General features: G+C 33.0%; 51 protein-coding genes, 4 tRNA genes, 2 pseudogenes and 1 riboswitch (1 of these 58 running past the window's edge). Of the genes and pseudogenes, 15 read left to right on the forward strand and 42 right to left on the reverse strand.

The annotated features are described in order from the left end of the window. Window positions 1–199 (forward strand): annotated as a pseudogene (locus BLV37_RS15175) (IS110 family RNA-guided transposase); the annotation flags it as partial. 123 nt (window positions 200–322) lie between these two features. Here the strand turns inward: BLV37_RS15175 and BLV37_RS08505 are convergent. The 11 genes and pseudogenes from BLV37_RS08505 to BLV37_RS08555 all read right to left on the reverse strand — a co-directional run bounded on the left by BLV37_RS08505 (window position 323) and on the right by BLV37_RS08555 (window position 12,675). Beyond that, on the reverse strand, window positions 323–1,363 hold the full coding sequence (locus tag BLV37_RS08505) for a FecCD family ABC transporter permease (RefSeq protein WP_091730011.1): 1,041 nt from the start codon (window positions 1,361–1,363) through the stop codon (window positions 323–325). A gap of 100 nt (window positions 1,364–1,463) precedes the next feature. Continuing rightward, window positions 1,464–2,705: a helical backbone metal receptor gene (locus BLV37_RS08510; RefSeq protein WP_091730013.1), complete on the reverse strand. Its 1,242-nt coding sequence runs from the start codon at window positions 2,703–2,705 to the stop codon at window positions 1,464–1,466. 51 nt (window positions 2,706–2,756) lie between these two features. Next, a complete protein-coding gene (gene cobD / locus BLV37_RS08515; RefSeq protein WP_091730015.1) occupies window positions 2,757–3,812 on the reverse strand; it encodes a threonine-phosphate decarboxylase CobD in 1,056 nt (351 codons plus the stop codon). Between the two features lie 16 nt (window positions 3,813–3,828). Continuing rightward, on the reverse strand, window positions 3,829–4,800 hold the full coding sequence (cbiB, locus tag BLV37_RS08520; RefSeq protein ID WP_091730018.1) for an adenosylcobinamide-phosphate synthase CbiB: 972 nt from the start codon (window positions 4,798–4,800) through the stop codon (window positions 3,829–3,831). Window positions 4,801–4,987: 187 nt separating this feature from the next. Continuing rightward, a pseudogene (locus BLV37_RS08525) lies at window positions 4,988–5,689 on the reverse strand (cobyric acid synthase); the annotation flags it as partial. 200 nt (window positions 5,690–5,889) lie between these two features. After that, window positions 5,890–6,071: riboswitch (cobalamin riboswitch) on the reverse strand. A gap of 92 nt (window positions 6,072–6,163) precedes the next feature. Continuing rightward, window positions 6,164–7,042, reverse strand: a complete 879-nt coding sequence (locus BLV37_RS08530; RefSeq protein ID WP_244270504.1) for a DUF4846 domain-containing protein — start codon at window positions 7,040–7,042, stop codon at window positions 6,164–6,166. A 155-nt stretch (window positions 7,043–7,197) separates the two neighbouring features. Beyond that, complete coding sequence (locus tag BLV37_RS08535; protein ID WP_091730023.1) at window positions 7,198–9,315, reverse strand: S-layer homology domain-containing protein; 2,118 nt, start codon at window positions 9,313–9,315, stop codon at window positions 7,198–7,200. Between the two features lie 171 nt (window positions 9,316–9,486). Further along, the gene (locus BLV37_RS08540) at window positions 9,487–9,915 is read right to left on the reverse strand and encodes a TM2 domain-containing protein (RefSeq protein WP_091730027.1); all 429 of its coding nucleotides are present in this window, start codon (window positions 9,913–9,915) and stop codon (window positions 9,487–9,489) included. Window positions 9,916–9,937: 22 nt separating this feature from the next. Continuing rightward, complete coding sequence (locus tag BLV37_RS08545; RefSeq protein ID WP_091730030.1) at window positions 9,938–10,675, reverse strand: hypothetical protein; 738 nt, start codon at window positions 10,673–10,675, stop codon at window positions 9,938–9,940. A gap of 2 nt (window positions 10,676–10,677) precedes the next feature. Continuing rightward, a complete protein-coding gene (locus tag BLV37_RS08550; RefSeq protein ID WP_091730033.1) occupies window positions 10,678–11,823 on the reverse strand; it encodes an SPFH domain-containing protein in 1,146 nt (381 codons plus the stop codon). A 177-nt stretch (window positions 11,824–12,000) separates the two neighbouring features. Next, window positions 12,001–12,675: a CPBP family intramembrane glutamic endopeptidase gene (locus BLV37_RS08555; RefSeq protein WP_091730034.1), complete on the reverse strand. Its 675-nt coding sequence runs from the start codon at window positions 12,673–12,675 to the stop codon at window positions 12,001–12,003. A gap of 220 nt (window positions 12,676–12,895) precedes the next feature. Between BLV37_RS08555 and BLV37_RS08560 the strand changes: the two genes are divergently transcribed. Further along, a complete protein-coding gene (locus tag BLV37_RS08560; RefSeq protein WP_091730037.1) occupies window positions 12,896–14,563 on the forward strand; it encodes a hydantoinase/oxoprolinase family protein in 1,668 nt (555 codons plus the stop codon). Next, a complete protein-coding gene (locus BLV37_RS08565; protein WP_091730039.1) occupies window positions 14,553–15,860 on the forward strand; it encodes a histone deacetylase family protein in 1,308 nt (435 codons plus the stop codon). The genes BLV37_RS08560 and BLV37_RS08565 overlap by 11 nt, the downstream gene beginning before the upstream one ends. Before the next feature lie 52 nt (window positions 15,861–15,912). On the opposite strand, the gene BLV37_RS08570 is transcribed toward BLV37_RS08565, so the two are convergent. Beyond that, window positions 15,913–16,299, reverse strand: coding sequence for an ATP-binding protein (locus BLV37_RS08570; RefSeq protein WP_208975237.1), 387 nt, complete (start codon window positions 16,297–16,299; stop codon window positions 15,913–15,915). A 282-nt stretch (window positions 16,300–16,581) separates the two neighbouring features. Between BLV37_RS08570 and rd the strand changes: the two genes are divergently transcribed. Further along, window positions 16,582–16,743: a rubredoxin gene (gene rd / locus BLV37_RS08575; RefSeq protein ID WP_091730042.1), complete on the forward strand. Its 162-nt coding sequence runs from the start codon at window positions 16,582–16,584 to the stop codon at window positions 16,741–16,743. Window positions 16,744–16,806: 63 nt separating this feature from the next. Here rd and yihA read toward each other — a convergent pair whose 3' ends face one another. From yihA to rbsK, 3 genes are all read right to left on the reverse strand, one after another. Continuing rightward, window positions 16,807–17,400 (reverse strand): ribosome biogenesis GTP-binding protein YihA/YsxC, encoded by a 594-nt coding sequence (gene yihA, locus BLV37_RS08580; RefSeq protein WP_091730045.1) that lies wholly within the window; start codon window positions 17,398–17,400, stop codon window positions 16,807–16,809. Beyond that, entirely contained in the window at window positions 17,390–19,744 is a 2,355-nt protein-coding gene (gene lon / locus BLV37_RS08585; protein WP_091730048.1) for an endopeptidase La, read from the reverse strand. The genes yihA and lon overlap by 11 nt, the downstream gene beginning before the upstream one ends. 269 nt (window positions 19,745–20,013) lie before the next feature. After that, window positions 20,014–20,910, reverse strand: coding sequence for a ribokinase (rbsK, locus tag BLV37_RS08590; protein ID WP_091730051.1), 897 nt, complete (start codon window positions 20,908–20,910; stop codon window positions 20,014–20,016). A 531-nt stretch (window positions 20,911–21,441) separates the two neighbouring features. Here rbsK and speD point away from each other — a divergent pair. Genes speD through speB form a run of 4 tightly spaced genes read left to right on the forward strand, consistent with a single transcriptional unit; the run spans window position 21,442 to window position 25,439 of the window. Next, a complete protein-coding gene (gene speD / locus BLV37_RS08595) occupies window positions 21,442–22,260 on the forward strand; it encodes an adenosylmethionine decarboxylase (protein WP_091730053.1) in 819 nt (272 codons plus the stop codon). Window positions 22,261–22,278: 18 nt separating this feature from the next. After that, window positions 22,279–23,733, forward strand: a complete 1,455-nt coding sequence (locus BLV37_RS08600; protein ID WP_091730055.1) for an aminotransferase class I/II-fold pyridoxal phosphate-dependent enzyme — start codon at window positions 22,279–22,281, stop codon at window positions 23,731–23,733. 13 nt (window positions 23,734–23,746) lie between these two features. After that, the gene (gene speE / locus BLV37_RS08605) at window positions 23,747–24,601 is read left to right on the forward strand and encodes a polyamine aminopropyltransferase (protein WP_091730057.1); all 855 of its coding nucleotides are present in this window, start codon (window positions 23,747–23,749) and stop codon (window positions 24,599–24,601) included. Then, window positions 24,588–25,439 carry an agmatinase gene (speB, locus tag BLV37_RS08610; protein ID WP_091730060.1) on the forward strand — a complete coding sequence of 284 codons (852 nt, stop codon included), beginning with the start codon at window positions 24,588–24,590 and terminating at the stop codon, window positions 25,437–25,439. Before speE ends, speB begins: the two co-directional genes overlap by 14 nt. Window positions 25,440–25,517: 78 nt before the next feature. Here the strand turns inward: speB and BLV37_RS08615 are convergent, their stop codons facing one another. Further along, complete coding sequence (locus BLV37_RS08615; RefSeq protein ID WP_091730159.1) at window positions 25,518–26,012, reverse strand: DUF4870 domain-containing protein; 495 nt, start codon at window positions 26,010–26,012, stop codon at window positions 25,518–25,520. A 56-nt stretch (window positions 26,013–26,068) separates the two neighbouring features. Next, on the reverse strand, window positions 26,069–26,437 hold the full coding sequence (locus BLV37_RS08620) for a hypothetical protein (RefSeq protein WP_091730063.1): 369 nt from the start codon (window positions 26,435–26,437) through the stop codon (window positions 26,069–26,071). 254 nt (window positions 26,438–26,691) lie between these two features. Between BLV37_RS08620 and BLV37_RS08625 the strand changes: the two genes are divergently transcribed. Beyond that, complete coding sequence (locus tag BLV37_RS08625) at window positions 26,692–28,050, forward strand: extracellular solute-binding protein (RefSeq protein WP_091730065.1); 1,359 nt, start codon at window positions 26,692–26,694, stop codon at window positions 28,048–28,050. 38 nt (window positions 28,051–28,088) lie between these two features. Next, on the forward strand, window positions 28,089–29,693 hold the full coding sequence (locus tag BLV37_RS08630) for a LuxR C-terminal-related transcriptional regulator (protein WP_091730068.1): 1,605 nt from the start codon (window positions 28,089–28,091) through the stop codon (window positions 29,691–29,693). 41 nt (window positions 29,694–29,734) lie between these two features. Here the strand turns inward: BLV37_RS08630 and clpX are convergent, their stop codons facing one another. The 3 genes from clpX to tig are packed head-to-tail and all read right to left on the reverse strand — an operon-like array spanning window position 29,735 to window position 32,920. Next, on the reverse strand, window positions 29,735–31,009 hold the full coding sequence (clpX, locus tag BLV37_RS08635) for an ATP-dependent Clp protease ATP-binding subunit ClpX (RefSeq protein WP_091730070.1): 1,275 nt from the start codon (window positions 31,007–31,009) through the stop codon (window positions 29,735–29,737). 15 nt (window positions 31,010–31,024) lie between these two features. After that, on the reverse strand, window positions 31,025–31,609 hold the full coding sequence (gene clpP / locus BLV37_RS08640; protein ID WP_091730073.1) for an ATP-dependent Clp endopeptidase proteolytic subunit ClpP: 585 nt from the start codon (window positions 31,607–31,609) through the stop codon (window positions 31,025–31,027). A gap of 24 nt (window positions 31,610–31,633) precedes the next feature. Next, entirely contained in the window at window positions 31,634–32,920 is a 1,287-nt protein-coding gene (gene tig / locus BLV37_RS08645; protein WP_091730076.1) for a trigger factor, read from the reverse strand. Window positions 32,921–33,269: 349 nt separating this feature from the next. Here tig and BLV37_RS08650 point away from each other — a divergent pair, with 349 nt between their 5' ends. Then, window positions 33,270–33,587, forward strand: a complete 318-nt coding sequence (locus tag BLV37_RS08650) for a helix-turn-helix domain-containing protein (protein ID WP_091730080.1) — start codon at window positions 33,270–33,272, stop codon at window positions 33,585–33,587. A 322-nt stretch (window positions 33,588–33,909) separates the two neighbouring features. Here the strand turns inward: BLV37_RS08650 and BLV37_RS08655 are convergent. Both BLV37_RS08655 and BLV37_RS08660 read right to left on the reverse strand, forming a co-directional pair. Next, window positions 33,910–33,993, reverse strand: a tRNA-Leu gene (locus BLV37_RS08655). A gap of 109 nt (window positions 33,994–34,102) precedes the next feature. Next, on the reverse strand, window positions 34,103–36,454 hold the full coding sequence (locus tag BLV37_RS08660) for a helicase C-terminal domain-containing protein (RefSeq protein ID WP_091730083.1): 2,352 nt from the start codon (window positions 36,452–36,454) through the stop codon (window positions 34,103–34,105). A 160-nt stretch (window positions 36,455–36,614) separates the two neighbouring features. On the opposite strand from BLV37_RS08660, the gene BLV37_RS15060 reads away from it, so the two are divergent. Continuing rightward, window positions 36,615–36,785, forward strand: a complete 171-nt coding sequence (locus BLV37_RS15060) for a hypothetical protein (protein WP_176967928.1) — start codon at window positions 36,615–36,617, stop codon at window positions 36,783–36,785. A gap of 158 nt (window positions 36,786–36,943) precedes the next feature. Here BLV37_RS15060 and BLV37_RS08665 read toward each other — a convergent pair whose 3' ends face one another. Further along, on the reverse strand, window positions 36,944–38,287 hold the full coding sequence (locus BLV37_RS08665; RefSeq protein WP_091730085.1) for an MATE family efflux transporter: 1,344 nt from the start codon (window positions 38,285–38,287) through the stop codon (window positions 36,944–36,946). Window positions 38,288–38,465: 178 nt separating this feature from the next. Here BLV37_RS08665 and ltaE point away from each other — a divergent pair, with 178 nt between their 5' ends. Beyond that, complete coding sequence (gene ltaE, locus BLV37_RS08670) at window positions 38,466–39,500, forward strand: low-specificity L-threonine aldolase (protein ID WP_091730088.1); 1,035 nt, start codon at window positions 38,466–38,468, stop codon at window positions 39,498–39,500. 50 nt (window positions 39,501–39,550) lie between these two features. Here the strand turns inward: ltaE and BLV37_RS08675 are convergent, their stop codons facing one another. Both BLV37_RS08675 and BLV37_RS08680 read right to left on the reverse strand, forming a co-directional pair. Next, the gene (locus BLV37_RS08675) at window positions 39,551–40,489 is read right to left on the reverse strand and encodes a helix-turn-helix transcriptional regulator (protein WP_091730090.1); all 939 of its coding nucleotides are present in this window, start codon (window positions 40,487–40,489) and stop codon (window positions 39,551–39,553) included. Window positions 40,490–40,731: 242 nt separating this feature from the next. Beyond that, window positions 40,732–41,577, reverse strand: coding sequence for a DUF2785 domain-containing protein (locus BLV37_RS08680; protein WP_091730092.1), 846 nt, complete (start codon window positions 41,575–41,577; stop codon window positions 40,732–40,734). A 293-nt stretch (window positions 41,578–41,870) separates the two neighbouring features. Between BLV37_RS08680 and BLV37_RS08685 the strand changes: the two genes are divergently transcribed. Beyond that, window positions 41,871–42,965, forward strand: coding sequence for a DUF3810 domain-containing protein (locus tag BLV37_RS08685; protein WP_244270505.1), 1,095 nt, complete (start codon window positions 41,871–41,873; stop codon window positions 42,963–42,965). Window positions 42,966–42,999: 34 nt separating this feature from the next. Here BLV37_RS08685 and BLV37_RS08690 read toward each other — a convergent pair. The 16 genes from BLV37_RS08690 to BLV37_RS08765 all read right to left on the reverse strand — a co-directional run bounded on the left by BLV37_RS08690 (window position 43,000) and on the right by BLV37_RS08765 (window position 56,999). Beyond that, a tRNA-Arg gene (locus BLV37_RS08690) sits at window positions 43,000–43,075 on the reverse strand. A gap of 103 nt (window positions 43,076–43,178) precedes the next feature. Continuing rightward, complete coding sequence (locus BLV37_RS08695; protein ID WP_091730095.1) at window positions 43,179–43,883, reverse strand: class I SAM-dependent methyltransferase; 705 nt, start codon at window positions 43,881–43,883, stop codon at window positions 43,179–43,181. Window positions 43,884–44,086: 203 nt separating this feature from the next. Then, window positions 44,087–45,049 carry an ABC transporter ATP-binding protein gene (locus BLV37_RS08700; RefSeq protein WP_091730097.1) on the reverse strand — a complete coding sequence of 321 codons (963 nt, stop codon included), beginning with the start codon at window positions 45,047–45,049 and terminating at the stop codon, window positions 44,087–44,089. A gap of 1 nt (window position 45,050) precedes the next feature. Continuing rightward, the gene (locus tag BLV37_RS08705; RefSeq protein ID WP_091730100.1) at window positions 45,051–46,034 is read right to left on the reverse strand and encodes an ABC transporter ATP-binding protein; all 984 of its coding nucleotides are present in this window, start codon (window positions 46,032–46,034) and stop codon (window positions 45,051–45,053) included. Between the two features lie 14 nt (window positions 46,035–46,048). Further along, the gene (locus BLV37_RS08710; RefSeq protein WP_091730102.1) at window positions 46,049–46,972 is read right to left on the reverse strand and encodes an ABC transporter permease; all 924 of its coding nucleotides are present in this window, start codon (window positions 46,970–46,972) and stop codon (window positions 46,049–46,051) included. Window positions 46,973–47,013: 41 nt separating this feature from the next. Next, window positions 47,014–47,940 (reverse strand): nickel ABC transporter permease, encoded by a 927-nt coding sequence (gene nikB, locus BLV37_RS08715; protein ID WP_091730105.1) that lies wholly within the window; start codon window positions 47,938–47,940, stop codon window positions 47,014–47,016. A gap of 106 nt (window positions 47,941–48,046) precedes the next feature. Further along, on the reverse strand, window positions 48,047–49,573 hold the full coding sequence (locus tag BLV37_RS08720) for a glutathione ABC transporter substrate-binding protein (RefSeq protein WP_091730108.1): 1,527 nt from the start codon (window positions 49,571–49,573) through the stop codon (window positions 48,047–48,049). 511 nt (window positions 49,574–50,084) lie between these two features. Further along, window positions 50,085–50,161 (reverse strand) — tRNA-His (locus BLV37_RS08725). Between the two features lie 87 nt (window positions 50,162–50,248). After that, window positions 50,249–50,322: transfer RNA gene (locus tag BLV37_RS08730), tRNA-Gly, on the reverse strand. Between the two features lie 123 nt (window positions 50,323–50,445). Beyond that, complete coding sequence (locus tag BLV37_RS08735) at window positions 50,446–50,922, reverse strand: metallophosphoesterase (RefSeq protein ID WP_091730109.1); 477 nt, start codon at window positions 50,920–50,922, stop codon at window positions 50,446–50,448. Then, the gene (rdgB, locus tag BLV37_RS08740) at window positions 50,900–51,535 is read right to left on the reverse strand and encodes an RdgB/HAM1 family non-canonical purine NTP pyrophosphatase (RefSeq protein ID WP_091730112.1); all 636 of its coding nucleotides are present in this window, start codon (window positions 51,533–51,535) and stop codon (window positions 50,900–50,902) included. Before rdgB ends, BLV37_RS08735 begins: the two co-directional genes overlap by 23 nt. After that, the gene (gene rph, locus BLV37_RS08745) at window positions 51,528–52,298 is read right to left on the reverse strand and encodes a ribonuclease PH (protein ID WP_143031497.1); all 771 of its coding nucleotides are present in this window, start codon (window positions 52,296–52,298) and stop codon (window positions 51,528–51,530) included. The genes rdgB and rph overlap by 8 nt, the downstream gene beginning before the upstream one ends. 122 nt (window positions 52,299–52,420) lie before the next feature. Beyond that, window positions 52,421–53,437, reverse strand: a complete 1,017-nt coding sequence (locus BLV37_RS08750) for a GerMN domain-containing protein (RefSeq protein WP_091730118.1) — start codon at window positions 53,435–53,437, stop codon at window positions 52,421–52,423. A 78-nt stretch (window positions 53,438–53,515) separates the two neighbouring features. Continuing rightward, window positions 53,516–54,055, reverse strand: coding sequence for a DUF2179 domain-containing protein (locus BLV37_RS08755; RefSeq protein ID WP_091730120.1), 540 nt, complete (start codon window positions 54,053–54,055; stop codon window positions 53,516–53,518). Between the two features lie 87 nt (window positions 54,056–54,142). Continuing rightward, window positions 54,143–56,197, reverse strand: a complete 2,055-nt coding sequence (locus BLV37_RS08760; protein WP_091730123.1) for an N-acetylmuramoyl-L-alanine amidase — start codon at window positions 56,195–56,197, stop codon at window positions 54,143–54,145. A 205-nt stretch (window positions 56,198–56,402) separates the two neighbouring features. Beyond that, on the reverse strand, window positions 56,403–56,999 hold the full coding sequence (locus BLV37_RS08765) for a hypothetical protein (RefSeq protein WP_244270507.1): 597 nt from the start codon (window positions 56,997–56,999) through the stop codon (window positions 56,403–56,405). 80 nt (window positions 57,000–57,079) lie between these two features. Here BLV37_RS08765 and BLV37_RS14830 point away from each other — a divergent pair, with 80 nt between their 5' ends. Next, window positions 57,080–57,232, forward strand: a complete 153-nt coding sequence (locus BLV37_RS14830; protein WP_244270508.1) for a hydroxymyristoyl-ACP dehydratase — start codon at window positions 57,080–57,082, stop codon at window positions 57,230–57,232. 136 nt (window positions 57,233–57,368) lie between these two features. Here the strand turns inward: BLV37_RS14830 and BLV37_RS08770 are convergent, their stop codons facing one another. After that, window positions 57,369–57,671: the final stretch of a peptide ABC transporter substrate-binding protein gene (locus tag BLV37_RS08770; protein ID WP_091730124.1), read on the reverse strand. It continues 1,320 nt past the right edge of the window; only the last 303 of its 1,623 coding nucleotides appear in the window; its start codon lies off the right edge, out of view — the gene reads right to left on this strand; the stop codon is at window positions 57,369–57,371.

The raw sequence follows: 57,671 nt of genomic DNA on the forward strand, positions 1-57,671 counted from the left end.
CCTGATTGAGGCTGCTAACAGTGTTCGAAACCATATACCAGAGTATAAACAATTTTATTACAAGAAGTACGGTGAAGTAACTACCCACCAACATAAAAGAGCACTCGCACTTACATCTCGTAAATTAGTACGACTGATTTTTGGATTGCTGACTAAAAATCAAATCTACTCCACCGATAAAGTTGGAGAGATTCAATAAAATATTTTCCCTTCTCAAACCTATTTTTCTCAAAAAAATTATAGGTTCTATTAAGATTACTCTTTTTTAATTGTTTCTTTTATTTTCTTTAAAAATCATCTCTTGACATATTACCAGATTGCTCTATATTAGCTTTCTACTCTTTGATCTTTTTAGTAAGTATAGGAAAAATGGTCCTCCAAAAATTGAAGTAATTATTCCTACGGGTATTTCAAAACCAGGTACTATAGTCCTAGCTAATGTGTCGCTAATCAATAAAAATATGCCTCCACCTATGGCAGATACAGGTAAAAGCAGCTTGTGATCTGCTCCAAACAAAAGTCTAAATAAATGTGGCACTATTATACCTACAAAACCTATTATACCACTTACAGATACAACACATGCTGAAAGTAAGGAGGCTGTTATTAAAATCATCTTCTTTACTCTCTCCACATTTACCCCAATATTTTGAGCATCTTCCTCTCCCATAACTATGGCATTCATCTCTCTTGATATACTAATAAGAAATAATAAGCCTACAATAATAGGGATGACTATAATACTAATTTGATTCCAGCTAGCTCCATTAAAGCTTCCCATGGTCCAAGATACAATCCTTGATAGCTCTTCATGGTTAAATATCATCATTATAGATATTCCAGAGGATAAAATAGAGCTCATTACTATGCCCGCAAGTAGTATAGATGTAGTAGATATTTTGTTTCCACTTATGGCTAGATTGTAAACTATTATGGTTGTAATTAATGCACCTACAAAGGCAAATATAGATGTGAGTCCAAATCCAATTATTCCTTTATTAAGTCCTAGTATGATTCCTATAGTTGCTCCAAAGGCTGCTCCTGAAGACACGCCCATTACATATGGGTCTGCCATCGGATTTTTAAATATTGCCTGATATGAGCTCCCTACTACAGCTAGTACACTTCCAACTAAAACAGCAAGTAGTATTCTAGGAAGCCTTATACTCCATACAATGAATATATTTGACTCTTTTATACTGCTTATATCTATTTTAGAACTTAGAAAGCTAACATTTTTAAATAATATTTTCACCGTATCCTCTATAGGAATATTTACTGCTCCTACTGTTATAGAAAAAATTATTGACACAACTAAAATTACTAGTAGCACTATAAATTTTATCTTACTGTTTTTTTTCATGTATTATCACGCTCTTAATCTATTTTGTTGTGCTATTTACTCATTTATGAGCTACTATTGAGGAGAACAAAACTTCCTCCCAATAGTAGCTTGTTTATTACTAAAAGCTTAGTTTTTTTACTATATCCTTATGGAACATTTCAACAAGAATTTTCAATCCTTCATCTATTGCCCTTGCTGAAGGCCTACTAAATATATCTACATTTACTACTTTAAAATTACTGTTTTTAATAGCTTTTAATCCCTGATAATTATTGCTCGTAGTCATTGTTTCATAATCCCACTGCGCTCCAAATAAATAATCTGGATTTCTATCTATAAGCTTTTCCAGACTATATTTCCAGCCTGTTACATCATCAGCGGCATTTATTCCACCTGCTATTCTGATTATCTCTGCTACAAAAGTATCTTTACCGGCTGTGTATTCTCCATATTGACCTGTCCCTACAACATAATAAGCAGTAGGTTTACTTTTAATATTTCTTGTATGCATTTGAACAGTTTCCACTTTTGATTTCATAGATGACACTAGTGCCCTAGCTTCATAGTTTCTATTTACTACTGCACCTATTTTTAATGTGTCTGTGTACATTTCGTCTAAAGTTTTTGGCGATTCCTTAGCCAGTATAGCTATTTTCCCTTCCTTAAGCTTGTTTAAGACCTCTTCTTTATAGTGAGTAGCAGCTATTACGAGCTCTGGCCCTATATCGATTATAGTTTCTATGCTTGGCTCTGTCATTGAGCCTACTTCCTTTATTCCTTCAACTTCTTTAGGATAGTTACAATATTTAGTTCTACCCTTTACCTTCTCTCCTGCTCCTATAGCAAACAGGGTTTCAGTTACGTCTGGTGCTAAGGAAACTATAGTCCCAGGCTCTTTTGATACAGTATATTTTACTCCATTGCTTTCGATGGTTACAGGATAAGATATCTTTTTTTGTTTATCTGCTTTTATTCCCTTAGTGCTATTATCCCATTTTACATCATAGCCTAATGTTTCAAGGATAAATCTAAATGGTAAATAAACCTCTTGTCCTTTTTTATATGATTTTGAATCTAGTATGAAGTCTGTATTATTTACCTTTACTTTATTTGTGTTTAGTGTGAATTTAAACTCTACTTCCTTATTTTTTGCTACTATTGTATTCCCGCTAGTACTAATATCTAATCCAAAACCTTTTAAGCTATTTCCCGATATATATGTTCTGCCATCCTTAGATTCTGTAGCTATAGCTTTTGTTGCCCCGTCTATTTTAAAGCTTACACCTGATGCAAAAACAAGGTTTGAAAATAATGCAGTTAATAAGATTGTAACTAAAAGCAATCTAGATATTTTTTTCATATTGTGTCCCTCCACATTTTTAGTATTTATCAATAGGTTTTAATGACTTTATTAAGAACTTAACTTTTCGAAGTACTCTCTAATTTCTGACACTAGCTTAATATTTTCTTCTCTATTTCTTACTGCCACCCTTATATATTCATTGGATAGCCCTATGAAATCGTCACAGGTTCTAATATACACATCTTTGCTTAGCAAATAATTTTTTAATGAATAGGAGTCTTTTTGTAAAAGCTTAATTAGAAAAAAGTTTGCTTTTCCATAAAATACTTTGATGTCTTTAATCTTATCTAATTCTTGAAATAAAATTTTTTTCTCTTCCTCATACCACTTTTTTGTTTTCATTGTGTATTCCACATCATTTAATAGAATAGGTACACTACTGAGAGCAAGACTATTTATAGTCCAAGGCTCCTTCATATGATAAAGTCTTGATATGGTCTCTTCATTTGCCACACCATATCCCAATCTTAGGCCTGGTACTGCAAATATTTTTGTCATAGATCTTAGTATGAAAATATTGTATTCATATATTAAGGATAAATATGGTACCTCATCTGTAAAATCGATAAATGACTCATCTATAAACAAATACCCACCTATTTCCTTTAGTTTGTTTAATACAGGAATTAAATCATTCATATTTGTGAACGTTCCTGTAGGATTGTTTGGATTACAAAGCACTAATACATCTGGTTTTAAAGAATCTAACTCAGCAACTAAATCTCCTATATGGATAGTAAAATTGTCTTCTTCTTTAGTAACAAAGCTGTATATACTGCTACCTACTAGTTCAAAGGCTTTTTTATATTCTGTGAATGTAGGCTGGACTATAAGTACTTTTTTAGGATTTATGCTTCTCGCGAATAAATATATTAATTCAGTAGCTCCATTTCCTAGTATTATTTTTTCGCTTTTTGTGGATAAATGCTTTGCTAGGATTTCCTTTGCACTTATTCCATCTATTTCTGGATATCTCTCCATTTTTTCTAGCTCTTTCTTCAGTGCTTCTACTAAGTTTTTTGATACTCCTAATGGATTTATATTCACACTAAAATCTATTACATTATTTTGATCTTCTCCATAATATCCGCCATGCTTATTCATATCTGTTCCTCCTGTTTTATAGTGTGAATTCGCATATTGTAAAGCCAATTATCATAACAAGAACTACTATGGCTTCAGCTCCATACATTATCCTTATAGTGTCTTTTATATATTCTGGTTTTAGTTTTTTAATAGCATTTCCTATGGTTGGCTTGTAGACAACTTCTCCAAAATAAGTATTAGTCCCTCCGAGCTGTACCTCTAATAGCCCAGCCACTGCAGACTCCGGATATCCACAGTTAGGACTTTTATGGTTTCTCCTATCTTTTTTAAGTATTCTAATACCATTTCTCCAGTTGTAGCCTAAAATCATACCTGATAATATCATGATTATGCTTCCTAATCTTGCAGGAATATAGTTAGCTATATCATCGAGCTTTGCTGATGCATAGCCTATTTCTCTATAAGGCTCCTGCACATATCCTACCATTGAGTCTAAGGTATTTATCGTTTTGTACAAAAGAATTCCTTGAACTGGAATCCTAAAATAAAATCCTAAAGCTAAATAAAATAGGGGAGCAAGAACACCGTCTATTGTATTTTCAGCAACTGTTTCAACAGCTCCTCTTATTATTTCTTCATTACTAAGCTGTGAAGTATGTCTGCCAACTAAGTAGGATAGCATTTGCCTACCTTTTTGCAAATCATTTTCTTCTAATGCATTGTATACCTTCATAGTTTCCACATCTAAGCATTTACCTGCTAATAATGAATAAACAAGATAAATCTCTATAATTATTTTAAAAGCAAAGTGAATATTTTCAGCTATATAGAGTATTACATATGATACTCCTACTACTGTAATCAGTGTCCCTCCTGTAAGTAAAAAACCTCCAAATCTTAAATTCATCCACTTAGTGCTTCTAATAAGCTTCTCGTATTTTTTTATAATATATCCTATAAAGCGTACTGGATGAGGCCAGTTTGGTGGATCTCCTAATATATAATCTAAGACTACGGATACAATAAGAATAGTTGAGTTTAGCATTTTATAACCCCATTATTTCTTTTATTTTATTTATATCTGTATTTGCTCTAACTGCTAGGGCTATTTTATCAAATTCTTTACTTCTCAAATTTTTATATTCTTGTTCCACGTCTTTTTCAAGATTGCTGCACTTCTCCTTTAAGCTTTGGAGCATTCCATGGTCTTTAAGAAGATTCTCCTTTCCTTTGTCTATAAGGCTATCCTCTTCCTCAAGGTTAATATCTATATATGGAATTACTCCAAGACAAGGCTTTTCTACTAGCTCTTCAATCATCTTAATTCCTGGCTTTAATAGCTCTACATCTCCTCTGAATTTGTTTATAATAAATCCCTTTACTCTTTCTCTTTCACTTTGAGACATGAGCATTATAGTTCCGTATATGGAAGCAAATACTCCACCTTTATCTATATCTCCTACAAGAACAACAGGAGCATCTACTAGCTCTGCCAACCCCATATTTACGATATCATTTTCTCTAAGATTTATTTCTGCTGGGCTACCTGCCCCTTCAATAACTACTATATCAAAGGTTGAGGAAAGTCTATCATAGGCTTGCTTTATTATACTTTTAAGCTTTGGCTTTTTTTCATGATATTCACTAGCTGTCATGTGCTTAAAAAGTTCTCCATTTATGATGACCTGACTTCCAATATCACTCATAGGCTTAAGTAAGATTGGATTCATCTCTACTAACGGAGTCATCTCAGCCGCCTCTGCCTGAATTGCTTGAGCTATTGAAATTTCTCTTCCATATGGTAAGGTCCAAGATTTTGAGGACATATTTTGTGATTTAAAGGGTACTACTTTATAGCCATCTTGTTTAAATATTCTGCACAATGCAGCTGTTAAAATACTTTTCCCAACAGATGAGCCAGTTCCTTGAAGCATAATATTATGTGACAAAAAATCACCTCCCTATTTTAGTTGTTAGTTGCTAGTTGCTAGTTGTTAGCTAAGAGCTAGGAACTAAGATCTAACTGCTAGGGGATTTACTATGTAAGAATTTAAGAACAAAAAAAATTAAACACATAGGGTGCCCTATGTGTTAAATTCATACAATGAAGTTAACATGCTCCCCTCCGGAACAGTTAGTTGCTTGTTTCATGGCAGGTATCCTGACTCACAGATCACTTTACTTTCTTCCCCTTCCCAGTTTCCTAGTGGTATATGGAAGATTTCATCCCTGTTTACAGTAGCGGGGGCTGTAGAGGCTTTTCACCTCTTTCCCTTTTAACTTCTATTTAGAAGCACCCTGAAACTATTTAATTTTATCTTCGTAATAATTATATTTAAAGAATATACTTTTGTCAATGGTTTTGAAATTATGGATGAATATTTAGATTACTCTAAAATAATTATGTTTCAAAATCTCTTTAATTGATTTAATTCAAATATCCATTCTGGAGTTATTAGCTTTTCACAATCCTTTAGAGAATACCAAGGACTCATGTTTTCTTCATTAGGATTTATAAGTATTTGAGTTTGCTGGGCAGGCATATATGATTGGGCCAATATAAATATTTTTTCATTATTTTGGTTTACAGCCATATCCATTACAACCACTGCATGACCTGGGGAACCTCCAACTATAAATACATCCCCTATTTTCATATCATCTATATGAACACTTTCTAATTCCTTTTCCAAGGATAAGGTCCCTGAATAAGCAAACACCATATCCATGAATTTCCTAAAGTCTTCATAGGTATTAGATGGCTCTGTTGCCTTATAATAGCTTACATTATTCCCCTCAACTTTTATTCTATATCCTTCCATCCATTTATTATATTCAGCCTTAAAGCCAGATACAAAGTTAAAATTTATTTTAGCATAAGCACCAATTGAGTATAAGTATTCTCCTCGTAAAAGCATAATAGCATCTGCACATTGATGTAAATCTCTATGCCCAATATCCACATCTATTACACTATCATAGATTCCCTTTGGAGATTTTTCCCTACCATCATAATATAAAGCCTTTTCTCCATAGGGCTTTAGCCTTTGATTGCGCAAAAATTCTTCAAAGCTTCCTTTTACCACTTCCACCTTTGTATATCCTTCTGGGGGTAAGTATCTAGTTTCAATAGTAATACCATCAGAAATTATATGGCTAGTATTTTTAACCACTTTAGATTCTGATGGCCTATTAATAGATTCTGATAGTTCAATACTGTTTTTATCTGTTGCACAGCCTGTAAGAGATAATATTACAAGTAAGAAAATAACAGCCATTCTGTTCATCATATCACTCCTATTGATTTCAGAGGTTAGAAAAATACATTATTATGACAAAGTCTCAAAGCCTATACTATGCCACAAGCATAAAAGCTTGCAGAAATTTAATGCTTTGAGACTTTGCTAAAATTCTTAAACTATTTTAATATATCCAGAACAAATTATTTTACATTCAAATAATTAAATACTACAACTGCTGCCTGTTCCCTGGTTAAATTTGTCTTTGGATTAAAGTTCCCATCATATCCTTGTAATATACCTAAGCCTGTAGCTATTGCTACATGTCCCTTAAGGTCTTTTGTTATCTTGTCAGCATCTTTGAAACTTAAGCTGTAAATACCTTCTATGCTTGCCACTTTGTCATAGCCTAAAGCCCTTACAATAAATTTTGTAGCTTCTTCTCTAGTAACTATAGCTTCGGGAGACTTTTCATTTTCTTTTATAATGCTTTCTCTTACTAAATATCTATAAAGCTTTTCAATAAAATCTTTATCTTCATAGGATAAATCATAGTAATACCCTTTTGCTTTTAGCATTAGATATAAAAGGTCCTTTTGCTTTATACCTTCTTTTGGATTAAACTTATCCCCAGGGAATGATATACCATATTTAGCTAATGCTTCTATTTCCATTTTAGCAAAGCTATCTTCTATATCCTTGTATTGAGATATGTCACTTTCTTTATATGGTCTTCCTAAGCCATATAAAAGCTCACCAGTAAATGGGTCTATATTTAATGGTTTACCTTGTTTTATGGAATAAACAAGCTTAGCATTCTTAGCTTCGCCTTGCTCCCCGTACTCTTCAAAATATCTATGATCGCTATCCCCTATATATTGTAGCTCCATACCTATTTCTCTAAACAAAATACCATATGCTTTTTCAAGGCTCATTACCTTATCTGTTGATGGAAGCTGTCCTTTATACCAACTATAGTTATAGCTAGTTATCTCTCCTGTTGCTGCATCTAAATTCAAGCTAAAGCCATTGCCTGGGAAATAGGCATCTTTTACCTTTCTAGTAAATGTAAAGTAATATTGTCTTGGCTCCTCTCCCTCTAGTAAAGGTCTTACTATTGGCTCATTTATTTCTACAAGCTCTACTATATTAAACTTATCCCCCTGGACTTTCTTTATAAAATCCTCTGCCTTCTTTTGTAATTGGTCTTTTGTGTACTTTACTGTTTCCTTTTCTAAATATGGGTTGTATCTGTAAAAGCTCTTAAGCTCTTTGTTTTTTGCATCTATAGTTACACTAATATTACTATTGTCTTTGTTTGAAAAATACATGTTCCATGTATGGTCATTTTTGTTATACCAGTCATTATATAGGTTTATTCCATCTAGCTTATAATCAGTGCTTATATTTAAAAGCTGTCTTGCAGTTTTTTCTGCTTCTTCTTTGCTTATTATATCCTTCATCTTGTCTATAGCATCTAATTCCTCTGGTGAAAGAACTATTTCGCCACTATCGTTTGCCACAGAGGAGTCTTTAGTCATTTCTTCTCCAGCAGCATATCTATAATAGCTATATATGCTCACAGGCTCTCCTGTTTTAGCATCAATAGCCTTATTAGTATCTAGGCTTGTATATACGACATAAGGCTTATATTCCCTATTGCTGTAATCCAGTTTATATACTAGCTTTAATCCTATTTTTTCTATAAATGCCTTTTGACCAGCTTCTATTCCTATAATGTTGTCCTTGTCATCAAACTTAAGAACTTTATCCCAATAGCATCCATAGCTTTGCACTTCACCAGTTTTATTGTTTACACTTAAGTATATATTATTTTGATAAAAGGGTATTCCATTTTCTACTCTATAATAATTGTAATAGTACATTCTGTCATAAATATTTAATGGCTCATTATTTTCTTCATATTTCACCTTAGAATATAGCTCTGGATTTATCTTCTTCAAAAATTCATTTGCAGCTTTTAATCCTTCTTCCTTACTTACCTTTGGAAAAGTATTAGTACCCATTTCCTCATTGTAATTATATTTATAGTAATTTCTTACCATGCCGTCTGAGTCAATGGTTACTTCCATTCCTCCTAGCTTTTCTTTGCTATCATACCATCTTAAATAATATTCCACCGTTGATGAATAGCTGTTTATGTAGGATTCAAACTTATCATATTGAGTTGTGTCAAATAATGTTTTTGCTTTTTTTATAGCATTTTCTAGCTCTTTATCATAACCCTCTAAAGCACTGACTGGTAAAATGAATGTAAAGAGCAATAGCATTGATAAGATTAAAGATATACTTCGTTTCATTATAAACCCTCCATTTAATATTTAATCTTATTATAAGACGAATCATTTTGAAAAAAGTTCCTTCTAATCCAATAAAATTTTCTAGAAGGATATGGTTCAATACTAAATGATTAGAAACATAAAAGCTGCATTTAATGCAGCTTTTAGTTTGTAGACAAAATCTTATCCTATTTATTTAACATGTTTTCTATAAAAATCCTCATCGCTTTGGGTAAGATAAATAATGCCTTCTATTAACCCAACAATAGCTGGAATGTATGTCCAACAGAAAAGTATATATAATATTCCTAAACCAATTTTTCCTAAGTAAAACTTATGTACTCCAAGACCTCCTAGTAAAATTGCAAGTATTCCTGCAGTAGTCTTGCTTTTAGTCTTAACAGGTGCACCAGTAGCATACATAGGCTGTCCTATAGGTGGTGTTCCCTGTGGGATAGCCTGATATTGAGGTCCTTGTGGCTGTTGATATTGAGGCTGTGCCTGATATTGGGGTGCTTGTGGCTGTTGTGGTGCAGCAGCTATAGCTTCTCCACAGTATTTACATTCTCTTGCACTTAAATCTAAAGAAGCACCACAGGATGGACAATATTTCATACTCATTAAAATCACTCCTCTATAATATCTATTTAATATTTAAGCTTTCTCTATTAATAACAAGATTTTTTGTGCTTTCAAGCAGTTTTTCAAGCTCTAATAAATTATCTTCATTTAAATCTATTTTAAGAATCTCTTCTATGGAAATTAAATTTCTCTTTATTTTCTCCTCTAAATCTAAAACCGCAAAATTGTTGGTAATTCTTCCAAAGGGAGTAGATGCATTAATTCTTTCTTTTAAGGATTTAAACAATGTTAGAATTCTAGAAGCTTCTTCCCCATTTTCTTTTTCACCTAAAGCTGCTTCTATGTTCATTAAATATAGCTTAATTAAAGTTTTATCTCTTTGTTCCTTTTCATCTCTAATATTATCTTCCTCTACCTTACCTACAAAAAACAATATTAAAGCAAAGATAACTAAATAAGCTGCAATTAAGATTAGCTGCCAAACTAAATATCCTACAAGAGCTCCCCCTATGAAGAGAATAGAAAGAGTATTAGATATAAGTACATAGAATACAGTTAATATTATCATAGAAATAGAATATGGCACTCCTAAGACTTTAAAGAATGGTCTTGGAAAAATAATTACTGCATTTAAAAGCGCAAGTCCTAAAAGTAAAAATAAAAGCATTAAGGCTGATTTATCAGGAGCAATAATAAAAAACAAACCAAAGGCTCTATAAAATCCTAGTATTATAGCAATATCAAATATTATGCAGCCTAAAGCTTTGATGATAGAAGCAGACGAGGTCTTATTATTCATAATTAACCCTCCAATTTAGTTCCACATTCTGGGCAAAACTTAACTCCAGGTGAACTTTCAACATTACAATTTGGGCATGCTTTCTTCTGCATTGAACTTCCACAATTAGGACAGAATTTAGCACTATCATCTACTGGACTTTTACAAGAAAAACATTCTATCTTAATGATTGAAACTTTTTCACCACAATTTGGGCAAAACTTAGTTCCCTCTGGATTTGCAGTACCACATTTATTACAGCTTATAGTCTTAGGCGGTGTATTAACAACACTCCCCGCTGCTGCTGCAAAAGTATTCCCTACAGCTATACCTGCTCCAGCACCAAGACCCAGTCCTATACCTGCAGAGGCAATACTTCCTCCGCCTTCATTGCCTGCTGCTGTTTCCATTACATCAAAGGATCTCTTTATATTGTAGCGATTGTCTCCTATGATATCAAAGGCTGCTTTTTCTCCAAGTATTCTATTGATAACGGCAAAGTCTTCATCTGGAAAATTAACAGATGATATGTAAAAGTTAATTATATCAATTCCAAAGCGGTGAAATTCACCAGAAATACGTCTCATTGCTTCATTAGAAATATCTTCTAGCCTAGGAGTAATCTCTAAGACAGAAATCCTTTGATTGATTATTATATCTGCAATGATGGTTTTAATTTTTGCTGCAATAACTCCTCTGAAATACCTAGTTACAATATCATATTTTACAACTTGTCCATCACCTACTGCTCCTATAAGCTCTGTTAAAAATACACGGTAGTCAATAATTTTCATTGCAAATTGACCAAAAGCCCTTACTCTCAATCTAACAGTATATTTAGGGTCTATTAAGCTTATAGGATCCGTAGTTCCCCATAAAATATCAAGCTTTGCAGTTGTATTTATGAAAAACACCTCAGCAGTAAAGGGTGTTCGACCTCCAAAGGGGATATTAATAAAAGACTTTAAAATAGGTATATTGTTAGTATTAAGGGTATAAGTGCCTGGAGAAAAATAATCTAAAGCCCTGCCACCTTTTACAAAAACTGCTACTTGGCCTTCATTTACTATAAGCTGAGTACCTGTGGAAAAATTATCTCCTGGATATCGGTAAATAAGCCAATCCCTATTCTGTATGCCGTTAAATTTAATAACATCTATAATAGCCAACTGTTGTCACCTCCAAAATCCATGTAATATTTTATATTTCTAAAGCTAGCCCTTTACTGAGCAAAATAGACGTAACATAATTAATATCATTCTATATTTATTTCTTTTTCCCTCTATTTTTCGAATTTTTTTAAAAGCTTATATTCTATGGACAATTACTGCAAGGTTTGTAGCATTCTAAAGCATATTGAACATTCTAAGCCCTATTAACATAATAGCTGCATCAGCTAATATATGTACTATCCAGGAATTTATAAAGCTTTTAGATTTTGTGTCTATATAATTAAATATAAAGCCTACTGAAATAAGGCCTGATACTGCTAGGATTATTAGCAATGGATTAAACCAATTTTTAAATATACCTATATGATATAGGGAAAACAAAATTGATGAAAATATATATGCTCCCTTTTTAAAGCCTAATTTATATAAATTCAAAAAAATAAATCCTCTGAAAAAAAATTCCTCTAAAAAAGAATTAATAAAAGTTATGTAGAATGCAACAAAAAGAAAGTTCCTTGGATTTACTTTAGATTTAGTTTGTAGTTCATTAGCAATAGATTTTAAATCTATTGTATCCTTTAAGATAGCATATGCAGCAATAATAACCATAAAGGAAAACAATCCTAAACCTACCCCTAAATATAAGTCTTTTTTATTAGGCTTAATCCTATTTCTCTCATAGTCTTGGCTAATTAGACGAATATAGCTATATGGTAAAATGGTGAAAAAAAGTATTTTTGACAAGGTTTTAACTAGATAGCTCATAACTAAAACCTGTTCAATAAAATACAGGATAATACAGGCAATGATTGATGAAATAATTATAAAACTTCTATTTTTATATTTCATAATGCACCTTCTTTTTAGCCTTAATAAGTATAGCAATCATATATTTAATATTATCAATTATGAGTTTATTCTTCAATAGCATAAAAATATATAACTTCTTTACAGTCATTGTTTATGGACTATTTTATTATAATGGTTTCTCTCCTTGCTTGATAATAAACTTAGATTAAAGATATAATGGTGTTAGAATCCCAAATATAAAATGCAAGGAGGATTTAAATTGATTGTAGGATTAGATATGGGGGGAACCCATATAGATGCAGTAATTATTGAAGATGGGCGGATTATTAAAACAGTTAAAAAACCTAATGACAGGGATAATGTATTTCAATCTATCTGGACTACTTTAAAAGAGCTTCTTTTAGGACATGATAAGTCTAAAATTAGTAGAATTAATTTAAGCACTACTGTATCTACTAATGCAATTGTTGAAAACAATACTTCCTCTGTAGGTATGATTATTCAAAGCGGTCCTGGCCTTCCACATGATTTTTTAGCCTGCGGTGATGAGAATGTATTTATCTCTGGATATGTAAATCATGGTGGAAAATTAGTTAGAGAGTTGGAGTTAAAAGAAATAGAGGAGGCTGTCTCTCTATTTAAAGAAAAAAATATAGAAGCTTGCGCTGTAGTTACTAAATTTTCTAATAGAAATCCAAATCATGAAATAAAGATTAAAGAGCTACTATCTAAAGATTTTTCAAATATTACTATGGGACATACTATGTCTGGAAAGTTAAATTTCCCTAGGAGAGTATTCACTTCTTATTTAAATGCTGCTGTACATAATACCTTTATGAACTTTTCAAATAATATAAGAAGATCCTGTCAAAAAGAAGGAATCCATGCACCCTTATTCATACTTAAAGCTGATGGAGGTACTATGAGTCTTGAGGCAGCTGAAAAAAAACCTGTTGAAACTATTCTTTCAGGTCCAGCTGCTAGCTTTATGGGAATAAGTGCTATGCTTGAAACTGATAAGGATGCTATTTTATTAGATATAGGTGGAACAACTACAGATATATTTTTTCTAGCTGATGGAGTACCGCTATTTGAACCTTTAGGCATCCAGATAAACAGCTACAAAACCTTAGTAAGGTCAGTTTATAGTGTTTCCATCGGCTTAGGTGGAGACAGTAGTATCAATATAGATAAAGGAAATATCAGAATAGGTCCACATCGAGAAGGTAAGCCTTATGCTTTTGGTGGTCCAAAGCCTACTCCAACTGATGCCATGATAGTACTAGGAGAAATACAAGCAGGAGATAGGAAATTAGCTTATGATTCCATGAATATACTAGGTAAACAATTAGGCTTATCAGAATTAGATACAGCTAAGTTAATTCTTGAAACTATGGGAGATATGGTTAAAGATAAGATTAGTGAGCTTTTGTATGAAATAAATAGCAGACCAGTTTATACCGTAAAAGAGCTGCTACATGGAAAAAAACTTAATCCTAAGCTTATCCATATTATTGGTGGTCCTGCTAAGGTTTTAGCTCCATATTTAGAAAAGAAGCTCAGTATTCCATGCCATTGTCCGAAAAACTACCATATAGCTAATGCAGTAGGTGCTGCCCTAGCTAAGCCTACTGCTGAAATAAATATGCTGGCAGACACTTCTCAAGGGATATTATCTGTTTCTGAGCTAGGAATATACGAAAAGATTAATAAGGATTTCTCTTTAGATTCTGCAAGAAAAAAAGCTATAGAATTGCTTAAGGAGCATGCCAAATCTATAGGTGCCTATGCGGAAGAAATAGAGGCTGAAATAGTAGAGGAAAGCTTCTTTAATAAAGTAAGTGGATTTTACACTACTGGTAAAAATATAAGAATAAAGGCTCAAATTAAACCTGGTCTTTTGGAGGTGTTAAACCATGAAGGCTAAAAATAAATTAGGATTAGTTTTTTTCCCTGCATTTGACTGGGCTATTAGCCCTACTCATCCTGAAAGAGAAGAAAGACTCCTTTATACACAGGATCAGTTATTTGAGGAAGGAATTGGGGATATTGAAGGTATACAATTTTATAATCCCATTATAGCTACTGAAAAGGATATTGAGAGAGTACATTTTTGCGTGCCTAATGTTAAGGCGAGAGTTACCCAATCTCATTTAATATCTGTTGGCGGTGCTATAAAGGCTTTTGAAGCAGTTATAGAAAAAGAAGTAGATAAATCCTTTGCTTTAGTCCGCCCACCAGGACATCATGCACAAAGAGTTGTATACGGTGATAGAGGCTTTTGCGTTGTAAATATTGAGGCAGTAATGCTAGAAAGGATAAGACAGGAGTATGGACCATTACGAGTAGCTATTATTGACAGTGATTGTCATCATGGGGATGGGACTCAAGATATATATTGGAATGACAAGGACACATTATTTATTTCCTTTCATCAGGATGGAAGAACTCTTTACCCTGGAACAGGCTCTATAGATGAGTTTGGTGGGCCTGCTGCCTACGGATACAATATAAACATTCCTTTACCTCCACAAACAGGAGACGAAGGTTTTTTATATGTGTTAGATAATGTTGTATTGCCTATATTAGATGACTATAAGCCAGATATAATAATAAACTCTGCCGGTCAAGATAATCATTACACAGACCCTATTACTAATATGAATTTCTCAGCTCAAGGCTATGCAGAGCTTAATCGTAAATTAAATCCACATATGGCTGTTCTTGAAGGTGGTTATTCTATTGAAGGAGCATTGCCCTATGTTAACTTAGGTATAATACTAGCCATGGCCGGACTAGATTATTCTCATGTAGTGGAGCCAGACTATAATCCGGATAAATTAAGGCAATCAGACGAGATTACAGAATATATTAAAAAGCTATCACAGGTAGTATATAATCGTTGGAAGAATAGAGATGCTTTGAGATTAGACCATGTTAAAGGTTTAGATTATATAGATATGTCTAGACAGGTATATTATGATACTGATGGTATTTTAGAAAAACAAGTTCAAAGCTTTTCAATTTGTAAAAAATGCTCTGGAATAAATACAATAAAGTCTAAAAGTGATATAGGCTACAATATATATGCCATAACCATACCTAGAGATGCTTGTTCCTCCTGTATTGATAAAGGCCATAAGCTATACAAAACCATTTCCACTGGAAGCTACTCTAAGGTCTATCTTCAAGACAGAGTAAATGACATGTACTACTCCAAATAAGTAAAGCCTAGGCAAGATTATTACTCTTACCTAGGCTTGTATTTTCTATATATTATATATACTTTATTGAAACTACTTTGTTTTTATTTACATAAAACTCGTCACTAAGACCATCTACTAAAACTAAGCCTCTACCACAGCATCTAAGCTCTAAGGGATCATAAGAATCTTTATCATACACGAATCCGCAACCTTCGTCTATTATTTCTATTTTAACTAGCTTATCCTGCACCTCTAAGACTAATTTAATAAGCTTGTTCTTATCACAATGGTTACCATGTAATGCACTATTTACTATAAGTTCATTTAATATGAGTCTTATATCAAATAATAAAGACTCGTCCTTTATTATCTGACAAAGTCTTTCAAGGATATCATCCATAGTTGATTTTATCTCATATAAATCGCTTTTTATTGTGTGCTTGATTGCAAAATTCAATTTGAATCCCTTCTATCTATATATAGTAATTACAAAACTATTTAGGTATTCTCATTATGATTTTACCCTAAATAACTAGTTCTAATCAAATTTAGGAACACTTATTTAACATTTTGCAATATTTTATACTACTATTATAGTATATATTAATAGTTTTACAAATATAGCTACATTTTTTTATAAATTTGTTATATAATATTAGAAACAAATTAAGTTTAGAATTTGTTTTTAAGGGTATCATTAAGATGTATTTAAAATTATGTGTGAAAGGGGATTATTTTTATGGACAAATATGTATGTATGCCATGTGGGTATGTTTATGATCCTGCTGAAGGGGATCCAGATAACGGTATAGCTCCAGGAACTCCTTTTGAAGAATTACCAGAGGACTGGGTATGTCCAGTATGTGGTGCAGAAAAGGATATGTTTGAAAAAGAAGAATAATATTACATAAACCCCTGAATTTTCAGGGGTTTTAAACTTTACGAGGTTTATCTTGAGAGCATTTTATTCAACTAATTCTAGTATGCTACCAAGCTTCTCCCACACCTTATCTACATTTAATTTCTTAGCTGCTGAAAATGGTATAATTAAATCAGTATTTGACACCTCCAGCTTTTTCTTAATAATTCCTGCATGCTTTTGCCATTGTCCTTTAGATATTTTATCTGCCTTTGTAGCTATTATATAGCCACTGTATCCAAAGGATTTTATCCAATCATACATCATTTTGTCATGCTCTCCAGGCTCATGTCTTATATCTAAAAGCAGCACCACTTCCTTAAGGCTTTTCCTACTGGTTAGATATGTTTCTATCATGTTTGCCCATCGTTGTCTATCAGCCATGGATACCTTTGCATATCCATACCCAGGTAAGTCAACTATTCTAAATTCTCCATTAATATTATAAAAGTTTATGGTCTGAGTTTTGCCAGGCTGAGAACTAGTTCTAGCAAAATTGTTTCTATTTATTAATGTATTAATTAATGAAGATTTACCTACATTAGATCTGCCTGCCAACGCAATTTCAACTAAGCCTTCCTCCGGATATTGGTTTGGCTTTGCAGCTACTGACTCTAATTCTACTTTTTTAATTTTCATTATTATGCTCCTCTTTTACTAAGGCATGGCTTAAAACCTCATCCATAGTCCTTACGAATACAAAATCCATCTTTTTCTTAACTTTTTCTGGGATCTCTTCTGCGTCCTTTTTGTTATCCATAGGAAGAAGTACCTTTGTGATTCCTGCTCTGTTTGCGGCTAATACCTTTTCTTTTATGCCTCCAACAGGTAAAACTCTTCCTCTTAATGTAATCTCTCCAGTCATAGCAACATTTCTGTTTACTGGTACATCGGAAAGTGCTGAAATAACAGCTGTTGCTATAGTTATTCCTGCAGATGGTCCATCTTTTGGAATAGCTCCCTCTGGTACATGTACGTGAATATCCTTATCCTTATAAAAGTTTTCATCTATTTTAAAATTTGAAACCTTTGACCTTATATAGCTTATTCCAGCCATGGCAGATTCCTTCATTACATCTCCTAATTGTCCAGTAAGCTGAAGCTTTCCAGTTCCAATCATAGGTGTTACCTCTATGGACAGAGTTTCACCGCCTACAGCAGTCCAAGCTAATCCTGTTGCTATGCCTACTTGGTGCTCTTCATGTGCTTTTTCGTGTCTATATTTTGGTATGCCCAGATATTTATCTAAGTTTCCGCTGTTGATTCTAACTATTTTAATTTTATCTTCCACTATTCTTTTTGCCGCTTTTCTGCATAGATTTGCTATATTTCTTTCTAGGTTTCTTACACCTGATTCCCTAGTATAGCTGTTTATTATATCTCTTAAAGTATTTTCAGATATGTGAATATTTGCTTCTTTTAATCCATGCTCTTTAATTTGCTTTGGAAGTAAATATCTAAGAGCTATTTCAAGCTTTTCTTCTTCCGTATAGCCTGATATTCTAATAACTTCCATTCTATCAAGAAGTGGTGCTGGTATGGAAGCAGTAGTATTGGCTGTAGTTATGAACATGACCTTGGACAAATCAAAGGGTGCTTCTAAAAAATGATCTGTAAAGGTATTGTTTTGTTCAGGGTCTAATACTTCTAACAGTGCTGATGCTGGATCTCCTCTAAAGTCACTACTCAATTTATCTATTTCATCAAATAGAAATACTGGGTTCTTAGAACCAACCTTTCTAATAGATGATATAACTCTTCCAGGAATTGCACCTACATAAGTTCTCCTATGTCCTCTTATTTCAGCTTCATCCCTTACTCCGCCTAGGGACATTCTGACGAACTTTCTATTAAGAGACTTTGCTATAGACCTAGCTATAGAAGTTTTCCCTACTCCAGGAGGTCCTACTAAGCAAATAATAGGTCCTTTTATTCCCTTTGCCAGCTTTCGAACTGCTAAATATTCAAGTATTCTTTCTTTTACGTCCTCAAGGCCAAAATGATCTTCGTCAAGTATTTCTCTTGATTTCTTAATATCTACTCTATCCTTAGTTTCTTTATCCCAAGGCAAGTCTACTATCCAGTCTAGATAAGTTCTTATAACGCCTGTTTCAGCTGATGATGGAGATAGCTTTAATAGCCTATCTACCTCTTTAAGAGCCTTTTCCTTTACTTCTTCAGGCATTTTTATACTCTCAATCTTTTCCCTATAGTTTTCTACTTCTTCTAGTAGCTCATCATCTTCTCCAAGCTCATATTGTATTGCCTTTAACTGCTCCTTTAGATAGTATTCCTTTTGAACCTTGTTTATTTGCTTTTTAACTCTTTGATTTATTTTTTCTTCTAGCTTTAGTATTTCTATTTCTTCTCTTAATATTATCTGTAATGTTTCCAAGCGCTTATACGGATGTAGTGCTTCTAATATTTTCTGCTTGTTCTCAAGACTAAGAAATATATAAGATGCAATAACATCGGCTAACCTACCAGGCTCCTGGATTTCTGATATGTTTAAAAGAGCTTCTGTTGATAATTTGTTGCCTACAGAAACATATTCTTCAAATGAATCTACAACCATTCTCATAAGAGCTTCCGTTTTCTTATCTTTTTTTATTTCTTCATCATATATCAGCTCTTCTATTTGAACTTCAAAAAAAGGTTCCTCCATTAAAATTTGGGTTATCCTTCCCCTATTGATGCCTTCCACCAATACTCTAATAGAGTCTCCCGGAAGCTTTAATAGTTGCTTTATTTTACATACGGTTCCAATGTGATAAAAGTCCTCTGGTCCAGGCATATCTGTACTTGCTTCTTTTTGAGATGCTAAAAAAACCAAAGAATCATTTACCATAGCTTCCTCTAAGGCATTTATAGATTTATCTCTACCTACATCAAAATGTACAACCATATATGGAAATATAGAAAGTCCTCTTAATGGTATCAATGGTATTTTTCTTTTTTCCACTTTATAATTTTGCTTTTCCATCTTGCTCAACTCCTTTTGCTACTATGTTCATAATATAAACCTTATTTAATAAGTAATTTTGTATATATTATATTAAATATCCAGTTTTCATTAAAGCTATTATACATGTTACCCTAAATACTGGTCTATAGTCAACATTTGTTTGTATTATTCTAACCTTATTCTAACCTTTATTCTAACATATATATTCCATTTTTTCATAAATCTATTGTTAATTTAATAACATGTTTTTAGTTCTTTTATTTTAATCCCATAGTAAAATATCTAATCTATATTTCTCTTAAATATGGCAGGGAGCTTTGAGCTCCTATTCTAGTAACAGTTATGCTTGCTGCTTTTACAGCTAGTTTAATTGCAGATTCCTTATCTAGTCCCTTAGCTAGGAATGTGGCAAAGGCTCCTACAAATGAGTCTCCTGCTGCCGTAGTATCTACTGCCTTTACCTTAATAGCAGGAATATGTTGAATGCTGTTCTCTTTATTAAACCATACTCCCTGTTCTCCTACAGTCATCAAAACATTTTTAAATCCCATGCTCAATAAGCTTTCTACTAGCTCTCTATGATTATTCTCTTGGACTTTTGATATTTGCTTTGCTTCAATTTCATTTACAATTAAATAATCTACATATTTATATATCTTTTCATCAAGCTCCTGTACTGGCGCAGGATTAAATATTATAGTCTTATCCTTTTTTTTCCCTTCAATTATAGATTCTATTACAGTGTCTAGGGGAATCTCAAGCTGTAAAACAATGGTATTACACCAATTAATTAATTCTTTACTTTTATGAAGCCTTTCAGTAGATACTAAAGCATTGGCTCCCGGAACTACTACAATAGAATTGTTGCCTTTTTCATCTACTATGATAGTGGCTATACCTGTAGGTGTGTCTTTAATTTTCTCTATCCTTTCTACATTTATATTTTCTTTTGATAAAGTTTCTACAAGAGTGTTACCGTATACATCATCTCCTACACATCCTATAAATGCTACGTTTGCTCCCATTCTAGCACTGGCAACTGCTTGATTAGCACCTTTACCTCCAGGTATGGTATTAAAGCCAGTTCCAGATATGGTTTCACCTATAGCTGGCATTCTCTCTGCCCTAGTTACTAAATCCATATTCATGCTACCTACAACTAATATATTTGGTATTATCTCCATTTGTTTAGTGCTCCTTTCTATTTAAATTATATTAAACATAGCTTAACTAAATTATCCACATGTATATATGTAATTTCTATTGCCATTATGGTTTCCTACTTAATACATTTTACTATAAAAATTGCTATTGCAATAGGACTTTACCTATGTAATATATAACTTATTATTTAATAGCATTTCTATATATTAAGCTCTTTTCCTTCTTTTCAATAATCCTTTAATCTAGATTATTATTCTTATTAGTTTGATTAGAATAATAATAGTTTAATGAAGAAAAATAAGATTTAAGTAGCTTTAACCACTTTAAAACATTTGACATTTTTTTCATAATGAGATGCTTAGACAATCATAGCCGAACTCCTACAATTGCTCATATTTACCTAGAAAAATCACTTGACATATTTTTGTATTTGTATATATAATTATCTAGAATTTCAATAAATACAATCTATCTAAAGACAGAATTTGAATTCTGTTTTTAGGTCTGTATTTATTAAGCAATATAAACAAATTAAAAAAGAAAGGTTGCTGATGTTAGGGTTGAAAGAAAAAATAACACTTTACGGTTTTAATAACCTTACAAAGACACTTAGTTTCAACATTTATGATGTCTGCTATGCAAAAACCGAAAGAGAGAAACAGGATTATATTGCATATATTGATGAGCAGTATAATTCTGAGCGTTTAACAAAAATTTTGTGCGATGTGACTGAAATAATTGGAGCACATGTGTTAAATATTTCGAAACAGGATTATGATCCTCAGGGAGCAAGTGTTACTATTTTAATAACTGAAGAAGCTATTCCAGTTCATGTAATTGATCCAACCTGTAATAAAGGTAAATTGACTTATGCTTCTTTAAAAGATAGTGTTGTAGGGCACTTAGACAAAAGTCATGTAACAGTGCATACCTATCCTGAATTTCACCCTGATAACGATATAACAACTTTTAGAGTTGATATTGACGTATCCACTTGTGGTAGAATTTCGCCACTTAACGCTTTGGATTATCTTATATCAAGCTTTGATTCAGATATAATAACTATTGACTATCGTGTAAGAGGATTTACAAGAGATGTTGAAGGTAATAAATACTATATGGATCACGATATTACTTCAATTCAAAATTATATAGATGCAAAAACCTTACGAAGATATGATGCAATTGATGTTAATGTTTATCAATCAAATATTTTTCATACTAAAATGATGCTGAACGAAATAAATCTAAACAACTATTTATTTAACAAAGACCCCTATGAATTATCTCCAGATGAACGTCGTGATATTAGAGATAAAATCTCTCGTGAAATGATTGAGATTTTTTATGGAATGAATGTTTACAGGTAATATGGAGGGGATGATAAAATGACTAAGCTTATGCATGAATCAGCACCTATCCATGATGCATTAATCCAGTATAGAAATACTAGAATAGTATCCTTTGACGTTCCAGGTCATAAGCAGGGAAAAGGCAATACTATGCTTAGAGATTTTCTAGGAGATAAATGTCTTTCTGTAGATGTTAATTCAATGAAACCACTTGATAATTTAAACCACCCTACCTCTGTAATTAAAGAAGCAGAAGAATTAGCAGCAGATGCTTTTAATTGTGACAGAGCTTTTTTCATGGTAGGTGGTACATCTTCTTCTGTACAAGGGATGATTATGAGCGTTTGTAAAGAAGGAGATAAAATAATTATGCCTAGAAATGTTCACAGAAGTGCAATAAGTGCCATTATTTTAAGTGGTTCTATTCCTGTATATGTTAGCCCTGGAATAAGCAAAAATCTTGGAATACCTCTAGGTATGTCTTTAAAGGATGTGGAGAAAGCAATCAATGAAAATCCTGATGCTAAGGCTGTTTTCGTAAACAATCCCACATACTATGGTATTTGCTCAGACTTAAAAAGCATTATAGACCTTGCACACAAGAACAATATGCTAGTCCTTGTAGATGAAGCCCATGGAACACATTTTTATTTTGGAGAAAATCTCCCTCCTGCGGCCATGCATTTAGGTGCAGATATGTCTGCAGTTAGCGTCCATAAAACTGGGGGGTCACTTACTCAAAGCTCCCTTTTGTTAGCAAACACAGAAAGAGTAAATCCTGATTATGTAAGGACTATAATTAATTTAACACAAACCACTAGCGGCTCTTATCTTTTACTTTCTTCCCTAGATATTGCTCGAAAAAACTTGGCACTAAACGGCAGGGAAATTTTTTCAAGGATATTAGAGCTTTCAGAATATGCAAGAAATGAAATCAACTCAATAGGTGGATATTATGCTTTTTCAAGGGAAATCATAAATGGTGATAGTATTTATGATTTCGATAGGACCAAGCTTAGTGTCCATACCCTAGATATAGGTCTTGCTGGCATAGAGGTATACGATATGCTCCGTGATGATTATTCTATACAGTTAGAGTTTGGAGATTTAGCTAATTTTCTAGCAATTATTTCTGTAGGTGATACTTATTTTGCAATCGAAAGACTTGTTTCGGCCCTTGCAGAAATTAAACGTACTCATGCTAAAAATAAGGCTAATATGATTGATCATGAATATATTTCTCCAGTTGTAAAGGTTTCACCTAAGACAGCATTTTACTCAAAAAAGAAAAAAGTGGAGTTGAAAAATAGCATAGGTCAGATTAGCGGAGAATCTATAATGTGCTATCCGCCAGGAATACCGATCTTAGCTCCAGGAGAAATGATAACCAAGGAGTCCATTGATTATATTTTATATTCAAAGGAAAAGGGATGTTTGCTTACTGGAGTAGAGGATATGAATATAGAACATATAAATATTTTAGATGCATAGGAAGGTGTAGTTTATGGAATTATGGTATACTGAGGAACATACTGAAAATGTAAGGTTTTCAATTAAAATCAAAAAACAGCTCTATAGTGCTAATAGTCCCTATCAGAAAATAGATGTTTTTGACTCAGAAGAATTCGGTAGATTTTTTACTCTTGATGGACTTATGATGGTAACTGAAAAGGATGAATTTATCTATCATGATATGATTGTTCATGTTCCTATGGCAGCAAAGCCAGACACTAAAAAAGTACTTGTAATTGGTGGTGGCGACGGGGGAACAGTTAGAGAATTAACTCGTTACAGCTCTATTGAGGAAATCCATATGGTTGAAATAGATAAAATGGTCGTAGACGTATGTAGAGAATTTTTGCCGCAAACTGCTCTAAAGCTTGATGACCCAAGAGTTTCTCTTTATTTTGAAGATGGCCTTAAATTTGTTCGTTCAAGGCAAAATGAATACGACCTTATAATTGTAGATTCTACTGACCCTTTTGGTCCTGGTGAAGGTCTTTTTACAAAAGAGTTTTATGGTAATTGCTTTAAAGCACTTAGCGAAGAAGGCATTTTAGTAAATCAACATGAAAGTCCATATTACCAAAGCTATGCTAACGCAATGAAAAGAGCTCACAAGAGAATAAAGGAATATTTCCCTAATTGTAGAGTATATCAAGCTCATATTCCAACATATCCTTCTGGACATTGGCTTTTTGGTTTTGCATCTAAAAAGGTTGACCCTATACTTGACCTAGATGCAGAAAAATGGAACTCTCTAGGAATTGAAACCAAGTATTATAATACAGAACTTCACAAAGGCTCATTTGCATTGCCAAATTATGTAAAGGAAATGATAGAGTATGAAAACAAATAAAAACATACAAAACTTTATCGGTTGTGACAAGGAATACGAAGAAGCAGATATTGTTCTTTTTGGTGCTCCTTACGATGGCACTACCTCCTATAGACCAGGAACAAGATTTGCAGCTAAAGCCATGAGAATGGAAAGTAGCCTTGGCTTTGAAACCTATAGTCCTTATCAAGACAAGGATTTAACCCAAATATCTGTATTTGATCATGGGGATTTAGTTCTTCCTTATGGAGGCCCTGAGCAGATTTTAGATATAATCTCCGATTTTACTAGGGATGTAATAAAAGATAATAAAATTCCTATTATGATTGGAGGGGAGCATTTAGTTACTTTAGGTACTATTAGACCTATAGTTGAAAAATATCCTGATTTGCATATTATTCATTTTGATGCTCACACAGATTTACGTCATGAGTTTTTTGACAAAGAGCTATCTCATGCAACTGTAATGAGGAGAGTTTGGGACCTTGTAGGAGACGGTAAAATATTTCAGATGGGCATTCGCTCAGGGGATAAAACAGAATTTGAATGGGCTAAGGAGCATTTGTATCAAAATAAATATAATTGTAATGATATAGATTATATTATAGAGAAAACGAAAGGCAAGCCTGTTTATGTAACTATTGATCTTGATGTATTGGACCCTTCTGTTTTTCCAGGCACTGGAACTCCTGAGCCTGGTGGAATAGATTTCACTACATTATTAAACTGTATCTTGAAGATGTCAGAATTAAATATTGTAGGTGCAGATATTAATGAGCTATCTCCTCATTATGACCCTAGCGGTGCTTCCACTGCTGTAGCTATTAAAACATTGAGGGAATTGCTTTTAGTATTATAATTTTACCATCTAAAATAGGGGATGAAATCATCCCCTATTCCCATAAAAAGGTCTTATTTAAACCCTAGTCCTTCATCCTTATTTTAAAATCGTGAATTTTCCTATAATTGGAAGCTCCTTTTCTTTTCCCTGTGAAGCATTTATAATTCCCATTACAGCTAGAACAAAGAAAACTAAACCTATAAGTCCGAGGATTGGGCTTATAAACAACCCTAAACGCCATGAAATAGCAAGTAACATTTGTGTTACAATTGTATAAGCAACGCTATAGACAATCCCACATATGGCTAGAATCAAGCCTTGATTTGTATGGTATCTCGCAAATTTAGATTCTTTGGCTGCAAAAAGTGGGATTAATACTAAAATACCTATATATGCTAATATGGCCATAAGCTTATTTTGTTCTATATCACTAGCTTCATATGCTGCAGTATTTGTAGCCATATTCGCCCTAGAACTTTGTATGTTTTCTTCCATAGGCTGCGTGTCTTCTAAATAGGTGCTTGCTCCGCATCCTGGACAAAACTTTACTTCCTCGCTTAATTTTGTTCCACATTTTCCACAGAAAGCCATTATAATATCCTCCTTTAAATTAAATATTATTATTTTTGGACTTATTGCCTTATTTACTATTGAATTGCCCTGCCACATAATGTACAAAAGCAATTTTCCTCTTCTATATATGTTCCACATTTTTTACATTTTCGAGTATTTTTAAGATTTTTCTTAATTTGTTTACGAGTCTTTAGTGCTGAGCATTCAACACATTCCATGACACTTTCATCGTAATGCTCATCACATATCCACTTCCCACATTTATGGCATTTATTAAAATATAAATATGCCACACTTTGTGCTTTTTGTAGAGCTTCTGTAAAGGATTCTGTTTTAATCTCTTCCGTTTCATAGCTTCTTTGGCAAAGATCACAGTAGAAAGTGAAACTGAATCCATCTTTTATGCGTTGAGTTACATACCTTTGTGTAAAAGCTTTATTCATCACACCTCCCCCTTTTGCTTTAGATTAAGTCTAAAATTATTTTACTTATAAACCTAGAGCCTCGGTTATTTTAAATACTCGAGCATAGACATAGTATAATTTCTGTCATATAATAATTATAGATGTACTTCCTTGTTTTACCATGCTTTCATGTTTTGTCCTGATATCATTATATAATTTTCACAAATATATGTAATCACCCTTAGGGTGATTTTAGAGTGTTTTTATAATTTTTATTTGATTGGTGGTGCTTTATGAGAAGAACTGTGATTTTTCTCTTAACCTTAATTATTTTATCCTGCACTATACTTTTTGGGTGTAGTAACAAGGTTAGAATCGCTCCTGAAAATTATATTACTTTAACTTTATGGCATAATTATGGTGGCATGATGCAGGCTACAATGGATGAGCTGATAGATGTTTTTAATGCTAGTATTGGAAAGGACAGAGGTATTATCGTAAATGTAACTTCTATTAATAGCTCTTCAGCATTACAAGAAAAACTATTTATGGCGGCAAGTGATGAGCCAGGTGCCCCTAAGCTTCCTGACATTACTACATGCTATCCTAAAGTAGCTGTTGTTCTTGCAGAAAAAAATTTGCTTGTAGATTTAAATGAATATTTTTCAGATCATGAGCTTTCTAATTATGTAACATCTTTTGTAGAAGAAGGTAAAATCAATGACAAGCTATATGTGTTCCCAATTGCTAAATCAACAGAAGTTTTGTTCGTCAATCAAACGCTTTTTAACCGCTTTTCTAATGCTACTGGCATAACCTTAGATAAACTTTCTACTTTTGAAGGAATTAGCGAAGTAGCTATGATTTACTATGACTGGACTGATGCTCAGACTCCTCATGTGCCAAATGACGGTAAAAGCTTTTATGCTGTAGATTCTCTATTCAATCTGGCTCAAGTAGGAATGAAGCAGCTTGGTAGCTCTTTTGTAGAAAATGAACAGTTGAACACATCAGGTGATACCTACAATCACATATATGAAACCATATTGAAACCTGCAGTAAAAGGAGGCTATGCTATTTATGATGGGTATTCCTCTGACCTGTCTAAAACTGGGGATATTGTTTGTTCCGCAGGATCTACTGCTGGCATATTATTTTATGGAGATACAATTACTTATGATGATAACACAATAGAAAAAGTCCAATATACTGTTCTGCCTTATCCTGTATTTAAAGGAGGAAAGCAAATAGCAATCCAACGAGGTGGAGGTATGTCGGTTATTAGCTCTAATAAGCAAAGAGAAAATGCAGCAGTCCTATTCCTTAAATGGTTTACTGAGGCAGAGCAAAATATGAAATTCATCTCTGAAACAGGTTACTTGCCCGTTACAAACTCTGCTTATAGCACAATAATGAAAAACGAAGTTGATTCAATCCATAATGACAACATAAAAAAGCTACTGAACGTAGCAATTTCCATGCACAAGGACTATAATTTTTATATTCCACCTACCTTTCAAGCCTTCGATGCCCTTGGAGATGAATACGAAAAAGAGTTCAAATCTACAGCACGCTCTATTCGCAACAGGTATATTCAGTTACTCAGCATCAAGGAGCCTAATGAAGCATATACCCAAGCTATAACTAAGTAATTTATTAATAAACATATAACTCAATAGGAGATGTAAGCATGAAAAGCAGGTTTAGCACTCTAAAAAAAGAATTAATTGAGACTAATAAAAACGGTATATCCCTTGAATTGCGTCTTATCTTCTTTTTTCTAATTTTTCTAATCACTATCATGTTAGGCATATCCTTAATTTTAGTTTCTACAGGTGTTTTTGATGCATCTATGAAGGAAAATACTGCTTTATTTGAAAAGGAATTATCTCACATATATAATAAAATATATGTTGATTTTAGTAATATATCTCTTAGCAGCATCTCTCTTGCGGAACAGCTATCTATGAGTATAGAAAACACCTTGTTAGAAAATGGGATTAGCCCTGATAAACTATCCCAAAATCCTCATCTCCTTAATACTATTCTCTCAAAAGAATATGATAATCTACTTCAAGGATTGAAAACCACAAAAAGTAGCGGTGTATTTTTAATACTTGACGCAACTATAAATCCTAATATTGAAGGATCTGAAGATTCAAGAGCAGGCTTGTTTTTAAAAAATTTAGAAGCAACTGCCGTTAATTCTGTTTATTATGATATTCGTTATATGCGTGGTCCTGCGGCTATTGGACGAAGTAATGGGATGACCTTTCTTCCACAATGGAAAATGGAGTTTGACGTGAAGGATGCAGATTTTTTTACGGTTCCTATGTATACAGCTGAGAAATCAAATCTTTCCTTATCTCGATTATATTATTGGTGTCCTAAAACAAGGTTTGACAATAGCGACAGTGCCATGCTATGTAGTGTGCCTCTTATAGCATCAGATGGAACAGTAATGGGCGTTGCAGGCTATGAGATTAGAACAATGCTCTTTAAATTAATATATTCTCCTCATAGCTCCATTCAAAACCCTATCTTTTGTATGCTTTCTCCCTCTGACCATACTTATTTGTATATGGAGAAAGGAATGTTTGCTGGAAACTATTCAGTTAGCAATGCTATTCCAACTACTAATATGAAGGTTGTTTCTAAAGAAAATGAATTAAATCAATATATTTGTGCCAACAACAACTCTTATTTTGGTCTTGATAAAAAGATACAGCTTTATTCAACGGGCTCACCCTATGAAGAAAAAGAATGGAGTGTTGTACTTTTAGTTCCCGAAGCAGATATGAATGAATACATATCCGAACAAAATAAAACTATCATTTTATTGCTTGTTTTGCTTACCGCCATATGTATTATTCTTTCTGTTCTTATTAGTCATAAGTACCTTTATCCCGTTATTGAAGCATTTGACACAATAAAAATGAAAAAGCTATCAGAGCATAAGAAAACAAAAATCCCCGAAATTGATGACCTAATTGAATATTTAGAAAAACAAGATGATAAGGCAGAAAAAATTAATGTGGATTCTGCTGCTCATAATACAACCATGTTTGAAAATTTTGTAGAAAATATAAAAACTCTTTCATTTGCTGAAAAAGCCGTCTTTGATTTGTATTTAAAGGAGCATACAGCTCAAGAAATAGCAAAAATTCTTTGCCTATCTATTAATACAATCAAAACTCATAATAAGAGGATATATATGAAGCTAAATGTGTCTTCTCGAAAAGAGCTTCTTGTCTATATACAGATGATGAATGAGCTAAATGAGAACACCTATTGAAAGGGATTAAAAAATGCGGCGATGTTTTTTCGCCGCATTTTTTATGCTGTTTCTTCTTTATTAGTTTTTTTCCCCTTCTTTTTCTTTCTTTTATCTGAAAGAACAAGAGTAGGCTCTTTTTTGTTTATTATTGTATCCTTTGTTATGACACATTTTTCAATATCTTCTCTAGAAGGTATTTCATACATTATGTCTAGCATTATTTCTTCAAGGATTCCTCTTAAGCCTCTTGCACCTGATTTTCTTTCTATTGCTTTTTCAGCAACTACTTCTAAGGCTTCATTATCTATTTCTAGCTCTACTCCATCCATGTTAAATAGCTCCTTGTATTGCTTAACAAGAGCATTCTTAGGTGTTGTAAGTATCTCTATTAAGGCTTCCTTGTCTAATTGACTTAGTGTAACTAGTACTGGAAGTCTACCTACAAACTCTGGTATCAAACCAAATTTAAGTAAATCCTCAGACTGTAGGTGTTTTAGAACCTCTCCAACATCTGTTATTTCTTTACTTTGTATTTGAGCACCAAAGCCCATAGATTTCTTACCTATTCTTCTTTGAATGATTTTTTCTAAGCCATCAAAAGCTCCGCCTACTATAAACAAAATGTTTGTAGTATCTATTTGAATAAACTCTTGATGCGGATGCTTTCTTCCTCCTTGTGGAGGAACGCTAGCTACTGTTCCTTCTAATATTTTAAGTAGAGCTTGCTGAACGCCTTCACCACTTACATCCCTGGTAATAGAAGGATTTTCTGATTTTCTAGCTATTTTATCTATCTCATCTATATATACTATTCCTTTTTCTGCTCTCTCTATATCATAATCTGCTGCTTGGATTAGCTTTAACAGTATATTCTCAACATCCTCACCTACATAACCAGCCTCAGTAAGAGATGTAGCATCTGCTATGGCAAAAGGAACATTCAGTATTCTAGCTAAGGTTTGAGCTAATAGTGTCTTTCCAGAACCAGTAGGCCCTATCATGACAATATTACTTTTCTGCAATTCTATATCATCTGTTAAAGTTTTTCTATTAATTCTTTTGTAGTGATTATATACTGCAACTGCTAAAGCTCTCTTAGCTCTATCTTGCTTAACTACATATTCATCCAAAACCTTTTTAATATCTGCAGGTTTAGGAAGTTCTTTCATGTCAAGCTCGAAATTGTCTTCGAACTCTTCATCAATTATTTCCTGGCACAACTCAATACACTCATCACATATATATACATTAGGGCCTGCAACAAGTCTTCTTACCTGCTCTTGAGATTTGCCACAAAATGAGCATTTAAGCTGCTTTTCTTCGTACTTAGCCATGGTCACCTCTCCTAACTATTTCCTAAATACTATCACTTCATCTATTATACCATATTCCTTGGCTTCTTCTGCAGTCATAAAATTATCTCTATCAGTGTCCTTTGCAATTTTTTCCAAAGGCTGACCAGTTCTATCACTTAATATCTTATTTATCTGATCTCTTGCTTTAAGTATTCTTTCTGCTTGAATCTTAATATCCTCTGCCTGCCCTCTTGCTCCTCCTAAAGGCTGATGTATCATTATTTCAGCATTTGGAAGCGCAAATCTTTTACCCTTAGCTCCTGCTGTAAGTAAAAAAGCACCCATACTTGCTGCCATACCAATACATATAGTTGATACGTCTGGCTTGATGTATTGCATAGTATCATATATTGCAAAGCCTGAAGTAATAGAGCCACCAGGACTATTTATATAAAGTTGAATGTCTTTATCTGGATCTTCGGCTTCTAGGAATAAAAGCTGTGCTACTACTAAGCTAGCAGTAACATCATTTATTTCATCACTTATAAATATGATTCTTTCCTTAAGTAGCCTAGAATAAATATCATATGACCTTTCACCTCTATTTGTTTGTTCAACAACCATTGGTACTAAAGCCATGTAATCTCCTCCTGTTTTACATAATTAAGACAATTTAGCTTCTTTTACTAAAAGTTCAACTGTCTTTCTCTTAATTATACCCATTTTAATATACTCTAAATCCTCATCTTTTATGCTAGACTTGAATTTGTCTACATCTTGGTTGTACTGCTTAGCAATACTTTCTAGCTCTTCATTTAATTCTTCTTCTGAAGCATCTATTCCTTCTTTTTCTGAAATTGCTTCTAATACTAAATCAGTTCTTACTAATATCTCAGCATTTGGTCTAAATTGCTCTCTTATTTCTTCAATTTCCATGCCTGTTAATTCTAGATATTTTTCAAATTCTAATCCTTGGTATCTTAATCTATAAGCAAAATCATTGATATCATCATCAATTTGTTTTTCTATCATAACTTCCGGTATGTCTATTTCACAGCCTTCTACTACTTTTTCAATTACTTTGTTTTCTTGCTCTGCTTTCATTTTTGCTTCTGCTTGCTTTTGGAGCTTGTTCATTGTATCATTCCTTAGCTCTTCTAATGTATCAAATTCACTTACATCTTTTGCAAATTCGTCATCAAGCTCTGGTAATTCCTTTTCTTTAATTTCATGAATTACAACTTTAAATATTGCATCTTTTCCGGCTAAATCTTCTGCATGGTATTCTTCAGGGAATTTAACATTTACTTCTACTTCTTCGTCTTTATTTTTTCCTATCAGTTGTTCTTCAAAGCCAGGTATGAATCTACCTGAACCAATTTCTAGAGGTTGGTTTTGAGCTGTACCACCTTCAAATTGCTCTCCATCAGCAAATCCTGAATAGTCTATAGTTAACATATCGCCTTGTTTAACTGGTCTATGTCCAGCATCAACTATTCTTGCATTTCTTTCTTGCATTCCCTTTATTTCTTTTTCTAAATCTTCTTCTGTAACATTATACTCTACCTTTTCAACTTCTATACTTTTGTATTCCCCTAGTTTTACTTCAGGTTTTACTGTAACATCAGCAGTAAACACTACTGGCTTTCCTTTTTCAATTTCTTCAATGTCAATTGTAGGTCTGTCTACTGGATTCAGCTTATGTTCTTCTATAGCTTTATCATATGCTTCTGGAAACACAATGTTTATTGCATCTTCATAAAAAACTCCTTCTCCATAATTCATTTCAATTATTTTTCTAGGAGTCTTTCCCTTTCTAAATCCAGGAACATTAAATCTGTGTCTGTTTTTTGTATATGCCTGTTGAATACCCTTTTCAAAAGTTTCTGCATCTACTTGGATTTGTAAAGTTACAATATTGTTTTCTTTTTTTACAATTGTTGAACTCATTTGTTTATTCCTCCTTAAAACTTTGTATTATTCTTTAGATCCACAACTATTTCTTTTATAGAGAATAGATTAGTATCAGACCCAATTCAAAATCTTTTACACTGATAGTTTGTGAATATATACATTAATATACTACAGTATACTAAAAGTCTATAAATCTTATCTTAACGCTGAAATAAGTAGAAAATTCTATTCACATAATTAACCATTATATTATATCATAAATATTTTTTATGTCCAATTGTAGCATACATTTTTTTAAAAAATATATTAGATAGGCTATACTAAATAGGACAAATAAATTCCGAACAATGGTATAATATTAATATATCACTAGGGAGGAATTTAAATGGCAAAACATTATGAAGAACCATTCAAAAAGCAAATAGTAGCCTTGTATAATAACGGGAAGACTTTAGCAGACATTAATAGGGAATATGGAATAGCTAAATCTACAGTTAAAACATGGATTGAAAGATATAATAATTCAGGTTCATTTGATGTTAATGACAATAGGACTGAAGAAGAAATAGAGTTAATTGAATTAAGGAAAAAGGTAAAACAGCTTGAAATGGAGAATGATATTTTAAAGCAGGCAGCGTTAATACTAGGCAAAAAGAGAATTTACATGAATACAAAGAAAGTTCCCACATATTCCCGCAGATGAATTACATAGATGATTGTCCCTTTACTGTTTCATATTTTGAATTTATCATAACTGCTTTAATCTTATCCACGAACCCTAAATTGACACCTCCTAAGCGACGTCCATGGATACTATAGTTCATAGGCTATCTCCCCTGTTAATTATGTCAAGTTAGTTATTATTAGTATATTACAGCTTCACAGTTTATTATTCCCAATCCTTTTTTACGAGCAAAATCTAATAGGATGAATTGAGAATTTTTTTTAAAAAAACTTTTATATATATTTCATGGCATTATAAAAGCCTTGATTAAGATTTTACTCTAATCAAGGCTCTTTGTTTTTGGTGCGGGAGAGAGGACTTGAACCCCCACGTCAATGACACTAGATCCTAAGTCTAGCGCGTCTGCCAGTTCCGCCACTCCCGCATATTTTAAATTATCTTACCGACAAAATCTATTATACCACGTATAGAATTAATGTCAACACTATTTTAAAAAATTTTTTTTGGAAATAAACAGCAGCATTTATATGCTTCTAGCCATGTCTATCCCAAAATTCGTCTAGATATTTGACTATATTATTGTTTGTTGTTCTTATATTTGGAAACCATTCCTTGGGTAAGAGACCTTGATAAGTCTTATAAGAAAATCTTTCATCAATAAGAAGTATAATTCCCTTATCATCATCAGTACGGATTAATCTGCCTGCAGCTTGAAGTACCTTGTTCATTCCTGGATACATATAAGAATATTCGAAGCCTAAATTGTTTTTATTCTGAAAATAATCTTTAATTATATTTCTTTCTAGGCAAATCTGAGGTAATCCTACTCCAACAACTATAACTCCTATTAATCTATCTTCCTTCAGATCTATCCCCTCAGAAAAAACTCCACCTAAGACACAAAAGCCTATAGTATTCCCCTGAGGATTTATTCTAAATAAGCTTAAAAAATCCTCTCTTTCATCTTCAGACATATTAGGTGATTGGATATATGCTTGCAGCTCTGGATACTTGTGGGTAAAAACATCATATACTGAATTCATGTATTTGTATGATGGAAAAAATATTAAATAGTTTCCTGACTTAGCCATTAATACTGAATTAATATATTGAGCTATATGAGTGTAGCTCTTATCTCTTTCTTTATATCTAGTGGAAATATTGTCTCCTATTAGTACGCATTTGTTCCTATCTGGAAAAGGAGAATCTAAATATATCCTATAGTCGTCTTCGTCACCACCTAGTATGTTATGATGATATTCCATAGGTAATAAGGTTGCTGAAAAAAATACAGCAGACTTTCCTTTCACTAATGTATCCCTTAATAATTTAGATGGGTCAAGGCAAAATAGCTTTATTTTCACGTCATCATTGACTTTTTCTACATAGGTAATATACCTTTCATCATATATCTCATATATTCTTGTGAAGGAAATAGCATCAAAGTATAATTTTAAAAAGTCCTCATTTATTTCGGTGCCTTGCTCTTTTATTAAATATTCCTCACATTCACTAATAAATTTTCTTAGGAGGTAATATATATCATTATCTAATTCCTCTTTAATATAGTACTCTTCATTTTCACATAGTTTTTTTAAGCTTAGCATATATTGATTAACCTTATTAAGAGCCTTAGATAGCTTAGGATAAGTATTTTTCACCCCTTTTTTAAAATCTAAAAAAGGCTTTTTATAAAGCTCTGCTGAAAACATTTCTCTTGACCTATCTACTAGATTATGAGCTTCATCAATTAAAAAAGCATAATCTCCTCCCTTTTCAGCAAAAAATCTTTTAAGCTGTACCCTAGGGTCGAAAACATAATTATAGTCACAAATTACAGCATCTGCCCAGATAGTCAGGTCTAAAGAATATTCAAAGGGGCATACCCAATGTGTCTTTGCATACTTTTCTATTGTTTCTCTATTAAAATCATCTTCATTTTTCAATATATCTTGTATTGCAGCATTTACCCTGTCAAAATGTCCCTTAGCATATTCACACACATCAGGGCTACAGTTTGTTTTTTCTTTAAAGCATATTTTTTCCTTAGCTGTAATAGTGACTGTCTTTAGTCTAAGTTTATTTTGCCTCATTAAAGCAAACGCATCCTGAGCAACGGTACGTGTAATAGTTTTGGCTGTCAAATAGAATATTTTTGAAATATGCCCTTCCCCCATTGCCTTAACTGCTGGAAATACTGTAGATATGGTTTTTCCTATTCCTGTAGGAGCTTGGGCATAAAGCTTTTTCTCATTTACAATAGTCCTGTATACTGCTACAGCTAATTTTCTCTGTCCTTTTCTATAGCTTTCATAGGGGAAGTTTAAGTTTTTTATAGATTCATCTCTTTCAATATCCCATTGATATTGAAGCTCTAACCATATGGAATACTTTTGAATTAAACGTAAGAAAAACTCCCTTAACTCTTCAAAGGTATATTCTTTGACTATATACTTAATCTCATCTGTATCTATATTATAATATGTTAGCTGAACATTTATATTGGAAAGGCTATTCTCATCTGCGTAAATAAAAGCATAGCATTTTGCCTGTGCCCAATGAAGCGGGTTAAAGTCTTCATCTATTATTTCAATAGGTGCTGTAGTGCTTTTTATTTCGTCTATGGTTATTACATCACCTTCTTTGATGATTCCATCTGCCCTACCTTCAACTGCCAAAACATAGTTATTGTATTCTATTTCATATTTTAAAGTAACCTCTGGCTCATAGCTTTCATCACTAGAGCCTTGTATTTTTTTGTGTATTCTAGTGCCTTCCACAGCCCTGTTGCTACTACGAACAAAGCCTGAATCTATATCTCCAGATCTTAGTATAAATTCAACTAAATTTCGAACAGATATTTTTATTTCTTGCTTTATAGCCATAATAATCAACCCACTATCATATCTAATTTCTATAATTATTATAGTATTGAAAAAATGGATACTTTGCAAGGATTATTAGGCTTATTCTTTAAAAGCATAATATTTCGGGATTAGAACAAACTAAAACAAAGTGAAAACTAATGAGAAAAGAGGTGAGAATATGAAATTCAATAATAAAATTGATGGCTTTCGTGAAAAAAATGTGATTAGGAAAAGAATTATTCCTGACATAGTTGGCTTTAAGGATATGGAAAATGTTTTAGAAAATAATCAAGTTCTTAATAATAAAGTCCACCCTATAAATGACAATAATAATACTAAGCTAGAATAATGAAAAAAGATTGCATTAAGGCTATAGACCAAGTCTTAAAGTATAGAGTAAATCTAAAGGCATCAAGGCTTGGAGAGTGAGTACTTTGAAACTTGGTCTTAGGCTGCTGCATCTAGCTCTTTTTTATAAAGAACAGAAAATTTCTACTTAAATATTTTTTATATCCTTATAGACTTCCATCGTCCTTTTTTATATCTTATTATCATCAAAATAGCCTCTACAATAAATTGTATGGAAGTAGCCCACCAAACAAATACTATATTCCATTTCAGTATATAAACTATAGTAAAGATTAGAGGAAGTCTTACTGCAAGATTTGTAACTAAGGATATTTTAAAAGGACCCTTAGTATCTCCAGCACCTTTAAGAGCTCCCGAAACAGACATAGCTATTGCAATAGGTATCTGCTCTACTGCAGCTACTCGTAAGCACTTTGAGGCTAAGGCTACTGTTTCTAAATCATTACTAAAAAGCCTCATAATTCCATAAGGTAAAATTAAAAAGACAGAGGCAACTGTACCCATCAATAATGAAGAATAAATTACTGATTTTTTAACACTGATTTCTGCTCTTTTTATATTTTTAGCACCTAAGCTTTGACCTACCATTGTAGTGGTAGCCACTGCAAATCCATAGCCTGGCATGAAGGATATAGATTCGGCTGCATTAGCTAATGAATGTGCGGCAAAGGCAACTGTGCCTAATTGAGCTGTCCAAAATGATGATAATAATCTACTTCCTTCGTTCATGAATGTTTCAAGGGTAGCAGGTACACTTAAATCAATTATGCTCTTGAATCTAGCTTTATTTAATTTAAATACTTTGCTAATATGGAGCTTAACTCCAGATTTGCCTCTTATCAAGAATGTAAAGGTTATAATTGCACCTAATATCTGTGCTCCTCCAGTTGCTATGGCAGCCCCTTTAACTCCTAGCTCTGGAAATCCAAACTTCCCAAATATTAGTACATAATCCCCCACTATATTAAATGCATTGGCAACGGCTGCAGATATGAGCGGAACCACTGTATTTCCTGAACCTCTCAAAATAGAATTACCTATCTGTAGGGGTATTAAAAAGAAGGCCCCTATAAAAACAATTCTTAAATAACTGCTTCCTAAAGATATTACCTTAGGGTCATCTAATATTAAGTTGAACACACCCTTTGCAGATAAAATTCCTAGTGTGCCAATAATAAAACTAATAATAAAGCCTATCCCTATTGCTTGTGCTGCAATATCCTCAGCTTCCTCTCTGTTTTTTGCCCCTATTTGCCTAGATACCATAGCTGTAGCGCCTATTCCAAGTGCTCCAAAAATATTGCTTATGGTAAACATTATCTGCGCACCCAGATTAACCGCTGATATTGAAGCAGGATTTAGTCTACCTACCATTGCCATATCTGCTGTCCATACAAGGGTATGAAGTGTCATCTCCATTATTGCTGGTATAGCTAATTTAAAAATATGATTTCTAATATCTCTATTCTCTAGTCTTTCCATAATCCTTTCACCAAGCCTTCTATTCTACATGTAAATACTAGATAACATTATACATTATTATTTTGTGTAAAAACAATACTAATAATTTACTTTTCATCTTAGAATAAAAGCTGATGTCTTTACTCATAACTACAGTTGGTATATAATATCTTCAAACCTTAACCTAGGAGATGATTTTATGAGAGTAATTGATTTTAGAAGCGACACCTTAACCCAGCCTACAGTAGAAATGAGACAGGCAATGTTAAATGCAGAATTAGGTGATGATGTATATGGGGAAGATCCTACAATTAACAAGCTAGAAGAAATGGGAGCCAAATTAGTGGGTAAAGAAGCAGCCTTATTCGTTCCCAGTGGAACTATGGGGAATCAGCTTGCAGTACTTTGCCATACGCAAAGAGGAGATGAAATAATCCTAGAGGAAAGATCACATATTTATAATTATGAAGCTGGAGGGATTGCTTTTTTATCAGGTGTACAGCCTCGAATTGTAAAGGGAGATAATGGAATAATGAGTGCAGGTGACGTAGAAAAAGCAATTGTTACGGATAAAGATATCCATCATCCTCAAACAGGACTTATATGCATAGAAAATACTCATAACATGGCTGGAGGTATTGTAGTCCCCCTAGAGGCTATGGAGGAAATTTATGAATTAGGAAGAAAATATAGCTTACCTATTCATTTAGATGGGGCTAGGGTATTTAATGCTAGTACAGCATTAGGCTGTGATGTAAGAGATATTACAAAATATTGTGATAGTATAATGTTTTGTTTATCTAAGGGATTATGTGCTCCAGTAGGTTCAATACTTGCAGGAAGTAAGGATTTTATAGACAAGGCTAGGAGATATAGAAAAATGCTTGGTGGAGGAATGAGACAGGCTGGTATTCTAGCCGCAGCAGGGATTATCGCTCTTACTGATATGATTCAAAGGCTTTCCGAAGACCATGGAAACGCAAAGCTTCTAGCAAAAGGTCTTAAATATATAGAAGGCATCCACATAAGTATGGATACTGTTCAATCAAATATTGTAATGGTAGATATAAGTTCCCCCAAATACAGTAGCTATAGCTTAGTTGACAAATTAAAAGAAAAGGGAATACTTGCATCAGATATAAATAGTAGCAGAATTAGGTTTGTTACTCATAAATATATATCAAAGGATGATATAGAGCACACTATATCTGTGTTCAAAGAAATTTTACAATAATCCAAATATTAAAAGCCTCCATTACTCCATTGAGTAGTGTAGGCTTTGTTTCAATACTTATCTAATATTTCTTTACACATGGTCTTTAAAATATGAATGCAGGACTTAGGTTCAATAATCCTTATTTCTTGATAATTTTGAAATGCTAAATTAATAACTTCATCCATATCATCTGTATAAAATTTTAATCTTACTTTATCTTCCTTAAGCTTTTTTTCTGCATGGATGAACATACGATCATTCTTCACAGTTTCATATAAAAATCTATCCATTTCTAAGTTAACTTCTTTAGTATCTTTTTTCCTATCAACATTTTTTAAGTATTCGTCTATAAAGGATTTAGGATGCACCTTCTCAGAAATCCCTATGCTTTTTATTCTATCAATTCTAAATAATCTCTTTGATTTCCTTAAGTGGCAATATGCTTCTATGTACCATCCTCCACTATAAAAGCTTAAGGTATAGGGAGTAATCATTCTTTCTATGCATTCATCTTTTTTAGGATTATAATACTCTATTGTTAAATCTCTATATTCAAAAAAGCTTTCAATTATCTTTTTAGTTACATCTGGCTTATAGTTTTCTGGATATATTTTATTTATTCCTAGAATAATTCTAGATAACAAATCCAGATATCTTTCCTTTTTATCCTCATCAAGAATATTTAAAAGCTTATATTTAAGAGACTCATAATCCTCCTTCATATTTGGTACTTTTATTATCTCACCTAGCTTTAAGCAAATGAGCAAGTACAATACTTCATTTTCTAAAAAAGCTATTGTAGGAACAAAGTAGCTTTCGTTAATTTCATATCCGCCACTAAAGCCTTGAAGTGCAATAATAGGAACATTCATCTGACATAATGCCTCTATGTCCCTATAAATAGTCCTCTCGCTTACCTCAAAAATATCCCCTATTTCCTTCGCTGTCAGCCTTTTATTCTGTTTAAGTGCGTATATAATGCCTACTAATCGCTCAAGCTTTTTCACAATTTATCCCCCTAAAATCTACACTTTAACCCTAATACCAATGAACAAACCACCTTTTTGTTAATATTCTCCATAAATCGTTTCCTCCCTTCATATCCCACAAAAATAAAAGACTCCCTCTCCGAATGATAAAAGAGGGAGTAAAGTTATAAGTTTCTGAAAACAACAGCTCTGAGGAATAGAGCTATGATTTGCTCATATAGACTTGTGGCTTTCAGAAAGCTTGGGGAAAAACTGATTAATTACTTAAATGCTTTAGAAGTCGTCTCATTTAGCACTTCTTCTATTGCATCAAAAAATTCCTTTGATTCATTTCTTCTTTTCAGCCTAAAATATAATGCAGATAGAAAGTTCCTTTGATTACCCACTAAATACTGATCTCTTTCAGGCAGTCCTGTCTTATTAATATTTTTAAAATCCTTTATCCAGTTTATAATTTCATCATTATGAAGCACTCTTCTCTGGATTATATTTATAACTACACTTACTAGCCTCTCATCCTCTAGATTTATGTATGCATATTCATGTATACATATCTTCTCTTTTACTGCTTCTAATATTTCCATTAGCTCATGGTTATTTAGTTCTTCACACAATGCAATTTCCTTTAATGCATCTGCTGTATGCGCTACTGAGTGTGCCCAGCCTTTATTTTCTACATATCCTCTTAAATCTTTTTCCTCTCTTGCATATTTCAATATTTCTCTATGTACTCTTTTTATTTCTTCCTCAGTGAATATCTTCTCTTCGCCTTTATTGTGTCTATATATAATCCCTCCTATGATTAGCATAGTAAAGGTTCTATTAAATATGGAATCATCTTTTTTTTCTCCTATATTATAGAATAAATGTCCTTCACTTAAGGATAATTCTAGAAGCCCTTTTACTTCCTTATCCGTTAATTCATTATTTACTATCATTCTAAAAAGAAGCTCTAAAATAAGACCATCCCTTAACTCTGAGTCTACGCTTCCAATTTTCCACATCATTTCATATGATAATTCATACTTATTTATTTCTTCTGGAATTGACCAAGCACTATCTCTAATATATAACAACAGTTCCTTTAAATCTTTTTCACTCTTCATTAATTAGTCCTCCTAATTTTTACGCACATCCAATTTAAGTTAAATATAACATAAAAAACCTGACATATACCTGTCAGGTTTTAATATTTCTTTTATTTAATATTTTACAAAACAGTTTCATTTATTAATCCCTTAGCTTATTTAAGTCTGGCTTTTCAAAGAAAAACTTCTCTCCAAGGTAAATACAGATATAATCTTAGCATTTACAAAATATTTATGTAACTTTATCTCTATCTGCTATAATTGTATTATAATTATAATTAGAATTTTAGTCCAGAAAAAGGGTGATTCTGTTGAAAAAAAAGAAAGGTATTAACAGTCTTTGGCTCGTAGTATTAGCACCTATGGGAGCTATTTTAGTATCTTTGTCTCTCAAAAATCCACACCTGGTTGAGAAGCTATACTCAAATGGAATATACCGATACATAGGTATATTTTTAAGCAATGTAACGGGAATCGTTCCCTTTTCTCTAGGAGAATTTATAGTGATTTTTACTTTTTTATTTATTCTTATCTATGCAATTAAGATACTGATTAAAATAATTACACGCCATATTAGTCTACAGAATTTCTACAGACATTTCAAAAATGTAATCATTGCTATAAGCGTTGTTTATTTTGCATTTATCATCCTATGGGGATTAAATTATTATAGATTACCACTCTCCAAAATAATCGGACTAGATACTAAGCCTGCATCTATAAATGAGCTTAAGTCCCTTTGTATAAATTTAATAGAGGAAACAAACAGCTTAAGAAAGGAACTAGACCTAAATAGCCAGAACTTAAATAAAGATACATATTCTCAGACTTTAAAAAGAGCTTATAAGGGTTATGATAAAGTAGGCCAGCTATATCCAGTGCTGGATGGTAAATACGGGACTCCCAAGGCTGTGCTTTTTTCTAAGGGTATGTCCTACACTGGCATAACAGGAATATATTTTCCCTTTACTGCAGAAGCAAATGTTAATGTCCATATTCCATATGTATCTATTCCTTCTACTGCTACACATGAAATGGCACATCAAAGGGGATTTGCTCGTGAAGATGAAGCAAATTATATAGCTTATCTAGCTTGTAAGCTACACCCAGATGTAGATTTTCAATATTCAGGATACTTACTTGCCCTTATTCATTCTATGAACGCATTATACAGCAGCGATATAGAAGCATACTATGAGCTGAATAACAGGTACAGCCCAGAGCTTAAAAAGGACTTAATAGCTATGAATGAGTATTGGAAAAGATTTGAAGGTCCTATAGAAAAAGCCTCTAATAAAGTAAACAATACTTACCTGAAATCTAATAATCAGAAGGATGGTATAAAAAGCTATGGGAGAATGGTTGATTTACTTATAGCAGAATATAGGGAGGAGCATAAGAAGTAATAAAACCCTGTAATTTATAATCACAAGGTCTTTATGGCACACCCGAGAGGACTCGAACCCCCAACACCCTGATCCGAAGTCAGGTGCTCTATCCGTTGAGCTACGGGTGTATAATAATATTTTTAATAGTTCCTATGTTATTATTTTAAAGGCAAGTATCTGCCTTTAAAATAATAACATATTACAATCCTATTTACAATATACTTTACTTTCCTATAATCTACCCATAATAACTAGCTGTGTGCTTCTTTCTATGCCAAAGTTGTCAAAGTTTTTCTTTACATCTTCAGCCATTTTCATAAATTTATCAAATTCAGGATAATCCTTAATCTTAGCTACTTTTTGTGGTAGCTTATGAACTCTTTCAATTAATCTCTTATGTATCCCCTCGTCAGTTTCATAATCTTCAAAAATCTCATCTATTTGTATTCCCATATTTTTAATTAAATCAATTGTTTCCTGCTTTTTAAGTGTCTTACTATGATGTTCTCCTAACAATGTATCTATAAGTCCCCCTAGTTCATGTAGCATTACATGTGTCATCTGAGCAGGTGATTGTTCTTCACTAAATAGTTCACTTATAATAAATATACCGCCTGGTTTTAATACTCTTTTCATTTCAGAAAGCATTTTATTCTTATTAGGTAAATGATGAAGGGTATTTGACATGCACACCATATCGAAGGTATTATCTTCAAAATCCATGTTTTCTGCATCCATCACCAAGTATTTTATGTTAGGATAAGTATTTGTTTTATTGTTTTTCTCAATTATCTCTTCATCATTATCTATACCTATTATTTCAGTATAGCTTTTAAGCCCGTCTTTAAGCTTCATAATAAATGCTCCATCCCTAGTTGCTACATCTAGTACCTTTCCACCTTCTACGTCTTTTAGCTTACTCCTTAGTTTTTTCATTTGTTGTCACTCCTTGTATTTTAAATATAATATAATACTATATCATATTTTATCAAAATATGACAAAGTCTCAAAGCATTTCTTCCCGTAAGCTATTAAAATTTTTTCGTCTCATGCTAAGAAACTTTGTCCTTAATATAGCTTATCCCTTGTATAAACTAGCAAAATCCAGTTTAGATTCCCGTAATATTCATATTTGTTATCTATATTCCATTTATGGCTCTAACATAATGGCATGCAACTAAATGTTCAGGTGCAATTTGCTCTAATTGAGGCTCTTCAACATGACACTTATCCCCAGCGTAAGGACATCTTGCGGCAAATCTGCATCCTGGTTTTGGGCTAATAGGAGAAGCTATCTCTCCCTTTAGCAAAACAACCTTTCTTTTATGCTTTAAGCTAGGCACTGGTATTGCAGATAATAATGCCTTTGTATATGGATGGTATGGCATTTGAAATAGCTTCTTTGATGGTGCCTTTTCTACCATTTTGCCTACATACATAACCCCTATATCATCTGATATGTGCTTTACAACAGATAAATCATGAGTAATAAACATATATGTAAGTCCTAATTCTTTTTGTAGGTCCTGCATCAAGTTTAATATTTGTGCTTGTATGGATACATCTAAAGCAGATACAGGTTCATCACATACTATAAAGCTAGGATTAAGAGCTAGTGCTCTAGCTATCCCAATTCTTTGCCTTCTTCCTCCATCTAGCTCATGTGGATAGGTGTTTATTAGTCTATCTGCTAAACCTACTATTCCCATTAGCTCAGCAACTTTCTTTTCTAGTTCTACTCTACCTTTTATCGCCTTATGAATGATAAGTGGTTCACCAATTATTTCACTTACACTCATTCTAGGATTTAGAGATGAAAAAGGGTCCTGGAATATAATCTGCATTTTTTTTCTTAACTCTCTTAGTCTCTGTCCTTTAACTTCGCCTATATCTTTTCCTTCAAATAAAATGTTTCCATCTGTTGCAGGTAAAAGCTTTAAAACAACTCTTCCCATAGTTGATTTTCCACAACCAGACTCGCCAACAATACCTAAGGTTTGTCCCCTATTAATCCATAAGTCTACTCCATCTACTGCGTGAAGCATTCCCTTGGGAGTTTTAAAATATTTCTTCAGGTTTTTAACTTCTAAAATCTTTTCCATATTAAAAATCCCCCTTTGCTTCTAATACATCTTCATATAAAATGCATCTAACCATATGTCCTTCTTCAACTTCTGAAATGTTTAGCTCAATTGTCTCACATTCGTCTCTTCTATTTGGACATCTTGGATGGAATTTACAGCCTGTTGGCAAATTAGTTGGGTCTGGCATTAAGCCCCTTATAGGTGTTAATCTTTCAACATCTTCGTCTAGGTTAGGTATAGAGCCAAAAAGCCCTACTGTATAAGGATGCTTAGGATTTTCAAATAGCTGTTCTATTGTAGCAGTTTCAACGATTTCTCCTGCATACATTATAGCTACTCTATCACAAACCTCTGCCACTACCCCCAGATCATGAGTAATAAGAAGCATAGATGTGTCAAACTCTTTCTTTAATTTTTGCATCATATGAAGAACTTGGGCTTGTATAGTAACATCTAGTGCCGTTGTAGGCTCATCTGCTATTAATAGCTGCGGATTACAAGCTAAAGCTATGGCTATTATAACTCTTTGCTTCATTCCCCCTGAAAATTGATGCGGATAGTCCATAGCTCTTTGGCTAGGTATACCTACTAATTCTAGCATATCATTAGCTTTTTCAAGCGCTTCCTTATAAGATGCATTTTGATGAATTTCTATAACTTCTGCTATTTGATCACCTACTGTCATTACAGGATTCAGAGAAGTCATAGGATCTTGAAAAATCATAGAAATTTTATTACCTCTAATTCCTCTCATTTCTTCCTCTGAAAGCTTTAATAAGTCATTATCTTCAAAATATATTTCACCCTTAATTATCTTACCAGGTGGATTAGGAACAAGTCTCAAGATTCCTAAGGCAGTAGTGGTTTTACCTGCTCCTGTTTCACCGACTAAGCCTAGGGTTTCACCCTTGTTAAGGGTAATGTCTATACCATTTACTGCCCTAACTACTCCATCTTCAGTAATATAATGTATGTGCAAGTTTTTAATATTTAATAGTTCCATATAGCTCCCCCCTTTTACTGCTTAAGCCTTGGATCTAGCGCATCTCTAAGACCATCACCCAGTAGATTTAATGCTAAAATAGTTATCATGATAGCTAGCCCAGGAAACGTGGTAATATGCCATGCATCTCTTATGTATTTCCTACCTCCAGCTAGCATAGAGCCCCATTCAGGTGCAGGTCTTTCAATACCTAAACCAATAAAGCTAAGTCCAGCAGTAGATAGTATTGCACCAGCAACTCCAAGAGTCCCTTGAACAATTACAGGCGCTAACGCATTTGGTATTACATGACGTAAAATTATTCTAACATCACTTGCTCCTATAGCTCTTGCAGCTTCAACAAATTCTTGGTCTTTAATAGTTAATACAGAAGCTCTGACTATTCTAGCATAGGATGGCACAGAGGAAACACCTATAGCTACCATGAGGTTGAATAAGCTTGAGCCCATTGCTGAAACTATTGCTATAGCCAGTAGTATACTTGGTATGGCTAAAAATATATCCATCACTCTCATTATTATATTATCAAGTCTTCCTCCATAAAATCCTGCAATGGCACCGAAAATACCACCTACTAAAATTGATATGCTTACCGCTACAATTCCTACTTGCAAAGATACCCTTGCCCCGTGTATCATTCTGGCAAACATATCTCTACCATATTCATCAGTACCTAGCAAATGATTTCTACTTGGTCCCTGAAGCCTTATGGATGTATTCTGCTTTATTGCTACCTCATCATAATCGGCAATTACATTTGCAAAAATTGCTAATAGAATCAATATTATTAATATGGTTAAGCCTACCATAGCCATTTTATTTCTCTTTAATCTTCTCCATACCTCTCTCCATTGGCTCCTTTTTTTGTTTCTACTATTTTCAACTGTTTGTTGTTCTGTTTTAGAGTCATCCTTTAAAGCAACATTAGACATTGTCATACCTCCTTTTTGCAATACTTACACCAATCTGTATTTGTTATCTATTTATACTGAGACTTAATTCTTGGGTCTATAAAAGCATATAATATATCTACAAAAAGATTTACTATGCTAAAAGTTACTGATATGAAAATAACAGAGCCTAGTACGGTGGGTGTATCTTTAGATCTAATGGCTTCAACCATGAATCTGCCCACACCAGGCCAAGAAAATACAGTTTCAGTAAGTACAGCTCCACCTAATAAAGAGCCAAACTGCAAGCCAACAATTGTTACTACAGGTATAAGTGCATTTTTCAACGCATGCCTATTAATTACCTTTTTTTCAAGAACGCCTTTTGCTCTTGCAGTTCTAATATAATCTTGTCTAATGACTTCAAGCATAGAGGATCTAGTCATCCGGGTTATTATTGCTGCTGCGCTTGTCCCTAAGGTTAGTGCAGGTAATATCAAGTGTTTGAAACTATCTGCCCCTGAAGAAGGTAGTAGTCCAAAACCCACTGAAAATATCAATATTAACATTAGACCTTGCCAAAAGTTTGGCATGGATACCCCTAACAAAGCTAATATCATACTGACACTATCCGTAAGTGAATATTGCTTTGTAGCAGAAATTATACCTACAGGTATACCAATTAATATAGCCAATATCATTCCTGCAATTGTAAGCTTTAATGTGGCTGGAAATCTTGAAAAAATTTCTTTAAAAACTTCCCTTTTAGTTGTGTATGACCTCCCAAAATCACCTTTTAATGCATTCTTTATATATCTAAAGTATTGAACTATAAGAGGATCATTTAACCCCATGTCCTCTCTCAACTGTTCTAGAGCTTCTTTTGGTGCATTTTCTGCCAGCATAATTTGGGCTGGATCTCCGGGAGTAAAGTACATTATGCTATATACTATAAAAGTTACTCCTAAAATTACTGGTATTAAAAGAAGTATTCTTCTAAGAATATATTTAGCCATTTTTTCCCTCCTCTAGATTGTGCATTTAGATAATCTCTACAATAATAGAAAAGCAGGACCTAGCGTGGTCCCACTTTTTCTAAGACTGCTTCTAAATATCTGATAATTACTTAAAGCTTACATCGTACACGGAGTGGTGTCCTGCAGGGTGTAATGTAAAGCCCTTAATATTCTTTTGTACACCAGCATTTTGCGTTGCAAAATAAAGGAATAATTGTGGAGCTTCCTCAACAATAATTTCTTGGGCTTCCTTATATGCTTTTAATCTCTTATTTGAGTCTACAGTAGTTTTCCCTTCATCAAGTAGCTTATCTACAGTTGGATTTGAGAAGAAGGTTCTGTTTCCGGAGCTACCATGTTGTGAGCTATGGAATAGAGCATATAAGCCATAGTCAGCATCTCCTGTTACGGCTACCCACCCAAGTATAAACATATCATGTTCACCATTAGCAGTTCTGTCTAAGTATGCACTCCATTCAACAACTTCTATACTCACATCAATTCCAACTTCTTTAAGCTGAGCTTGGACTATATCTGCAATTTGAACTCTTACAGGGTTCTCATTAGTCCATATAGTAGTTTTAAATCCTTTTTCATACCCAGCTTCTTTTAATAAGTCTTTAGCCTTTTGAACATTATATTCGTATCCTTTAATATCTGGGTTGTGTCCAAATACCATATCTGCCAAAGGTGAATTCGCTTTCTGTCCTGCACCTTCTAGCACTACATCTATTATTTCTTGAACATTTATTGCATGATTCAACGCTTTTCTTACTTTAACATTATTAAATGGTTCTTTATTAATGTTAAATCCTATGTATTGACTTGATAGAGAAGGTCCTTCGATTAATTCAAGGTTATTATGAGTTTTAACCTTTTCTTTATCAATAGGGTCAATATCATATGCTATATCAATCTCACCAGTTTCTAGTCCTATTGCTCTGTTAGTTCCTTCTGGAATACTTCTAAATACGACAGTTTTTAATTTTGCTGGTCCTCCAAAATACTCATCAAATCTTTCTATTATTACTTTATCACCAGCATCCCATTGAATAAACTTAAATGGGCCTGTTCCAATTGGATGTTGACCATAATCCTCTCCCGCTTCAGTTACAGCCTTTTCATTTAGTATTGATGATGCAGTATGAGATAAATGAGCTAGTAAAGGAGCAAATGGTTCAGATGTTTTAATAAGCACCTTATAATCATCTGCAATTTTTATTTCTTCAACTGGTCCTAGTATATGAGCTACAGTTTGTGAAGCCTTCATTCTTTCTAATGTAAACTTAACATCATTTGCTTTAAACTCTTCTCCATTGTGGAATTTAACACCTTTTCTTAGATTAAATTCCCATGTTAAATCATCAATCTTATTCCAAGATTCAGCTAGCCCTGGGATGATTTCCATCTTTTCATTTGCTTCAACAAGTCTACTGTAAATCTGCTTGCTTATCCTGGATGAAGGTTGATCGTTTGTTGCATGCGGGTCAAAGGACTTAGGGTCAGCACCTTGAGCAACAGTAAGAGTATCCTTTCCTCCTTTGCCTGATGTTGTAGTAGAGTTACAGCCAGTTGCTATTAAAGAAATTATCAACATAGCAATAACTAACCACACTATTTTTTTCTTTAACATAATTTTTCCCCCTTTTTTTTATTACTAGCCCGTTGCAGAATTTTGCAACAAGCATAAATAGTAAATTTAAATATGTTAAAGTAGCTGTTTTTCCCTTATATGGGATATAAATACATTAAAAAGTATGACAAAACTAATGTTTAAAATAGGTATATACTTAAACACGTTTATCTAGAATTAAGTTATGCAATATTTTTTATAATCTAACAACTCTTCAAAACCAAAATATATTGATACGCTTGAATAGTTTGTTGATTATACATATTACAGTAATATCAGGTATAGCAAAAATTAAATTATGATTTATTCAGCAATGATAGGATACAAACAAATGAACACTTAATATGATTATATTTTGTTCAATAATTGTATTTTCTTGCTATGATATGAGTTTTGAATGTGGTTTAATCTATGGAAAGTATGCTAAAATACTATTATCTTTATAACAATAAGTCAAAAGAATCTATTTTAGTCTTTATAGGAAGAATCTCAATCGATTTATAGTAAGATTTGGGGTGAATAATGGGATTCGAACCCACGACCTCCAGAGCCACAATCTGGCGCTCTAACCAGCTGAGCTATACCCACCACGATATTAAATTTGTTACTTGTTATGATGAAATTCAAAATATGCTTTAGTGTTTTTTGCGATTATAAAACCTAATTTTAGGTTCTTGGAGCGGGTGAAGGGAATCGAACCCTCGTAGCCGGCTTGGGAAGCCGGTGCTCTACCACTGAGCTACACCCGCAAAGGTCATTGTTCTTTTACCTTTGCACGCTTCAGTTGGTAATCGATAGTTTAGTAATTTGTCACTAACAATAATTAATATATCATTATTAGGCGTATAAGTCAATGGTAAGCCTTTTATTAATTATATATAAATTATTTCTCCTCTTATGCTATCTTCATCTATGTGTAAAAGACCTATACTTTTATGAGTACCACCTCTAGGTAAAGATGGGCTTCCAGGATTCAGAAAAAGTATTCCATCATGTTCTACAGCTGTTGGCATATGACTATGACCGAATAATGCAACAGCTGCTCCTAGCTCTTTTGCCCTATAATATATATCATTAAGCCCATGCTTTACTCTATATAGGTCTCCATGAGTCATAAATATTTTTTTCCCCATTATTTCAAGAATTCTATCGTCTAAAGTATGATTATCATAAACATCACAATTCCCTTTGACATTGATAACTTCTACTTCAACTCCATTTCTTATACCTACTACATCCTTTGAATAGTCACCTAAATGTAAAATCAAATCTATATTTTTTATTTTCCTTAATGCTCCTATACAGCTATCTATATATCCATGTGTATCACTTATTACCGCTACCTTCATTTTCCTCGTCCTCTATAATGTTTTTTAACTCTTCCTTTAAATTAAATAATGCTTTTGCTCTATGACTGATTTTGTTTTTTACTTCATCCCCAAGCTCTGCAAAAGTTTTATCATAGCCATCAACAATAAATAAAGGGTCATAGCCAAAGCCATTTTCTCCCCTTAGCTCAAAGCCTATCCTTCCGATGCACTCTCCACAAACTGTTCTTATACTTTTATCCTCTAGTACTATTGCAATTACAGTTTTAAACTTTGCTGTTCTTTCCTCTAAAGGAATACCTCCAAGTTCTTTTAATAGCTTTATATTATTATCGCTATAGGTTGCACTTTCCCCACTATATCTGGATGAATAAACTCCAGGCTCCCCATGAAGCTTATCAACAAAAAGACCTGTATCATCTGCTATAACTATTGCGTCTGTTTTTTTAGCTAATTCTAAAGCCTTTTTTATTGCATTTTCCTCAAGAGTACTACCATCCTCAATAACTTCAATATGTCCAAGTCCTGCTTCTTTTTTAGACAACACTCTTATAGGCATGTCCTTCATAATATCTTGTATTTCTGATATTTTATGATTATTATCCGTTGAAACTACAAGGATTTTTTCACTCATCATCTGCTTCCCCTCTTTCTGGCTTGTTCATGCCTATTAAGTTACTTATATCTCCAAGAGCTTCTTTTTGCAAGCTAATAAGCTCTTCATTACCTTTTTGTCCTAAGGCTATTAGCTCGTTTAAATCCTTAAATGAAAAAGGAGATTTTTCTCCAGTGCCTTGAAGCTCAACAAATTCTCCATCACTAGTCATAACTACATTCATGTCTACCTTTGCATTTGAGTCCTCTATATAACATAAGTCCAGCATAGGCTTTTCATCTACAACTCCAACGCTTACAGCAGATAAAAATCCTTTCAGCGGTATGTAGGATAAGATTCCTTCTTCATATAGTTTATAAAATGCATCAGCTAATGCAATAAAAGAGCCTGTTATGGAGGCTGTTCTAGTACCACCATCGGCTTGAATTACATCGCAATCTATCCATATAGTTCTTTCCCCTACATCCTCTAAATTAACTATAGATCTTAATGCCCTACCAATTAATCTTTGTATCTCTTGACTTCTCCCCTCTACCTTTCCTCTACTGGATTCTCTAATCTTTCTAGAACCAGTTGAGCCAGGAAGCATGGAGTATTCTGCAGTTATCCATCCAAGACCACTACCTTTTAAAAATGGTGGTACCTTGTCCTCTATCATAGCTGTACATATTACTTTTGTATCTCCCATTTGGATAAGAACTGACCCCTGAGGATGTTTAAGATAATTTCTAGTGACTTTAACCTTTCTAAGCTCGTTATAATTTCTTCCATCTACTCTAATCATATAATCGCCTCTCAATTATTTTTACATGTATTATTGTTTCCTACTATTCAATATAATAACAAAGATTTTGTTTTTTTTCTATAATGATGATAAAAAAACTACCAGCTAAGTGGTAGTTTTTAATATTCATTTGCAAATACAGGCATAGCATCTTGGGAGTTTATGTCTAATCCTGCTTCTTCTACGGTCTTACCATCAAGTAGAATTTCTACATATTCAACTCCAGAGAATTCTTTAAGGGTCAATCCAATATTTTTAACCATTTTATTGAATACTGTTTGTTCAGATAATGTGCTAATGTCCTGTGCTATTATATCTACATAAGCTACTCCATTGCTTATCTCTACTCCTTGGAATTCAACTCCATATGGTATATCTGTATAGAGCCCTGAAAGTTCTGGTGCCCCGTCAAATAATATTTCAAGGGATGTATTAATATCTGCATTAGGAGCTAAAGTAGGTACTGTTACTGGAACATAATATTCATATTCTCCATTGCTGGTTCCTTTGTAGTAAACAGTTATTTTAGATGCTGCATCTTTAAGGTTTTCTACTACATTTATATCCTTTCTAGCTAAAGGGGTATTAATTTTTGTTCCATATTTTAATTCTGATACCATTTTTCCATCAATCATAATCTGTACTTCCTTGATGTTTGCAAATTCTGTTAAGGTATATACTACACCCTTTATCATGTTTTCTTCATCTTTTTTTGATTGACAGTTCATTATTCCATTGCTGAAATCAACCTTACAAAGACCCGTATCCTGGTTAATTGACATGCCGATTATTTCTGTGCCTGACGGGATTATTGGGTTTAGTCCTATGCTTCCTATATCCTCTCTTACAATTGGACTATCCATAATGTTTTTAAGTGCAGCCTTAGCTATGCCTTCCTCCCAAGGAATTTTTCTTTTTACAGGAACTAAATACCCATTTTCGTTCTGATAATAAAGAACTGTGTTCCTTAAACTAGCATCTTCTAAAATGTTTTCATCTTCATCACTTCTTATTATCTCTATATCCGGATCTTCATTAGTTATTAAATCCTTCATTGTGTCTATTGTCTTACAGCCAAATAAGCTCACTGCTAAAACTAAGACTATTGCAAGTATAAACAACCTTTTAATATACATTAGTTACCCTCCCTTTGCTAAAACTACTTAATAAAGTATATTAAAAACAAAGAGAGACTATGATAACTTTGTAGAATTCTACTTTCTTTTAATATTTGGAAAATATCCTCCACTGATAAGCTTTGTTGTACTTACTGTTATAAAAGCCTCTTTGTCAAGATTAGCAAGTAACTTATGAAGCTTATCTAAATCTTTTCTTTTCAGACCAATATTTAATATGCTTTTGGGCCCTTCTTTTCCTTGTCCTACTATTACCGTTACACCAAAACCATTAGCTCTAAGCTCGTCTATAATACTGATTTCTTTTTCACTGTTATTAGCAACATCCTTTAATATGACTTGAGCTGTTAAATTACCTAAGGCTATTTTTTCTTCTATGTAGCTCCCTATAAAGTTTCCGCTAGCATATCCTAATGCATAGGCTAGTAGATTTCCTGGATTAGTTAAACCATTTACAACTCTATTTAATGCTACTATATAAACAATAACTTCAAAAAATCCTATTATTGCTGCCTGCTTTCTCCTACCCTGTACTACCATAAGCATTCTAATAGTAGACATTGAAACATCCACTATTCTAGCTCCAAATATGAATAAATATCCTAAAATAGCCTCCATATACTTCCTCCTTGTTGAACAATAGTTGAACAGTAGTTAAACAATCGTTACACTACCGTTAAACTACTGTTACACTATCATTTTATATTATTTCCCTATTTCATTAAAGTATTTCACTATACCATTAGCTATAGCTTGAGCTGCTTTTTCATGGTATGCATCTGTTATTAGAAGCTGTTCTTCTGCTGGATTAGTGACAAAGCCAAGCTCTAACAACACAGCAACCATTTTAGTTTCTCTAACAACTACAAATTCCGGTTTCTTGATAATGTCCTTATCCTTAGAATTAAGACCGCTTAGCATTGCATCATGGATAGCTTTAGCAAAAGGATAATTGTCTCCCTCTTTCATCTCACTACTAAAGGCTGGACAGTAGTAGGTTTGTATCCCTGCTATTTCTTTGTCTTTATTTGAATTAAAGTGTATACTAACAAACGCATCTGCGTCATTTCTATTAGCAATATCTGCCCTTTCATAAAGGTCTATCCATTCATCCTTATCCCTTGTCAATATAGTTCTAAAACCTAGCTCTCTGAGCTTTCGATCAAGCTTTAATGCAACTTTTAAGTTTAGGTCTTTTTCTTTTACCTTAGAAATTGGCCCTGTAGTTCCAGGGTCCTTTCCTCCATGTCCTGCATCTATTACAATAAGCTTAGAACCATTGTTTTCTTCTATCTTCTTAAATAGTATTTTTATGATAGAGCTATCTAATTCTGAAGATAGATTATAATCTATTTTCCCTTTAAAGCTTATTGTTATTTTTTTATATTCTTCCTCTTCATCTACTATTATGCTTGAAATATTTTCATCGTTTATTGTCATTATTCCATTTTCTATATCTACAGCATCCTTGTCTATTTTGATTTCCATATGTCTGCTTTTTTCATTGTAGTCAATTGCATAATCCCTATTTTTTTCTAAGGATATTTCTATGATGCCTTCATCCTTACTTTCATTAGAATAAGCAATATTCTTATAGTTCCCATCATCTACAAATACGACAATGTCTTTATTTCTATAATCTACCATAACATTTGCATTTTCTTCAATTTCTTTAATATCTAGTACTACTCTTACAATCTTATCATTGTTAGACCCATTATTAGGTTTAAATTGTGAAGAACGAATCCTATGAATAAATTCATTGTCCACATCTATTTGAAGACTGTCTGTCCACAATTTCGAATCTAAAATATCTATTACTACTCTTTCTGGGTTTGAAAGTCTAAACATATTATATTTAGCTTCCTCTGTATTTTCTATAACTACAGCATTTCGACCATTAATCCTCTTTGAGCTAATATTTTTTACATTATTTAAAAATGAAATTGTCACTAACTTCTCGTCATCAGATGCTATAATATTGTAATCTATTTTCCCATCTAAATCAATGACTAATCTAATGATTTGAGGATTATCTGAAAACTGAGCCAATCTTACGCTTTTTACAGGCGATTTGTTTACGTTTATATGTACCAAACCATTGGAATCCACTATGCTTTTATCACTAATGCTCAACCTGCTATTGTTTATATCTATAACTAGTCTATCCGGCTCTGACATAAACCTTTCACTATATTCTATAGCAGCATTTGTGGTTAGTATGATTTTAGGGTTACCATCTTGAGAGCTTTCAACAGAAATGCCTGTTATCTCATTTGTAGAAGTAGTTATAATGCCTGTCCTAGTGCTTTGCTCCCAATCTACATTACATCCTAATACTTCTGATACAAATCTTAATGGAACCATGATTCTTGCATCATTTACTAGCATTGCTGGAATTCCATAGGGTATTTCCTTTTGTACTCCATTTACTAGAACCATAGGACTGTTTACCTTCAATATAATCTCTTGATTTGTTGTTTTTATAGTAGCCTCCTTACTTTCCTGATTCCAGCCTACATCAGCATTTAGATGGTTTCCTATAGCTCTTATAGGAACTAATATCCTGTCATTGACAATCATTGGAGGTATGTCTGATTCAATAGGTGCTCCATTAAATGTTACGTTAGCAGTAGCTACACTAACCTGCTTGCCATTAATACTAACCTTCATAGATGCTTGTTGAGTTTGGGCTATTACACTATTTCCTACTCCTATAACCATAACAAACACCATAAGAACTGCAATTAATTTCTTCATAGTCTACCTCCTAAATCTTTTTAGAATATTTCGTGATTATGTAAACATATTTAAACAGTAGTTCTACATATATTTACATTTTTCTTTGCTCTGTATAGTATATATATATCATCTCGTAAAATATTATGTCAATCGATTTAGAATTTTGTAATATTCTTTTAATATAGACCATGTACTTTATAGGTATATAATAATTTGTTTCCGCTTATGTACCTTTGTAAAGCTCTATGCATTCTTTTACAGTCATTGTTCTATGATCAGAAATTACTCTTAAAAGAGTTATGTCCTCAGGCTCTATGTCATGAAATATCATAACCTCTTCGTCATATCCTACTTCTTTATCACGCCTTAGACTTAAGTTGTCACAAAAGCTTAAGGAGGTGTTCCAATATTGAGCTATAACGTCTTTACCCTTACTATCTAAGTATTCCTTTGCCACTTCAAAGCCTTTTATACTTTTTAAAATAAAAGGCTCATAAAGCATGTTTGCTAAATTCTCATTTGCAATCCAGCATTTTCTTTTATTTATTTTAACAGCCAACACAGCAGTATGGGAGTGCCAATTATGATTTCTTGGATAATTCATGCTAGCAAATATAGCTTTTTCTCTATTTACCCAGTCCGGGATAGCCTTTGGCTTAAAGGAATTAATGTATTTGTGAAATTCTAGGTAATTATTATAATATGTAGCTTTGTCATCATACCTTATTCCGTTTTTTAATATATTTTTAAGGTCTGTTATACAAGCGACGTGGTATACGACCTCTGTTTCTATAAAATCTGGAAAAAATACTATAATCACCTTCTTTTTTTGTTTTAAAAAATAATAGCATAAGCAGTTGGGCAAAATAAGTTTAGTTTCAGAAAAGGAGTTGTTTAATAATGAGTATAAACTGCTCAGAAAAATGCATTTATGAAAATGAAGGAATATGTACCTTAAACCACATAATCATATCATCAGGAAATATATCTTCTGGATGTCCCTATTTTAAAAATAAAACTAGTTCTAAAAGCTTAGATAATTCAAAATCATAAAAGCTCTATAGTATTATTATTCTTTACTCCTTAATCTATTCAGTATATAAACATTTAACAAAAGCTTCTAAAACAGAAACTTATTATCTCCATAAAAAACAGCGATATGTTTCATATCGCTGTTTTTTGATATCTTTTAATGCTCTTCTATATATGCCCATTTATATTCAGTATCACAACCAACTGCGTATCTGGCAATGCCTTTAACATAATCTCTTTGTACAAATACCCTTGCTGGATGATATAGCGGATGTATTGGTAGATCCTTTGCTAATGCTTTTTCAGCTTCTAGCATAGCATCTATTCTTTCGTCTCCTTCACCTTCCATAGCTTTTTTAATAGCAGCATCATATTCTGGACTTGAATAGTATGCATCATTGTTACCGCCATTTGTTACAAATAAATCCATAAATGTCATTGGGTCGTTATAGTCTCCACC

The sequence above is a fragment of the Proteiniborus ethanoligenes genome, assembly GCF_900107485.1.
GTDB lineage: Bacteria > Bacillota > Clostridia > Tissierellales > Proteiniboraceae > Proteiniborus > Proteiniborus ethanoligenes.

Bases quoted from the DNA above. Each gene is read 5' to 3' on its own strand.
- lon (WP_091730048.1), bottom strand. From the start codon at position 19,744: ATGGAAAAGCAAAATTATAAAGTGGAAAAAAGAAAAATACCATTGATA.
- tig (WP_091730076.1), bottom strand. From the start codon at position 32,920: ATGAGTTCAACAATTGTAAAAAAAGAAAACAATATTGTAACTTTACAA.
- BLV37_RS08625 (WP_091730065.1), top strand. From the start codon at position 26,692: ATGAGAAGAACTGTGATTTTTCTCTTAACCTTAATTATTTTATCCTGC.
- rdgB (WP_091730112.1), bottom strand. From the start codon at position 51,535: ATGAGTGAAAAAATCCTTGTAGTTTCAACGGATAATAATCATAAAATA.
- clpP (WP_091730073.1), bottom strand. From the start codon at position 31,609: ATGGCTTTAGTACCAATGGTTGTTGAACAAACAAATAGAGGTGAAAGG.
- speE (WP_091730057.1), top strand. From the start codon at position 23,747: ATGGAATTATGGTATACTGAGGAACATACTGAAAATGTAAGGTTTTCA.
- BLV37_RS15060 (WP_176967928.1), top strand. From the start codon at position 36,615: ATGAAATTCAATAATAAAATTGATGGCTTTCGTGAAAAAAATGTGATT.
- speD (WP_091730053.1), top strand. From the start codon at position 21,442: ATGTTAGGGTTGAAAGAAAAAATAACACTTTACGGTTTTAATAACCTT.
- BLV37_RS08735 (WP_091730109.1), bottom strand. From the start codon at position 50,922: ATGAAGGTAGCGGTAATAAGTGATACACATGGATATATAGATAGCTGT.
- nikB (WP_091730105.1), bottom strand. From the start codon at position 47,940: ATGGCTAAATATATTCTTAGAAGAATACTTCTTTTAATACCAGTAATT.
- BLV37_RS08535 (WP_091730023.1), bottom strand. From the start codon at position 9,315: ATGAAACGAAGTATATCTTTAATCTTATCAATGCTATTGCTCTTTACA.
- BLV37_RS08680 (WP_091730092.1), bottom strand. From the start codon at position 41,577: ATGAAGAGTGAAAAAGATTTAAAGGAACTGTTGTTATATATTAGAGAT.
- rbsK (WP_091730051.1), bottom strand. From the start codon at position 20,910: ATGGAGATAATACCAAATATATTAGTTGTAGGTAGCATGAATATGGAT.
- BLV37_RS08600 (WP_091730055.1), top strand. From the start codon at position 22,279: ATGACTAAGCTTATGCATGAATCAGCACCTATCCATGATGCATTAATC.
- speB (WP_091730060.1), top strand. From the start codon at position 24,588: ATGAAAACAAATAAAAACATACAAAACTTTATCGGTTGTGACAAGGAA.
- BLV37_RS08750 (WP_091730118.1), bottom strand. From the start codon at position 53,437: ATGTATATTAAAAGGTTGTTTATACTTGCAATAGTCTTAGTTTTAGCA.
- BLV37_RS08540 (WP_091730027.1), bottom strand. From the start codon at position 9,915: ATGAGTATGAAATATTGTCCATCCTGTGGTGCTTCTTTAGATTTAAGT.
- BLV37_RS08565 (WP_091730039.1), top strand. From the start codon at position 14,553: ATGAAGGCTAAAAATAAATTAGGATTAGTTTTTTTCCCTGCATTTGAC.
- BLV37_RS08720 (WP_091730108.1), bottom strand. From the start codon at position 49,573: ATGTTAAAGAAAAAAATAGTGTGGTTAGTTATTGCTATGTTGATAATT.
- yihA (WP_091730045.1), bottom strand. From the start codon at position 17,400: ATGAAAATTAAAAAAGTAGAATTAGAGTCAGTAGCTGCAAAGCCAAAC.
- BLV37_RS08505 (WP_091730011.1), bottom strand. From the start codon at position 1,363: ATGAAAAAAAACAGTAAGATAAAATTTATAGTGCTACTAGTAATTTTA.
- BLV37_RS08705 (WP_091730100.1), bottom strand. From the start codon at position 46,034: ATGGAACTATTAAATATTAAAAACTTGCACATACATTATATTACTGAA.
- BLV37_RS08545 (WP_091730030.1), bottom strand. From the start codon at position 10,675: ATGAATAATAAGACCTCGTCTGCTTCTATCATCAAAGCTTTAGGCTGC.
- BLV37_RS08510 (WP_091730013.1), bottom strand. From the start codon at position 2,705: ATGAAAAAAATATCTAGATTGCTTTTAGTTACAATCTTATTAACTGCA.
- cobD (WP_091730015.1), bottom strand. From the start codon at position 3,812: ATGAATAAGCATGGCGGATATTATGGAGAAGATCAAAATAATGTAATA.
- BLV37_RS08695 (WP_091730095.1), bottom strand. From the start codon at position 43,883: ATGAAAAAACTAAGGAGTAAGCTAAAAGACGTAGAAGGTGGAAAGGTA.
- BLV37_RS08650 (WP_091730080.1), top strand. From the start codon at position 33,270: ATGGCAAAACATTATGAAGAACCATTCAAAAAGCAAATAGTAGCCTTG.
- BLV37_RS08710 (WP_091730102.1), bottom strand. From the start codon at position 46,972: ATGACAATGTCTAATGTTGCTTTAAAGGATGACTCTAAAACAGAACAA.
- BLV37_RS08615 (WP_091730159.1), bottom strand. From the start codon at position 26,012: ATGGCTTTCTGTGGAAAATGTGGAACAAAATTAAGCGAGGAAGTAAAG.
- BLV37_RS08530 (WP_244270504.1), bottom strand. From the start codon at position 7,042: ATGAACAGAATGGCTGTTATTTTCTTACTTGTAATATTATCTCTTACA.
- BLV37_RS08620 (WP_091730063.1), bottom strand. From the start codon at position 26,437: ATGAATAAAGCTTTTACACAAAGGTATGTAACTCAACGCATAAAAGAT.
- BLV37_RS08665 (WP_091730085.1), bottom strand. From the start codon at position 38,287: ATGGAAAGACTAGAGAATAGAGATATTAGAAATCATATTTTTAAATTA.
- BLV37_RS08760 (WP_091730123.1), bottom strand. From the start codon at position 56,197: ATGAAGAAATTAATTGCAGTTCTTATGGTGTTTGTTATGGTTATAGGA.
- BLV37_RS08700 (WP_091730097.1), bottom strand. From the start codon at position 45,049: ATGGAAAAGATTTTAGAAGTTAAAAACCTGAAGAAATATTTTAAAACT.
- BLV37_RS08630 (WP_091730068.1), top strand. From the start codon at position 28,089: ATGAAAAGCAGGTTTAGCACTCTAAAAAAAGAATTAATTGAGACTAAT.
- BLV37_RS08755 (WP_091730120.1), bottom strand. From the start codon at position 54,055: ATGGAGGCTATTTTAGGATATTTATTCATATTTGGAGCTAGAATAGTG.
- BLV37_RS14830 (WP_244270508.1), top strand. From the start codon at position 57,080: ATGAGTATAAACTGCTCAGAAAAATGCATTTATGAAAATGAAGGAATA.
- cbiB (WP_091730018.1), bottom strand. From the start codon at position 4,800: ATGCTAAACTCAACTATTCTTATTGTATCCGTAGTCTTAGATTATATA.
- BLV37_RS08555 (WP_091730034.1), bottom strand. From the start codon at position 12,675: ATGAAATATAAAAATAGAAGTTTTATAATTATTTCATCAATCATTGCC.
- clpX (WP_091730070.1), bottom strand. From the start codon at position 31,009: ATGGCTAAGTACGAAGAAAAGCAGCTTAAATGCTCATTTTGTGGCAAA.
- BLV37_RS08660 (WP_091730083.1), bottom strand. From the start codon at position 36,454: ATGGCTATAAAGCAAGAAATAAAAATATCTGTTCGAAATTTAGTTGAA.
- rd (WP_091730042.1), top strand. From the start codon at position 16,582: ATGGACAAATATGTATGTATGCCATGTGGGTATGTTTATGATCCTGCT.
- ltaE (WP_091730088.1), top strand. From the start codon at position 38,466: ATGAGAGTAATTGATTTTAGAAGCGACACCTTAACCCAGCCTACAGTA.